45 protein-coding genes (1 of these 45 running past the window's edge) are annotated in these 48,162 nt (G+C 63.7%); 31 read left to right on the top strand and 14 right to left on the bottom strand.

Going from position 1 to position 48,162, the window contains the following annotated elements; translation table 11 throughout:
* Positions 1-291 precede the first annotated feature (291 nt).
* Complete coding sequence (gene rbsK / locus J6497_RS23380; RefSeq protein ID WP_225706632.1) at positions 292-1,203, bottom strand: ribokinase; 912 nt, start codon at positions 1,201-1,203, stop codon at positions 292-294.
* 27 nt (positions 1,204-1,230) lie between these two features.
* A complete protein-coding gene (locus tag J6497_RS23375; protein WP_225706631.1) occupies positions 1,231-2,124 on the bottom strand; it encodes a sugar kinase in 894 nt (297 codons plus the stop codon).
* Positions 2,125-2,344: 220 nt separating this feature from the next.
* Between J6497_RS23375 and J6497_RS23370 the strand changes: the two genes are divergently transcribed.
* The 10 genes from J6497_RS23370 to J6497_RS23325 all read left to right on the top strand — a co-directional run bounded on the left by J6497_RS23370 (position 2,345) and on the right by J6497_RS23325 (position 12,929).
* Positions 2,345-3,604: a Glu/Leu/Phe/Val family dehydrogenase gene (locus J6497_RS23370; protein WP_225706630.1), complete on the top strand. Its 1,260-nt coding sequence runs from the start codon at positions 2,345-2,347 to the stop codon at positions 3,602-3,604.
* Positions 3,601-4,452, top strand: coding sequence for a VOC family protein (locus tag J6497_RS23365; RefSeq protein WP_225706629.1), 852 nt, complete (start codon positions 3,601-3,603; stop codon positions 4,450-4,452). The genes J6497_RS23370 and J6497_RS23365 overlap by 4 nt, the downstream gene beginning before the upstream one ends.
* Positions 4,453-4,641: 189 nt before the next feature.
* Positions 4,642-5,349, top strand: a complete 708-nt coding sequence (locus J6497_RS23360) for a TetR/AcrR family transcriptional regulator (protein ID WP_225706628.1) — start codon at positions 4,642-4,644, stop codon at positions 5,347-5,349.
* Between the two features lie 158 nt (positions 5,350-5,507).
* Positions 5,508-6,317 (top strand): ABC transporter permease, encoded by an 810-nt coding sequence (locus tag J6497_RS23355; protein WP_225706627.1) that lies wholly within the window; start codon positions 5,508-5,510, stop codon positions 6,315-6,317.
* Positions 6,318-6,448: 131 nt separating this feature from the next.
* The gene (locus J6497_RS23350) at positions 6,449-7,444 is read left to right on the top strand and encodes an ABC transporter substrate-binding protein (RefSeq protein ID WP_225706626.1); all 996 of its coding nucleotides are present in this window, start codon (positions 6,449-6,451) and stop codon (positions 7,442-7,444) included.
* Positions 7,445-7,455: 11 nt separating this feature from the next.
* Positions 7,456-8,307, top strand: a complete 852-nt coding sequence (locus tag J6497_RS23345) for an ABC transporter ATP-binding protein (RefSeq protein WP_225706634.1) — start codon at positions 7,456-7,458, stop codon at positions 8,305-8,307.
* Positions 8,308-8,313: 6 nt separating this feature from the next.
* Positions 8,314-9,714: an enolase-like domain-containing protein gene (locus J6497_RS23340; RefSeq protein ID WP_225706625.1), complete on the top strand. Its 1,401-nt coding sequence runs from the start codon at positions 8,314-8,316 to the stop codon at positions 9,712-9,714.
* Entirely contained in the window at positions 9,711-10,862 is a 1,152-nt protein-coding gene (locus J6497_RS23335; RefSeq protein WP_225706624.1) for a Gfo/Idh/MocA family protein, read from the top strand. The genes J6497_RS23340 and J6497_RS23335 overlap by 4 nt, the downstream gene beginning before the upstream one ends.
* Before the next feature lie 10 nt (positions 10,863-10,872).
* Positions 10,873-12,066: a dihydrodipicolinate synthase family protein gene (locus tag J6497_RS23330; protein WP_225706623.1), complete on the top strand. Its 1,194-nt coding sequence runs from the start codon at positions 10,873-10,875 to the stop codon at positions 12,064-12,066.
* Complete coding sequence (locus tag J6497_RS23325; RefSeq protein ID WP_225706622.1) at positions 12,066-12,929, top strand: sugar phosphate isomerase/epimerase family protein; 864 nt, start codon at positions 12,066-12,068, stop codon at positions 12,927-12,929. The genes J6497_RS23330 and J6497_RS23325 overlap by 1 nt, the downstream gene beginning before the upstream one ends.
* 31 nt (positions 12,930-12,960) lie before the next feature.
* Here J6497_RS23325 and J6497_RS23320 read toward each other — a convergent pair whose 3' ends face one another.
* A complete protein-coding gene (locus tag J6497_RS23320) occupies positions 12,961-14,280 on the bottom strand; it encodes a Spy/CpxP family protein refolding chaperone (protein WP_225706621.1) in 1,320 nt (439 codons plus the stop codon).
* 759 nt (positions 14,281-15,039) lie between these two features.
* The gene (locus J6497_RS23315) at positions 15,040-16,263 is read right to left on the bottom strand and encodes a cytochrome P450 (protein ID WP_225706620.1); all 1,224 of its coding nucleotides are present in this window, start codon (positions 16,261-16,263) and stop codon (positions 15,040-15,042) included.
* A 103-nt stretch (positions 16,264-16,366) separates the two neighbouring features.
* Between J6497_RS23315 and J6497_RS23310 the strand changes: the two genes are divergently transcribed.
* The 6 genes from J6497_RS23310 (at position 16,367) to cnbZ (ending at position 23,592) form a co-directional block, all read left to right on the top strand.
* Entirely contained in the window at positions 16,367-16,912 is a 546-nt protein-coding gene (locus J6497_RS23310; protein ID WP_225706619.1) for a phosphonopyruvate decarboxylase, read from the top strand.
* The gene (locus J6497_RS23305; RefSeq protein ID WP_225706618.1) at positions 16,909-17,499 is read left to right on the top strand and encodes a thiamine pyrophosphate-dependent enzyme; all 591 of its coding nucleotides are present in this window, start codon (positions 16,909-16,911) and stop codon (positions 17,497-17,499) included. Before J6497_RS23310 ends, J6497_RS23305 begins: the two co-directional genes overlap by 4 nt.
* A gap of 204 nt (positions 17,500-17,703) precedes the next feature.
* The gene (locus J6497_RS23300; protein ID WP_225706617.1) at positions 17,704-18,405 is read left to right on the top strand and encodes a TetR/AcrR family transcriptional regulator; all 702 of its coding nucleotides are present in this window, start codon (positions 17,704-17,706) and stop codon (positions 18,403-18,405) included.
* A gap of 1 nt (position 18,406) precedes the next feature.
* On the top strand, positions 18,407-19,600 hold the full coding sequence (locus J6497_RS23295) for an efflux RND transporter periplasmic adaptor subunit (RefSeq protein ID WP_225706616.1): 1,194 nt from the start codon (positions 18,407-18,409) through the stop codon (positions 19,598-19,600).
* An 18-nt stretch (positions 19,601-19,618) separates the two neighbouring features.
* Positions 19,619-22,717, top strand: a complete 3,099-nt coding sequence (locus J6497_RS23290) for a MexW/MexI family multidrug efflux RND transporter permease subunit (protein ID WP_225706615.1) — start codon at positions 19,619-19,621, stop codon at positions 22,715-22,717.
* Positions 22,718-22,848: 131 nt separating this feature from the next.
* A complete protein-coding gene (gene cnbZ / locus J6497_RS23285) occupies positions 22,849-23,592 on the top strand; it encodes a 2-amino-5-chloromuconate deaminase CnbZ (protein WP_225706614.1) in 744 nt (247 codons plus the stop codon).
* A gap of 163 nt (positions 23,593-23,755) precedes the next feature.
* Here cnbZ and J6497_RS23280 read toward each other — a convergent pair whose 3' ends face one another.
* The 6 genes from J6497_RS23280 to J6497_RS23255 form a co-directional block, all read right to left on the bottom strand.
* Positions 23,756-25,561, bottom strand: coding sequence for a gamma-glutamyltransferase family protein (locus tag J6497_RS23280; protein ID WP_225706613.1), 1,806 nt, complete (start codon positions 25,559-25,561; stop codon positions 23,756-23,758).
* 98 nt (positions 25,562-25,659) lie between these two features.
* Entirely contained in the window at positions 25,660-26,655 is a 996-nt protein-coding gene (locus tag J6497_RS23275; protein ID WP_225706612.1) for an ABC transporter ATP-binding protein, read from the bottom strand.
* A complete protein-coding gene (locus J6497_RS23270) occupies positions 26,652-27,638 on the bottom strand; it encodes an ABC transporter ATP-binding protein (RefSeq protein ID WP_225706611.1) in 987 nt (328 codons plus the stop codon). The genes J6497_RS23275 and J6497_RS23270 overlap by 4 nt, the downstream gene beginning before the upstream one ends.
* The gene (locus J6497_RS23265; protein ID WP_225706610.1) at positions 27,635-28,606 is read right to left on the bottom strand and encodes an ABC transporter permease; all 972 of its coding nucleotides are present in this window, start codon (positions 28,604-28,606) and stop codon (positions 27,635-27,637) included. The genes J6497_RS23270 and J6497_RS23265 overlap by 4 nt, the downstream gene beginning before the upstream one ends.
* A gap of 15 nt (positions 28,607-28,621) precedes the next feature.
* Entirely contained in the window at positions 28,622-29,602 is a 981-nt protein-coding gene (locus tag J6497_RS23260; protein ID WP_225706609.1) for an ABC transporter permease, read from the bottom strand.
* Between the two features lie 105 nt (positions 29,603-29,707).
* Positions 29,708-31,303, bottom strand: a complete 1,596-nt coding sequence (locus tag J6497_RS23255) for an ABC transporter substrate-binding protein (RefSeq protein WP_225706608.1) — start codon at positions 31,301-31,303, stop codon at positions 29,708-29,710.
* A gap of 199 nt (positions 31,304-31,502) precedes the next feature.
* On the opposite strand from J6497_RS23255, the gene J6497_RS23250 reads away from it, so the two are divergent.
* From J6497_RS23250 to J6497_RS23235, 4 genes are all read left to right on the top strand, one after another.
* Positions 31,503-32,756, top strand: a complete 1,254-nt coding sequence (locus J6497_RS23250; protein WP_225706607.1) for an NAD(P)/FAD-dependent oxidoreductase — start codon at positions 31,503-31,505, stop codon at positions 32,754-32,756.
* A gap of 142 nt (positions 32,757-32,898) precedes the next feature.
* Complete coding sequence (locus J6497_RS23245) at positions 32,899-33,147, top strand: DUF6489 family protein (RefSeq protein WP_225706606.1); 249 nt, start codon at positions 32,899-32,901, stop codon at positions 33,145-33,147.
* A complete protein-coding gene (locus J6497_RS23240; RefSeq protein ID WP_225706605.1) occupies positions 33,148-33,936 on the top strand; it encodes a lipase family alpha/beta hydrolase in 789 nt (262 codons plus the stop codon).
* Between the two features lie 11 nt (positions 33,937-33,947).
* Positions 33,948-34,940 carry an alpha/beta fold hydrolase gene (locus J6497_RS23235; RefSeq protein WP_225706604.1) on the top strand — a complete coding sequence of 331 codons (993 nt, stop codon included), beginning with the start codon at positions 33,948-33,950 and terminating at the stop codon, positions 34,938-34,940.
* A 13-nt stretch (positions 34,941-34,953) separates the two neighbouring features.
* Here J6497_RS23235 and J6497_RS23230 read toward each other — a convergent pair whose 3' ends face one another.
* A complete protein-coding gene (locus J6497_RS23230; RefSeq protein WP_225706603.1) occupies positions 34,954-35,874 on the bottom strand; it encodes an alpha/beta fold hydrolase in 921 nt (306 codons plus the stop codon).
* Positions 35,875-36,142: 268 nt separating this feature from the next.
* Here J6497_RS23230 and J6497_RS23225 point away from each other — a divergent pair, with 268 nt between their 5' ends.
* The 11 genes from J6497_RS23225 to J6497_RS23175 all read left to right on the top strand — a co-directional run bounded on the left by J6497_RS23225 (position 36,143) and on the right by J6497_RS23175 (position 45,907).
* Positions 36,143-36,619, top strand: coding sequence for a phasin (locus J6497_RS23225; RefSeq protein WP_225706602.1), 477 nt, complete (start codon positions 36,143-36,145; stop codon positions 36,617-36,619).
* Between the two features lie 205 nt (positions 36,620-36,824).
* A complete protein-coding gene (locus tag J6497_RS23220) occupies positions 36,825-38,111 on the top strand; it encodes a DUF445 domain-containing protein (RefSeq protein WP_225706601.1) in 1,287 nt (428 codons plus the stop codon).
* A 72-nt stretch (positions 38,112-38,183) separates the two neighbouring features.
* A complete protein-coding gene (gene paaX, locus J6497_RS23215; protein ID WP_225706600.1) occupies positions 38,184-39,053 on the top strand; it encodes a phenylacetic acid degradation operon negative regulatory protein PaaX in 870 nt (289 codons plus the stop codon).
* A 74-nt stretch (positions 39,054-39,127) separates the two neighbouring features.
* Entirely contained in the window at positions 39,128-40,120 is a 993-nt protein-coding gene (paaA, locus tag J6497_RS23210) for a 1,2-phenylacetyl-CoA epoxidase subunit PaaA (protein ID WP_225706599.1), read from the top strand.
* 10 nt (positions 40,121-40,130) lie between these two features.
* A complete protein-coding gene (paaB, locus tag J6497_RS23205) occupies positions 40,131-40,418 on the top strand; it encodes a 1,2-phenylacetyl-CoA epoxidase subunit PaaB (RefSeq protein ID WP_225706598.1) in 288 nt (95 codons plus the stop codon).
* A 172-nt stretch (positions 40,419-40,590) separates the two neighbouring features.
* Entirely contained in the window at positions 40,591-41,367 is a 777-nt protein-coding gene (gene paaC / locus J6497_RS23200; RefSeq protein ID WP_225706597.1) for a 1,2-phenylacetyl-CoA epoxidase subunit PaaC, read from the top strand.
* A complete protein-coding gene (gene paaD / locus J6497_RS23195) occupies positions 41,361-41,864 on the top strand; it encodes a 1,2-phenylacetyl-CoA epoxidase subunit PaaD (RefSeq protein ID WP_225706596.1) in 504 nt (167 codons plus the stop codon). The genes paaC and paaD overlap by 7 nt, the downstream gene beginning before the upstream one ends.
* A gap of 2 nt (positions 41,865-41,866) precedes the next feature.
* Positions 41,867-42,946, top strand: a complete 1,080-nt coding sequence (gene paaE, locus J6497_RS23190) for a 1,2-phenylacetyl-CoA epoxidase subunit PaaE (RefSeq protein ID WP_225706595.1) — start codon at positions 41,867-41,869, stop codon at positions 42,944-42,946.
* A 90-nt stretch (positions 42,947-43,036) separates the two neighbouring features.
* Complete coding sequence (gene paaI, locus J6497_RS23185) at positions 43,037-43,501, top strand: hydroxyphenylacetyl-CoA thioesterase PaaI (protein ID WP_225706594.1); 465 nt, start codon at positions 43,037-43,039, stop codon at positions 43,499-43,501.
* Positions 43,502-43,520: 19 nt separating this feature from the next.
* Positions 43,521-44,852, top strand: coding sequence for a phenylacetate--CoA ligase PaaK (gene paaK / locus J6497_RS23180; RefSeq protein WP_225706593.1), 1,332 nt, complete (start codon positions 43,521-43,523; stop codon positions 44,850-44,852).
* A gap of 35 nt (positions 44,853-44,887) precedes the next feature.
* Complete coding sequence (locus tag J6497_RS23175; RefSeq protein WP_225706592.1) at positions 44,888-45,907, top strand: quinone oxidoreductase family protein; 1,020 nt, start codon at positions 44,888-44,890, stop codon at positions 45,905-45,907.
* Positions 45,908-45,917: 10 nt separating this feature from the next.
* On the opposite strand, the gene J6497_RS23170 is transcribed toward J6497_RS23175, so the two are convergent.
* The 3 genes from J6497_RS23170 to J6497_RS23160 all read right to left on the bottom strand — a co-directional run.
* Positions 45,918-47,144, bottom strand: coding sequence for a bifunctional alpha/beta hydrolase/OsmC family protein (locus J6497_RS23170; protein WP_225706591.1), 1,227 nt, complete (start codon positions 47,142-47,144; stop codon positions 45,918-45,920).
* 167 nt (positions 47,145-47,311) lie between these two features.
* Complete coding sequence (locus J6497_RS23165) at positions 47,312-47,977, bottom strand: sulfite oxidase-like oxidoreductase (RefSeq protein WP_225706590.1); 666 nt, start codon at positions 47,975-47,977, stop codon at positions 47,312-47,314.
* Between the two features lie 25 nt (positions 47,978-48,002).
* Positions 48,003-48,162, bottom strand: the end of a protein-coding gene (locus J6497_RS23160; RefSeq protein ID WP_225706589.1) for an MFS transporter. It continues 1,163 nt past the right edge of the window; only the last 160 of its 1,323 coding nucleotides appear in the window; the start codon falls outside the window, past its right edge; it ends in the stop codon at positions 48,003-48,005.

Genomic DNA, 48,162 nt, shown 5'->3' with positions numbered 1-48,162 from the left:
ACCGTCGTGGCGCGCGGCACGCCGTGGCACGACAAGCCCCCGGCGGCGGCCGCAGCCGCGATCCCATCTCTTGCCTGACCCAGTTTCTTTGTTCGACCGGAGCACCGTTTCTTCGTCCCGACCTGCCGTCTCCACGACGGCGCGCGCAGTGGCCGTCAAGGATGGCCGTTGCCTCAATCTCTCCCCTCGCCACGCTGCCGCCAGGCCACGCCTTGACGGCCGCGAGCACGGCGTCATGCTCAACGGCCGTCGGACAATCCAATTGCCCACAACCTATCGATCTAATGGTTGCTACGCACCGAGAAGGTGCGTCACTTCTGCCGCCGTCGGCATCGACGGCGCCGCTCCCATTCGTTGCACGCAGATAGATGCGGCGGCATTGGCATAACCCAGCGCATCGCGAAGATTGCTTCCAATAGCGAGCTGCGACGCCAGTGCGCCGACGAAGCAATCGCCGGCGCCGGTGGTGTCGATCGCCTTGACCTCGCGTCCGGCTACGACCAGCGGCTCACCTTTGACCAGCGCCAGCACGCCGCGCTTGCCGAGCGTGACGCAGACGATCCTGTCTTTTCCCGCCAATGAACGGGCTGCATCGAGAAAGCGAGCGCGTTCGTCGCTGTCGCGCAGCTCCCGTCCGGTGAGGAAGCCGAGCTCGGTCTCGTTGAGGACGAGGATATCGACGAGGTCGAGCAATTCGCGCTCGAATTTCCTTGCCGGTGCGGGATTGAGGATCGTGGTCGCGCCGGCGGCGCGAGCTTGCTTGAAGAAGACGGTGATCGCGGCGAGTGGGATTTCGAACTGGCTCACCGCTATGTCATCTCTCGCAAGCACCGGCGCCGCGAGATCCTCAGAGCGCACCATCGCATTGGCGCCGGGCACCACGACGATGGTGTTGTCCGCATCCGCAACCGTGATAATCGCCGTGCCAGTGTGCGCCTCGGCGGTGTCCTTGACAAAGCTGAGATCGACGCCCTGCGCCGCCAAGAATGTTCTCAGCTCCTGGCCGAAGGCGTCCTTGCCCAGCCGGCCGATCAGCGTGGTTGCCGCGCCGAGCTTGGCGGCGGCGACCGCCTGGTTGGCGCCTTTGCCGCCGGGGAAGTACAGCACGGCGCTGCCGGCGATGGTTTCGCCGACGCGCGGGTGACGCTCGGCCGTCGCGACCACATCCATGTTGATGCTGCCGGCGACGAAAATCCGCCCCATGCTGAAAAACGCTCCTTAGCGTTGACGTTATGCGTTGACTTGGAACTCCCGCTTCACAGCCTCGATGTCGGCAAGCGAGGGCAGTCCCGCCTCGTTGCCCAGCTTCTGGATCTTGTAGGTGGAGGCCGCGCGCGCGAACTCGAAATGATCCTTCCAGGCTGTGCCGGGATGCGCGAGATAGGAATAGATGTAGGCGCCGTGGAACACGTCGCCGGCGCCGTTGGTGTCGATGACGCGCTCGCGCGGGATCGGCAGCGCGGGCATGGTGCGGACCACGCCGGCTTCGTCGTACCAGAGCACACCTCTCTCACCCAGCGTAACGCCGCCAACCCGGCAGCCGCGCCCCTTGAGATAATCGAGCATCTTTTCCGGCGTCAGGTCCATCTGTTCGCAGAGACGCTCGGCGACGATTGCAACGTCGATATATTGCAACAGCTCATGGGTGTTGGTGCGCAGGCCGCCGCCGTCGAGCGAGGTCAGTATGCCATCCTCGCGGCAGAGTCTTGCATAATGGATGGCGGCATCCGGCTGGTGGCCATCGATGTGCAGCGCGCGGCAACCCTTCAGGTTCAAAAGCGGGAACGGATGGATATGCTCGTCGTCGCGGCAGCGGACGATGGCGCGCTTGCCGTCGTTCGGCATGATGAAGGACAGCGATGACGAGTTGACCTTGCGCGGATGGACGGAGATTCCGTACTTCGCGGCCATGTCCCAGAACATCCGCCCCAGCCAGTCATTGGCCATGGTGGCGATCAGATCCGGTACGATCCCGAGCTTGGCGCAGCAAAATGCCGCAGTGACCGCATTACCGCCGAAGGAGACCGCGTAGGCGTCGGCCACATGTTTCTCGTCGCCGGTCGGCAGATGATCGGTGATGAAGGTGACGTCGATATAGGTCTGTCCGATGAAGAGAGCCTGCATTCGTTTTCCGTCGTGGGGTGATGGATGATCCCGGCGGCAGCTTCAGCTTAGCACCGGATATTATGTGCGTTCGCTGAAATTATTCGCAACCATGCCCTGTTTGCGGCTTGAGATGGCCAGGTGAGAGGACTACCACCGTTCCCGGTTTTTGCCAGCATGCCATCCGGTAACGGACGGCGGCTGTCCTGAGTTCCTGGTTGAAAGACAAAGGGGTAGGACGATGACCGTATATTCCGGCCCGGTGTTCGAGATGGCCGTGAACCAGTTCAACGTGATCGCCAATCACCTCGAAATCCCGATGGACGAGCGCGAGCGGCTGCTGATGCCGAAGCGGTCCGTCACCGTCTCGTGCCCAATCCACCGCGATGACGGCACGGTGGCGGTGTTCGAGGGCTATCGTGTCCAGCACCACCTCACCATGGGCCCGACCAAAGGCGGCACCCGTTTTGCGCCCTCCGTCGATATCGGCGAGGTTGCCGCGCTCGCGATCTGGATGAGCTGGAAATGCGCCCTCGTCGGCCTGCCCTATGGCGGCGCCAAGGGCGGGGTCAATGTCGATGTGACCCAGATCTCCAAGCGCGAGCTGGAGTCGCTCTCGCGTCGCTACATGCAGGAGATGATTCCGTTCGTCGGCCCGCATACCGACGTGATGGCCCCGGACATGGGCACCAATGAGCAGGTGATGGCCTGGTTCATGGACACCTATTCAATGTACCAGGGCCAGACCGTGACCGAGATCGTCACGGGCAAGCCGGTCTCTTCCGGCGGCACGCTCGGCCGGCGCGAGGCGACCGGGCGCGGCGTCGCCTATCTTGCGAGACGGGTGCTGAACGAGCTTGCGATCAATCCCTCCGGCGCCACCGCCGTGATCCAGGGCTTCGGCAATGTCGGCTCCTATGCGGCGCTGGAACTGCATCACTACGGCCTCAAGATAACGGCGATCTCAGACCACACCGGCGCGCTCTATGACGAGAAGGGTCTCGATATCCCGGCGTTGATACACCATGCGCAGTTGCATGGCAGCATCGCCGGTTTCTCCAACGAACTGCATTTCGATCCCGCCGAAGTGCTGACGCTGCCCTGTGACGTGCTGGTGCCGGCAGCGATGGAGCGCGTGATCGACGCCGAGATCGCCGGCAAGCTCCGGTGCCGCGTGCTGGCGGAAGGCGCCAATGGCCCGACCACGCCGGAGGCAGATCTTGTCCTGGACAAGCGCCGCAATGAGATCTTCCTCATTCCCGACATTCTCTGCAATTCCGGCGGCGTGGTGGTCAGCTACTTCGAATGGGTGCAGGATCTGCAGCAACTGTTTTGGGAAGAGGAGGAGGTGATGCGGCGCGAATACCAGATCCTCGATCGCGCATTCGAGACGATGCTGAAGCGCGCGAAGACCGACAACATCCCGCATCGCACCGCGGCGATGGCCACCGGCGTGGAGAAGGTCCGCGCCGCCAAGAACACCCGGGGATTGTTCCCATGATCACCGCGCTGGACCATGCCGTTGTCCTCACCGGCGATATCGAAGCGGCGACGGCCGCCTACGAGACGCTGTTCGCGCGCTCGCCAGCATGGAAGAATGTCAGCGATGGCGCCGCGCGGGTACTGTTCACGCTCGACAACACGTCGCTGGAATTGATGGCGCCGAGCGGCGAAGGCGAAAACGCCGGCCGCATCCGCGCGGTGCTGGCATCGCAGGGCGAGGGGCTCGCGAGCCTGTGCTTCCGGACCAACGACATCGAAAGGATGCGCCGCCGGCTGGAACGGCTAACGCTGCGGCCCGAGCCGGTCTCGGAGGTGGAGAGCCAGGACGAGATTTCTGGGGCGACACTGTCGTGGAAGCGCACCCGCGCCGCCACCGACGCGACGCGCGGCGTGCGACTGTTTTTCCTCGAGCGGGAGAAGGAGCGTCCGCTCTCGGTCCGCAGCCAGCCCGCAGGCATCACTGCGATGGATCATGTGGTCGTCGCGACCGCCGATCCCGAACGGACCGCCGCGCTCTATGGCGCCCGCCTCGGCCTCAACATGGCGCTGGACCGGGCGCATCCCGATTGGGGCCGGCTGATGTTCTTCCGCTGCGGCGATTTGGTTGTCGAGGTCGCGCACAAGCCCGGCAAGCTGGAAGCCGACGCACCGGACCGCTTGCGTGGCATCTGCTGGCGTGTCACCGACATCGACGCCACGCATGCACGGCTTGTTGCCGCCGGCGTCGACATCTCGGAGATCCGCACCGGCCGCAAGCGGGGCACGCGCGTGATGACCGTGCGCAATAGCACCTGCAGCGTGCCGACGTTGCTGGTGCAGCCATCCGCTCCGCCAGTGGCGGCGTAACGATTCTCTCACGTCTGCTCCAGTCCGTAGGGTGGGCAAAGGCGCACTTGCGCCGTGCCCACCATCCAGCACCGCGCTCGCGATGGTGGCACGCTTCGCTGCGCTCGCAATGACGGAGGTGCGGAGATTCATTCTCAAACGCTGCGCGCCGTGCTACATCCAGCGTTCCGACTGAATTGAGCGATCCGATTGGCCAAGACAAAGCGAATTCTGAAGTGGCAGCGTGACCCCGAAGGGATGCGGCTGCGCATCCTGGAGGCCGCGAAGGCGGAGTTTGCTGCCCATGGGCTCGCCGGCGCGCGCGTCGACAGCATCGCCAAGAACGCCGGCGCCAACAAGCGCATGCTCTACTACCACGTCGGCAACAAGGAGGACCTCTATCTCGAGGTGCTCGAAGGCGCCTATGAGAAGATCCGCGCCGAGGAACGTGGGCTCGATCTCGAACACCTCGAGCCGCCCGAGGCGATCGCGCGCCTGATCGATTTCACCTGGAACTATTTCATCCGCAACCCGGAATTCCTGGCGCTGCTGAATACCGAGAATCTTGCAAAAGCGCGGCATTTGAAGCGTTCGACCAAGGTCAAATCGATGCATTCGCCGTTCGTCGAGATGATCCGCACCGTCGTGACACGCGGCGTGGAGAGCGGCGATTTCCGCGTCGCAGTCGATCCCGTGCAGCTCTACATCTCGATCGCCGCGCTCGCCTTCTTCTATCTCTCCAACAGCGCGACGCTGAGCGTGATCTTCGGCCGCGATCTCTTGTCGAAGGACGCCCGCGATGAACGACTGGAGCACATGATTGCGCTGGTATTGGCAGCGCTCACCGGAAAGTCGATCGCAGCGTTCGGCAAGAGCAAGGCGCCGAAGCTCCAGGTGACGGCGCAGCAGGCAGTTTAACCCTTAGCGCGCAATTGTTGCATTGCGTCGTCATGCCCGGGTCAAGGCCCGGGCATGACGACGGAGTGCGCCCAAAAGCTTGATGGAATCGGGCTGGACAGTATTTATCCAACGGGTTAATTTCCCCTCCGATAACAATCCAAGCAGGGAAACGGAACGTGGCGGAGAGCAAGGACGCGGGCGGCCTGTCGAGGCTGCTGAATGCGGCGTGGGTGCGCCCATTTTTGTTCCTGGTGTTCATCGTAGTGGCCTGGGACCTCGCCATCCGCCTGTTCCAGATTCCCGCCTACCAGATCCCGGCGCCGGGAGACGTCGTCGCCGTGCTGCGGACGGACTGGCCGGAACTCTTGCGGCAGTCCTGGCCGACGACGTATGCGACGATCTGCGGTTTCCTGTTGTCGGCCGTGTTCGGCATTCCCGTTGCGATGCTGATCGCGGGATCGAAGACGGTGGAAAGCTATGTATATCCGCTCTTGGTGTTCTCGCAGTCGGTGCCGAAGATCGCGATCGCGCCGCTGTTCGTGGTGTGGTTCGGGTTCGGCATCATCCCGAAGGTGATCTCGGCGTTCCTGCTCGGCTTCTTCCCGGTGGTGGTCTCGGCGGTGCAGGGATTCAAATCGGTTGATCCTGATATGGTCGATCTCGCGCGCGCGATGCAGGGCAGCCGCTTCCAGGTGTTCCGCGCCGTCAACCTGCCGCATGCAATGCCGGCGATCTTTTCCGGACTGAAAGTATCGGTGACGCTGGCGGTGGTCGGTGCCGTTGTCGGCGAGTTCGTCGGCTCCAATTCCGGCATTGGCTATGTGATGCAGCGCTCGATTGGAACCTTTGACCTGCCGACGATGTTCGCAGCGCTGGTGATCCTGGCGCTGCTGGGCGTCGTCCTGTTCTGGGTCGTCGACCGTATCGAACGCCTGGTTATTCCCTGGCACGTCAGCCAGCGCGAGGACATTATTTTCGCTTCGTGAGTTATCGAGAAAGACAACAACATAAAGGTTTGTCGTCATTGCGAGCGAAGCGAAGCAATCCATGGCGCCGCAGGTGGAAGGATGGATTGCTTCGCTTCGCTCGCAATGACGGGGAGAGGGAGGAGAACAAGATGCGATTGATAGCTGTAGTCTTGGCGACGCTAACCTTGACGGCGATTTCGGTGCTTCCGGCATCGGCCGCCGACAAGGTGGTGCTGATGCTGAACTGGTACGTTTATGGCGAGCACGCGCCGTTCTATTACGGCAAGGCCAAGGGCATCTATGCCGCCGAGGGCATCGACCTCGAAATCCAGGAGGGCCGCGGCTCAGCTGCGACCACGCAGGCGGTGGCCGCCAAGACCGCCAATTTCGGCTATGTCGACATCCCCACCATGATGCGCGCGGCGGTGAAGGGTGCGCCCGTCATCGCAACTGGCGTGCTGCTGCAGACCAGCCCGATGTCGGCGATGGGCTTCGTCGACAAGAACATCCGGAAGCCCGAGGACATCAAGGGCAAGACGGTTGCGATCACGCCGGCAGATTCCATGACGCAGATCTGGCCGCTGTTCCTGAAGAAGACCGGCCTGAAGGAGAGCGATTTCCAGACGGTCGCCGGCGACGGCCAGACCAAGCTGAACGCGGTCATCAACGGTCAGGCTGATCTGTTGCTCGGCTACGTCATGGACCAGTCAATGAAGATCAAGGACGCCACCGGCAAGGATGTCTATCCGATCAAGTTCGCCGACTACGGCATCCAGCTGGTCTCCTCGGGCATCATCGCCAACAGCGATTATGTGAAAGCCAACGCCGATCTCGTCCGCCGCTTCATGTCGGTGACGACCAAGGCGGTGGAAGCCGCCGAGAAGGAGCCGAAGGCGGCGGCGCAGTCGATCCTCGATGCCAACCCCAAGGGCGGCAAGATCGAGACCCTGACGCAAGGCTTTGAATTGACGATCCCGCTCTATCGCACCAGTGAGACCAAGACCAAGCGACCATTCCAGGTCACCGATCAGAACATGACGGACTCCGTCAATCTGATGGTCGAATATGGCGGGCTCGATCCCAAGGCCAAGGACAATCCGAAGGCCTTCTACACCAACGACTATCTGCCGAAGGGCGACTCGTGAAAGCGCTGCCGATGAAGCCGGCGACACAAAGCCAAAGCCATGTGGACCAACCAGCCGCGCATCTGCGCCTGGTTTCCGACCGTGCCGCCGGCGAGACGTCCGGCATCAAGCTGTCCGGAGTCTCCAAGACTTATCGCTCGCGCGATGGAGACGTGCCGTCGCTGCGGCCGCTCGACTTCCACATCAATCAGGGCGAGTTCTTCGTCGTGGTCGGCCCATCCGGCTGCGGCAAGTCGACTCTGCTCAAGATGATCTCCGGCCTGTTGCCGCCCACGACCGGCGATATCCTGGTCGAGGGCGAACAGGTGACGAAGCCGCACGGCAATGTCGGCATCGTCTTCCAGAACGCGCTGCTGCTACCGTGGAGGAACATCCTCTCCAACGTGATGCTGCCGATCGACATGAAGAAGCTGTCGCGGGAGAAGTACCTGCCGCGCGCGAAAGAGCTTCTGAAGCTGGTCGGCCTCGAAGGCTTCGAGAAGAAGCTGCCGTGGCAGCTCTCCGGCGGCATGCAGCAGCGCGCCTCGATCTGCCGCGCGCTGGTGCATGATCCCAAGATCATGCTGATGGACGAGCCGTTCGGCGCGCTGGACGCCATGACGCGCGAGCGCATGAATGTCGAGCTGATGCGGATCCAGCGCGAGACCGGCAAGACGGTGCTGCTGATCACGCACTCGATTCCCGAGGCCGTGTTTCTCGCCGACCGCGTGCTTGTGATGACCGAGCGGCCCGGCGCGATCGCCGCGATCTACGACGTGCCGCTGCCGCGGCCGCGCTCGCTGGATGCGATGTCAGATCCCGTCTTCACCGAACTGGTGCAGCGCATTCGCAAGCATTTCTTCACGCAAGGGTCGCTGGACTGAGCTTCGATGCCGCCCCTCATTGTCCGAGATATCGCCCTGTTCGAACGTCCGGTCAGCTTTGCTCGGCCGTTCCGCTTTGGCGCGGTCGTGGTCAATGCGACCCCCCAAGCCTTCGTGAGGGTTGAGATCGAGGTCGAGGGGAAGGGGCGGGCGGTGGGTGCGAGCGCCGAGTTCCTAGTGCCGAAATGGTTCGACAAGCGACCGCAGCTGGCGCCGGAAGAGACCGTGGACGAACTTCGGCGGTCGCTATTGATCGCGCGCGAGCTTTATCTGGCGCATTCGACTTTTGAGACGGCGTTCGGCCTGCATGCAGCCTGCATTGGCGCGCAGGTCGAGGCCTGCGCAAGAGAGGATATCCCGCCATTGGCGGCAGCCTATGGGCCGGCGGAAATCGACAAGGCGATCCTGGATGCGCTGTTGCGCGCGGTCGGCGTCAACTTCTTCGACGGCATGGCGCAGAACATTGCCGGTATCGATGCGCGGCTGTCGCCCGACTTGAGCGATGAAGAGATTTCCGGCTTTCTTGCAGGGCGCAAGCGGCTCGATCGCGTCGCGATCCGGCACACCGTTGGCCTCGACGACAAGGTCGAAGGCGAGGGCGGCGTTGCCGATCCAAAAGAGAGCGTCGGCGCGCGCTACTTCAAGCTCAAGCTCAACGGCGATCCCGAACATGACGCGGCGCGGCTGATCCGGATCGGCAACGAACTGGCAACGCTGCCGCACGACTACAAGGTGACGCTCGACGCCAACGAGCAATATGCCGACCTTGCGGCGCTCGGCGCGCTGGGCGATCGCCTGGACCATGATAGCGCATTGCAGCCGATCGCCTCAAAGCTGCTCTATATCGAGCAGCCGATGCCGCGCGACATCACCAAGGCCTCGGCGCTGGGCGCGCTGGCGACACGCGGCTTCATTATCGACGAGGCCGATGATTCCTACGATGCGTTCCCGGCGGTGCGGGCGCTTGGCTATCGCGGCATCTCCTCGAAATCCTGCAAGGGCCTCTACAAGTCGATCGTCAACGCGACGCGCGCAGCGAAATGGAGCGCGGATGGCAAAGCATATTTCGTCAGTGGCGAGGATCTGACCTGCCAGGCGGGGCTTGCCGTGCAGCAGGATCTGGCGCTCGGCGCGCTGATCGGTGTCACCCACGCTGAACGCAACGGGCACCACTATGTCGATGGCTTTGCCGAAACGCCCGCGGCGGAAGCCGAGGCATTCCTCTCAGCGCATCCCGATCTCTATGTCCGCGTCGGCGGCAAGGTGCGCCTCGCGATCCATGACGGCGATCTGTTGACGGGGTCGCTGACGACGCCGGGCTTTGCCACTTCCGTGCATCCGGACTGGTCCACCCTGTCGCCGCTCGCGCGGCCAACGACAAGAATTCTGCAGGAGCAAGCACTATGACCACCAAACGTCTCGGCCTGATCATGAACGGCGTCACAGGCCGGATGGGGCTCAACCAGCATCTGATCCGCTCGATCGTCGCGATCCGCAATCAGGGCGGCGTGCTGTTGTCGAATGGCGACCGCATCATGCCGGACCCGATCCTGGTCGGTCGCGACGCCGAGAAGGTCGGCGGACTGGCAAAACGCTTCGAGATCGCGCGCGTCACGACCGACCTCGACAAGGCGCTGGCCAATCCTGATGACGCCGTGTTCTTCGACGCCGCAACCACCCAGGCACGGCCCTCGCTGCTGACCAAGGCGATCAACGCCGGCAAGCATGTCTATTGCGAGAAGCCGATCGCGACCAATCTGGAGGAGGCGATCGCGGTGGTGAAGCTCGCCAACGCCAAGGGCCTCAAGCACGGCACGGTGCAGGACAAGCTGTTCCTGCCGGGCCTGAAGAAGCTCGCCTTCCTGCGCGACTCGGGCTTCTTCGGCCGCATGCTCTCGGTGCGCGGCGAGTTCGGCTACTGGGTGTTCGAGGGCGGCTGGCAGGAGGCGCAGCGGCCGTCCTGGAACTATCGCAGCGAGGACGGCGGCGGCATCATCCTCGACATGGTCTGCCACTGGCGCTACGTCCTCGATAATCTCTTCGGCGAGGTGCAGAGCATCTCCTGCCTTGGCACGACCGACATCCCCGAGCGCTATGACGAAAAGGGCAAGGCTTACAAGGCCACCGCTGACGATTCCGCCTATGCCACGTTCCAGCTTAAGGGTGGCGTGATCGCGCATATCAACATGAGCTGGGTGACGCGGGTCTATCGCGACGATCTCGTCACCTTCCAGGTCGACGGCACCCATGGCTCGGCGGTCGCAGGCCTGGCCGACTGCATGATCCAGGCGCGGCAGGCGACTCCGCGCCCCGTGTGGAATCCGGACGAGAAGCGACTGCACGATTTCTATGCCGACTGGCAGAAGCTGCCAGACAATGTCTCTTACGACAACGGTTTCAAGGAGCAGTGGGAGATGTTCATCCGCCACGTCTGCGAGGACGCACCCTACAAGTATACGCTGCTCGAAGGCGCCAAGGGCGTGCAGCTCGCCGAATGCGCGCTTAAGAGCTGGAAGGAGCGGCGCTGGATCGATGTCGAACCGATCAGGCTGTGAGGACAAGATTATGAACAGGCCAGTCCCATCGATGTCTTCGCTCTCCCTGAAGCTGCCAACCGCAGGTGGCGGCCTCGAGACCTATCGTCTTGCAGCGTCGCGGACCTTTCCCGCCAAGCTCGAGGGCACACTGAATCGCGTCGCGTTCTCGGCGGCGCATGTCGTCGCTGACTCGCGTGCCGATGTTGATCCGTGGCTCACGGCGGCGGTCGACTGGGACAGGACGATCGCGTTCCGCGAACATGTCTGGGATCTCGGGCTCGGCGTTGCCGAGGCGATGGACACCGCGCAGCGCGGCATGGGGCTCGACTGGAGCACCTCGCTGGAATTGATCCGGCGCTCGGTGAACGCAGCGAAGGCCAGGGGCAATGCGCTGGTGTTCTCCGGCGCCGGCACCGATCACCTCGCGGTGGAGGACGCCAGGACATTGGACGATGTGATTCGCGCCTATGAGGAGCAGATCGCGGCGATTGAGAAGGCAGGCGGGCGCATCATCCTGATGGCGTCGCGCGCGCTGGCAAAGCTCGGACGCAGCGCGGAGGATTATGCAAAAGTCTATGACCGCGTGCTGTCGCAGGTCCGCGAGCCCATGATCATCCACTGGCTGGGCGACATGTTCGATCCGGCGCTGACGGGATATTGGGGCACCACTGAGCTCGACAAGGCGATGGACACGGCCGTTGCCATCATCAATCACCACGCTGCGAAGGTCGACGGCGTCAAGGTATCGCTGCTCGACAAGCAGCGCGAGATCGACATGCGCCGGCGGCTTGATCCGCGGGTCAAGATGTATACCGGCGACGACTTCAACTATGCCGAACTGATCGCGGGCGACGAGCAGGGTTTCTCGCACGCGCTGCTCGGCATCTTCGATGCGATCGCGCCGGCCGCATCCTACGCGCTCTCGCGGCTCGCCGCGGGCGACGAGGCCGGCTTCCATGACGTGCTGGGGCCGACGGTGCCGCTGTCGCGCCACATCTTCAAGGCGCCGACGCGCTTCTACAAGACCGGCATCGTGTTCATGGCCTATCTCAACGGCCACCAGGATCACTTCACCATGGTGGGCGGACAGGAGAGCGCGCGCTCGACGCTGCATCTCGCCGAACTGTTCCGGCTGGCCGACGCAGCCGGCCTGCTCGCCAATCCGGAATTGGCGACGCGGCGGATGAAGACGGTGCTGGCAACGCGCGGCATCGACGCCTGATGAGAGATTTTTCTTCCGATCATCGCTGGCTGTCGCTGAACACCGCGACAGTCCGCAAGCAGGGCAATCTGGTCGAGATCATCGAAGCCTGCGCGCGCCACGGTATCCGCGCCATCGACCCCTGGCGCGATCAGGTTGCGTTGATCGGCCTCGATCGCGCCGTGCGCGCGGTGCGCGATGCGGGCCTCGACCTGTCAGGCTATTGCCGCGGCGGCATGTTCGTCGCGGACGCTGCCCATCGCGGTGAAGCGCGTGATGACAACCGTCGCGCGGTCGACGAAGCCGCGGCACTCGGCGCCTCCTGCATCGTGCTTGTTGTCGGCGGCCTGCCGCAATATTCGCGGCCGGGCAGCGCGGCCTCGAAGGACATCGCGGCTGCGCGCAACCAGGTGCATGATGGCATCGCCGAGATGCTGGAATATGCAAGAGGAGCGAAGTTGCCGCTCGCGATCGAGCCATTGCATCCGGCCTATGCCGGCGACCGTGCCTGCGTGAACACGACAAAGCAGGCGCTTGACATCTGCGATGCGCTGGATCCTCAGCGCAGCGGCATGCTCGGCGTCGCGCTCGACGTCTATCACATCTGGTGGGATCCGGAGTTGATGGGCCAGATCGCGCGCGCGGGCAACGACCGGTTACTTGCTTTCCATGTCTGCGACTGGCTGGTGCCGACCAAGGACATCCTCAACGACCGCGGCATGATGGGCGACGGCGTGATCGACATCAAATCCGTACGCGCAGCAGTGGAAGCGCAAGGCTTTGCCGGCTATTCGGAGATCGAAATCTTCTCCAACGACTGGTGGAGCCGCCCGATGGATGAAGCATTGCGGATCTGCATCGAGCGGCACCGGACCGCGGTTTAGGGTCGGTACTCAAGGCTCCCTAAAAGCGTGATCACTGGCCTGCAGTCTGTGGCAGCGTATTGAAGCGCGCCTTCTGCTCGCTGCTCAGCGTGGCATAGAACTCGTCCAATGCGGCTTGCACCCAATCGGCTGCCTCCAGCATGGCCTCGAGCCGCTTCTCCATCGCCTCGAGCCGTCCGACCGGCGTCAGTGGCACGTCGTCCGGGCAGGCAGCTTGCAGCCCTGCAACCGCCTTCTTGGTCGCGTTGCTCAGGCGATCGAGCGCTTCCTTTTGCTTGCCCGCAGGATGTATCACCTCTTCGATCCGTTCGATCGGCAGCTGCGTCAGGCTGGATTTCGGATCGCCGCAGGCCTCGGACGCAGCACTCGCTTGCTGCTGCTGTTGCGAACGTTCGCCGACATTGGGACCGAGCGCATTGAAGCGCGCCTTTTGCTCGTCGCTCAGCGACTCATAGAACCGCTCCAGCGCCGGCCGCACGATCTTCACCGCCTCGAGCATGGCGCGGACGCGGTTCGTCATCGCCCGCAAGCGGCCGGGCGGCGTCAGTGCGTAGGAATCGGCGCAGGATTGCTTGAACACGTCGGCAGCCTTTGCCGACGCGGCCTTCAATTCGTCGAGCAGAGCGCGCTGCGCGGATGTCGGCTGTACGGCCCGCGTGATCTCGGCGATCGGCCAAGCGGTTACGCCCTTGTCCGGAGCTTCGCACACTTGCCGCAAAGCCTGCAGGTTCGCGCTTGGGCGTTGGCGGCCTCGGTAAGCGGTGATCGCCTCGCCGGGGTCCGGGTATCTGGCGTAGGCGGAATACGGACTGTCCGCACCCCAGAACACGGTGTCGACGAAGTCGTCGTAAGCGTAAGCCCAATAGCCGGGCTCGTAGGCATAGGGCCAGAAAGTGTAGTTGAAGATGTCGGAATAGGCATAGGGCCAGAACACCGGGCCGAGCCAGGCAACAAACGCCGCGTGCTTGCCGCGCCGCCAGGCATGGCGGGGCGCCCAGGCCTGCTCGCGGGGCGCGAGCGCCGCTTGGGCTTGCAGAGCATCACTACTGCGGAAGTGCGCGGCAAATCGTCCGCGTGCTGCAGCCTCAAGGGCCGCAGCAGCGGCGGGTCGCTCGGCGGAAGGCGGCGGTGTCAGCCGCTGCAGCCGCGCCTGATCACGTTGCTGCATAAGCTGCTCGCGCTGGATCTGGCGGTTCCGCGTCTGGAGCAACCGCTCTTGCGCGCGTTGCGCCCGCACGCCTTCCGGCTTTTGCGACTGCAGTTGCTGCACGCGCTGCTGCAGGCGATCGATGCGGGTCTGGCGCTCGGCGCTCTGGCGCGAAAGCATCTCACGCCGCCGTTCCTGCACCATCTGCTGCTGCTTTTGGATTCGCTGCTCACGCTGCTGCGCACGGGTTTCGATCAGTTCCTGTCGCGAGGGCCGCGCGCCCACAGCGGGCGATGGGGTCGGGCGCGACGGTGCGGCGATGTCGGGCCTTTGACGTCCTGCCGTGGCGGGACGCTGCGGTGGCGCAGCCGGGCCACGATGGATGTCGGGTCGGCGGATCTCAGGTCGTGGCCCGGCTACTCGTGGTGCGGCCGCGCGCGGAGGTGCGGCAATATGCGGCGCCGGACGCGGTGCCATGGCCGGCCGCTGTGGCGGGGGAGCGGCACGGATCGCCGGTGCGGCCGGTCGCGCCATTGCCGGAGGTCGCGCCATTGTCGGAGGTGGTGCGGGGCGGGCCATGGCGGGTGGCGCAGGGCGCGCCATGGCGGGGGGTGGTCCAGCCCCGCCACCCCGAAAAGCCTTGGTCCCCTGGGCGAACGAACCGCCGCTCCAAGCGATTGCGGAGATACCAAGTAGGAACGCTGTAACGCGAACGCTGAGCGGAAGCATGATGGCAGCTCCCTCCCACTGGCTCTGGTCGCCCGCAAACATTCAACGCGCAAGCGCAGAAATCGTTCGTTTCTTGCTTGTATGGCCCGCATCGATTTTGCGATGCAGGGTGACGGGCGAGCACAAGTCGCGCACGCGGCACTGCGCGAGGAGGGCTGGCGAGGCCACGGTGCGCCGGTGGGACAGCGTTGAAGAATGGGTCGCAGAAGAGCTGCAGACCCAGCCGATCAGCCGCTAGGCATTGACCGTACACGGCACGCTCAGAAATCCGCGGAAGCGGACGCGGCCGCCGCGGATCGGCTCGCTGGCCGGCGCATAGTTCGGAAAGCGGGCGAGGAAGCGCGAGATTGCGATCGCGCCTTCGAGCCGCGCCAGCGCCATTCCGGCGCATTGATGGGCGCCGGTGGCGAAGGCGAGGTGGCGGTTCGGCGTGCGCGCGATGTCGAAGCGCTCGGGGTCGGGGAATTGCGCGGGATCGCGGTTGGCGGCGCCGATGCAGAGCGTCACCGGCGTGCCCGCGGGCATCTTGATGCCGCCGAGTTCGACCTCTTCCACGATCATGCGGTTGCCGAGTTGGTTCGAGCTTTCGTAGCGCAGCATCTCCTCGACCGCGGTCTTGATCAGGTCCGGCTGCGCGATGAGTCGTTGCTTCTCCTCGGGATAATGCAGCAGCGTCACCAGGCCGTTGCCGATCAGATTGGTCGTGGTCTCGTGGCCGGCGTTGAGCAGGAAGATGCAATTGTGCAGCAGTTCCTTCGTGGTTAGCCGCTCGCCATTGTCTTCGCCCTGGATCAGCCGCGTCAGCACGTCGCGCTCGGGATTGCCCGGCTTCGCGCGCCGCCGCTCGACCAACGTCTCGAGATAGGCGAGGAAGTCCTTCACCGCCTTGTTGCCCCGCGCAAATTGTTCCGATGAGATCACCGGCTCGAGTGCGCCGAGGATCGCCAGCGACCAGTCGCGCAACGGGCCCCGCTCGTCATGGGGCACATCGAGCAGATTGCCGATCACCTCGACCGGGATCGGGGAGGCAAAGTCCTCGATCAGGTCAAACCTTCCTTTCGTGGCGATCGCATCGAGCAGGCCGTCAACGAGGCGGATCAGATCGGGCTCCATCGCCGCGATCGCGCGCGGTGACAGCGCGCCCATGATCAGGCGCCGCACGCGGGTATGCGCCGGCGGGTCGTTGAAGACGAGGCTCGTGGTGTGATGCTCGTAGAGCAGGCTGTCGCCGTATTTCGGCGAAAACTCCTTATGCTTGTCGGAGGAGAAGGCTTTCGTGTTTTTGTACGCGGTGACGAGGTCGTCATAGCGGGTCAGGAAATAGGAGCCGTTTGGCAGGCGCTTGACCGGCGCATTCTCCCGCAGTGCAAGATAAGTCGGATAGGGATTGGCATAGAATTCCGGCGTCAGCCGTTCCAGGTCGAAACTTTCAGCCAGCTCTCGTGCGTTTCCGGTCATGCTGCCATACTCTTTTTGAGAACTGATATGCCGTTTTTGTTCTTCCGGAAAGTGCCGGCCGCTTTACAGTTCGCCTGCCTCGCATCTTCCTTCGGAAACGCCCATGCACGCCCGCACTGAAACTGCCTCCGACAGCCAGCCCGCCTGGCCGGAAGAGATTTTCTCGACATTGCAGCGCTTCGATGTCCGCCAGGTGCCTTACGTGCCCGACGCCGGGCATTCGCAACTGATCGAGCGCGTGCTCGGCTCCTCCACCATGCGCGGCATTCCGCTGACGACGGAGGAGGAGGGCGTGGCGCTGTTGCTCGGCGCCTGGGCCGGCGGCCAGCGCGGCGTGCTGCTGATGCAGTCGAGCGGCGTCGGCAACTGCATCAACATGCTGTCGCTGACGCAGATCTTCCGCTTCCCGTTCCTGACGCTGGTGACGATGCGCGGCGAATGGGGCGAGTTCAATCCGTGGCAGGTGCCGATGGGATCGAACACGCAAGCCGCCTTTGAGCTTTGCGGCGTTAAGGTGCTGCGTGCGACGCATCCTGAGGAGGTGCGCGAGGTCGTCGAGGCCGGCGCGGCGCAGGCCTATAATGCTGCTACGCCGACCGCCGTGCTGCTGTCGCAGCGGCTGATCGGAGCAAAGGTGTTCGTGAAATGAGCAAGGCAAATCTTCTGGATCGCCGCTCGGTCGTCTCTGAGTTGCTGAAGGATCGTAACGGCACGATCGCGGTCGGCGGCCTCGGTGCCTCCACCTATGACATTGCCGCTGCCGGCGATGATGATCGCAATTTCTATCTCTGGGGCGGCATGGGCGGCGCGGTCATGATCGGGCTCGGGCTCGCGCTGGCTCAGCCCGAGCTGCCGGTGATCGTCATCACCGGCGACGGCGAGATGCTGATGGGGCTCGGAAGCCTCGCCACCGTCGGCGTGCAGAAACCCGCCAATCTCTCGATCGTCGTGCTCGACAATGAGGCCTATGGCGAGACCGGCGGACAGGTCAGCCATACTGCCGCTTCAGTTGACCTGGTCGGTGTCGCCAAGGCCTGCGGCATCGCCGACAGCCGTGCCATTACCACCATGGCCGAGGTCGAAGCTTTCGCGGTGTCTTTGAAGGAAGCGAGCCGCGGTCCGCGCTTCGCCAATGTCAAGATCGACGGCGCCAATCTGGAGCGGGTGCTGTCGAGCCGCGACGGCACCTTCATCGTCAACCGGCTGCGCGGCTCGCTCGGCCACCAGCCAATTTAGCGATCCTTACCTCTCCCTGCGAGGTGAAGGATGCCGGCACTCAGCGATGGACATCTTGCCGATTTTTGTCAGGTGTGACATCTCGATATCCCCCTGACCGTACAAGACCTTATCGGGAGGTTCGGGTTCGACCCAACCTTAAGTTCTGTTTTTGCACCGCCCTAAATTCTTGACATTCCTTAAGGTGAGTGATTACTCACGCGCATGTCTACCCTGCGCATGACCAGTGACTTGCGGCGGCAGTTGATTCTGAGCGCCGCCAAGCGATGCTTCGCCCGCCATGGCTTTGCCGGCACCACGACCAAGAGCGTGGCGGCCGCTGCCTCTATTTCGGAGGGGCTGTTGTTCAAGCACTTCCCCTCCAAGGCGGCACTTTACGCCGAAATCCTCGCCGAAGAGTGCGAAGCCGATTCTGATCTGGCGCACCTGCTCGGGCAGGAGCCGTCGACCGCAACCCTGGTCGAACTCGTGAAAGGCATGGTCCGTCACTTCCTGGAGGTATCGCAGGGACCGGACGAGGAGGATGCGCAGCGGATGCGGCTGATGACCTCCAGCCATCTCGACGACGGCGAGTTCGCGCGGCTTCTCTACGACAAGATCGGCAGTCTGATCGAACCGATCTTCGTCGCATCGATTGAACGCGCCGTTGCTGCCGGCGACGCCACCCGTATCGGCAGCGTGCCGCTCAACCTGTTCTGGTTTGCGCATCATGTCGTGCTGATGTCGGCGCTGACGCGGCTGCCGACGACGCCGTGCCTGACCTACGGCGACGCGCCTGACCTCGAGCGTCAGCTATGCGAATTCATCCTGCGCGGCATCGGGCTCACCGAAGCCGCAATCTCCTTTCATTTGAACCGTCAGCCGTCACCGAGCCAGGGACAATCGGTAACAGCAGAAAGTGCATGACATGAACATCGTGACCGAAACGAATATCAAGGGCGAACCGATCGATAAAAAGCCGCACAAGCGGCCGGTCAGGATGGGGCGCTGGTTCATCATCATTGGATTGCTGCTGGCGGTCGTCGTCGGCGGGCTGGTCTGGTTCAACTATTTCCGCGCCAAGATGATCGGCGAGTTCTTCGCCAATATGAAGCCGCCGCCGGTGACCGTGAATGCGGCCGAGGCGAAGTCGGAAGTGGTGCCCAACCTGTTGACTGCGGTCGGCGAGCTCGCCGCCGTGCACCAGGTCAACGTCACCTCCGACGTCTCGGGGCGCATCACCGAGATCCTGTTCGCTCCGGGCGCCGCGGTGAAAGCGGGAGCGCCGCTGGTGCAACTGTTCGATGGGCCGGAGCAGGGCGATCTCGCCAACTTCAAGGCGCAGGCGACGGTGGCGCAGCTCTCGCTCGAACGCGCCAAGCAGCTTGCGGCGCGCAATTTCGGGCCGCAGGCCACGGTCGACCAGACGCAAGCTGCGTATGACCAGGCCTTGGCCGGCATTGCCAAGACTGAGGCGCTGATCTCCCAGAAGCTGGTCCGCGCGCCCTTCGATGGCGAGCTTGGCGTGCGCCGGGTTGAGGTCGGTCAATATCTGACCGCGGGCAACCAGATCGTCTCGCTGACCGATCTGTCCATGCTCTACGACAACTTCACTGTGACGGAAAAGGATAGCGGCCAGCTCAAGGTCGGCCAGACCGTCCGCATCAAGGTGGACGCCTATCCGGATCGCGTCTTTGAGGGCAAGCTGACCACGATCGAGCCGCAGGTCGCGACCGACACCCGCAATATCCGCGTGCAGGCCACGGTCGCCAATCCGGAGAAGATCCTCAAGCCCGGCATGTTCGCGACCACCACGGTGGTGCTGCCCGACAAGCCGCCGGTGATCACGGTCCCGGAGACCGCGGTCGACTACTCGCTCTATGGCGACTCGGTCTACCTGATCACTGAGAAGAAGGAGAACGACGGCAAGACCAGCCTGACGGCCGTGCGTACCTTCGTCGTGGTCGGCAAGCGATTCGGCGGCCGCGCCGAAATCATTCGTGGAGCGAAGGCCGGCGACCGCGTCGTGGCGCTCGGTCAGATCAAGCTGCAGTCGGGCGCTGCGGTTGCGATTTCCACCGAGCCGACGCCGCCGATCCCGGCCGAACCGCCGCGCTATTGAGAAGCAGGACCCCCGTAAATGTCCTTCACCGACATCTTCATCAAGCGGCCGGTCCTGTCGGTCGTCGTCAGCCTGCTGATCCTCCTGATCGGCTTGCGCGCGGCGACCGTGCTGCCGATCCGCCAATATCCGAAACTGTCGAACACGGTGGTCAACGTCACCACCAGCTATCCCGGCGCGTCGGCCAACCTGATCCAGGGCTTCATTACGACGCCGATCGAGCAGGCGGTCGCCTCCGCCGAGGGCGTCGACTACATCACCTCCTCCTCGGTGCTCGGCACCTCCACGATCCAGGTCTACATCAAGCTGAACTTCGACCCGAACCAGGCGCTCACCGAGGTGCTGGCCAAGGTCAACTCGGTCAAATACCTGATCCCGAAGGAATCGAACGACCCGGTCGTTACGAAGACAACGGGCCAGACCACGGCCGTGATGTATCTCGGCTTTTCCAGTGAGGAGCTGTCGGGATCGGCGATCTCGGATTACCTCACGCGCGTGGTTCAGCCGCTACTGTCGACGGTTGACGGCGTGGCTTCCGCCGACATCCTCGGCGGCCAGACCTTCGCGATGCGATTGTGGCTCGACCCGGTCAAGATGGCGGGCCGCGGCGTATCGCCGACAGACGTTGCGCAGGCGATTGCGGCCAACAACTTCCAGGCCGCCGCCGGCCAATCCAAGGGCTACTACGTCGTCTCCAACGTCTCGACCAACACTGACCTGCGCAATATCGATGAATTCAAGCGCATGATCGTGAAGTCGAAGGAGGGCGGCTTCGTCCGCATGGAGGATATCGCGCAAGTCGAACTTGCCGCGCAGAGCACGGACGCGAGCGTCGCCTTCAATGGCGAGCATGCGATCTTCATCGGTATCAACGCGACTCCGCAAGGCAACCCGCTGACGCTGGTGAAGGGCGTCCGCGCCCTGTTCCCGGAGCTCGAGCGCAACCTGCCGCCGTCGCTGAAGATGAAGGTGGCCTACGATTCCACCAAGTTCATTCAGTCGTCGATCGACGAGGTGGAGAAGACGCTCGGCGAAGCCGTCGTCATCGTCATCGTGGTGATCTTCCTGTTCCTGGCCTCGATCCGGTCGGTCATCATCCCCGTGGTGACGATCCCGCTGTCGCTGGTCGGTGTCTGCAGCCTGATGCTGATCATGGGCTTCAGTATCAATCTCCTTACACTGCTGGCGATGGTGCTCGCGATCGGTCTCGTGGTCGATGATGCCATCGTGGTGGTGGAGAACATCCATCGCCACCTCGAGGAGGGCAAGACGCCGGTCCAGGCCTCACTGATCGGTGCGCGTGAGATCGTGGGCCCGGTCATCTCGATGACCATCACGCTCGCCGCGGTGTACGCACCGATCGGCTTCCTTGGCGGCCTTACCGGTGCACTGTTCCGCGAATTCGCCTTTACGCTGGCGGGCTCGGTGATCGTGTCGGGCGTGATCGCGCTGACGCTGTCGCCGATGATGTGCTCGGTGCTCCTGAAGAATACCGAGGAAGGACGTTTCGCGCGAGTGGTCAACCGGGTGTTCGGTGCGGTGACGCGCTGGTACGGTCGCAAACTTGACCGCTCGCTCGACTACCGTCCGATCACCGGCCTGTTCGCGCTGACGATTCTGGGCCTTGTCGGCTTCCTCTACATGCACACCATGAAGGAGCTCGCGCCGGAAGAGGATCAGGGCATCGTGTTCGCGCTGACCAAGGCGCCGAAATACGCGAACATCGACTACATCGACTTCTACGGCGAGAAGATGGACAAGGCGTTCCAGAAGTTTCCGGAGACGGATCTGCGCTTTGTGCTGAACGGCACGCCGAGCGCGCAAAGCGGCATCGCCGGCATGTTGCTCACCCCGTGGGATGAGCGCAAACGTTCGTCGATCGCATTGAAGCCGCTGGTGCAGGCGGAGCTGTCCAAGATCGAAGGCGTCAATGCCTTCGCCTTCAACCTGCCGCCGCTGCCGGGAGGTCCGGGCGGCCTGCCGGTGCAGATGGTGATCAATTCGACCGCGAGCTTCCAGGCCATCTATGAGCAGATGGAGAAATTGAAGGCCGCCGCGCGCAAGAGCGGCATGTTCATCGTCTCGGACAGCGACCTTAACTTCAACCAGCCGGTGGTGCGGATCCGCGTCGACCGTTCCAAGGCAAGCGACCTCGGCATCAACATGCAGCAGGTCGGCGCCACGCTGGCTACGCTATTGGGCGGCAATTACGTCAACCGCTTCAACCTGGAGGGACGTTCGTACCAGGTAATCCCGCAGGTGCCGCGCGCGGTTCGCCTGTCGCCAGAGGCGCTTGGCGGCTATTACGTGCCGACGAACACCGGGCAGTTGGTGCCGATTTCGACCGTCGTCTCGATCGAGACGGGCACCGATCCGAACGCGCTGACGCACTACAACCAGCTCAACTCGGCGACCTTCTCGGCGGTGCCGATGCCGGGCGTGACGGTCGGCCAGGCGGTCGATTTCCTCGAGAAGGAGGCGAAGAACTTGCCTGCCGGCTTCAGCCACGACTATCTGGCGGACTCGCGGCAATATGTGCAGGAGGGCAACCAGCTCGTCATCACCTTTGCGTTCGCCGTGATCATCATCTTCCTGGTGCTGGCGGCGCAATTCGAGAGCTTGCGTGACCCGCTGGTCATCATGGTCTCCGTGCCCATGGCGATCGTCGGCGCGTTGATCCCGCTGTTTTTCGGCGTCGCGACCATGAACATCTATACGCAGGTCGGGTTGCTGACGCTGGTCGGCCTAATCACCAAGCACGGCATCCTGATGGTGGAATTCGCCAACGAGCTGCAGCTCAACGAGGGGCTCGACCGCCGTTCGGCCATCGAGATGGCCGCCCGCATCCGGTTGCGTCCGATCCTGATGACCACGGCGGCCATGGTCACCGGCCTGATCCCGCTATTGACCGCCTCGGGTGCCGGCGCGGCCAGCCGCTTCTCGATCGGCCTCGTCGTGGTCGCGGGCATGCTGATCGGCACACTGTTCACGCTGTTCGTGCTGCCCGCGGTTTACGTGACGATCGCCACCGACCACCGGGCGAGGGCGACGTCGGAGCGCAACAAGCAGATCGCCGACTACGAGGTCGGCGGTGACGGGGCGCTCAAGCCTACCTGAGACTTCTTGGCCCCAAAGTCTCAGCGAAAGGGCGGCGACGGTTCTACCGTTGCTGCCCTTTTGGTTTCTTGCGAAACATGCGTAGAAGTGGCAAGCGCGCATGCGACTAATAAGATTTGGGGAGAACGGACATGGTGAGTGATTTCGCACCCGGCAACTATCGTTTCATTCCGGCCGTGTTCCAGTATTCGAGCGGCGCGGCCGCCAATCCCGGCTTCGAGGTTGAGCGCGTGCGCTTCGACAGGTTGGTGCCGCTTGCCGAAGGCTTTGCGCGGATCGCAAGCCATATCCAGGCGGCGGGACGACCTCTCACCTCGTTCTGTGCCTGCGAGCTGCGTTCGCCGGCGGCGGTCTCGGAGACGGGCTTTCGCGCCTTCAACGAGCACTATGTGAAGACACTCGCGGAGTGGGGATTGTTCGATGGCACCACCAATCCGGTGGCGCGCAGCAATGTCTGTCCCGAGATCGATCCGCCTGCCGAGCCGTCATTCTACGCATTCTCGTTCACGCGCCGGAGCACGGGGACCTCGCCGTCTTTCGTGATCGCCGGCGGAGCCGAGGCACGCGGCGGTAGCGGCAGCTATCCCGAACGCATCGTGCGCTATCGCGACATGAGCGCGGAAGCGTGGAAGGAGAAGGTGCGCTTCACCGTCGGTGAGATGGAGCGGCAGCTCGCCGAATTCGGCTTCACCTGGCAGGACACCACCGGCGTGCATGCCTATACCATACATGATTTCCATCCGCACATTGCCGACGAACTGGTGCGCCGCGGCGCCACCCGCTCCGGTCTGACCTGGCATTTCGCCCGGCCGCCGGTGGTCGATCTCGAATACGAGATGGATTGCCGCCGCGTGCTGCGGGAGCTGGTGATTTAAGGCGCGATGTATCTCCTCATCCTGAGGAGCGCGGCACGCGCGTCTCGAAGGATTGAGGCCACTGGCCGGGCCTCATGGTTCTCCCGGCGATGCGAAGCATCGTCCGGAGACGGCGCTAACGCGCCTCCTCACCATGAGGGATATGGAGCGCGACTTGGGTCAGCTACCTTCCAGCGGCGTAACCTTGCATGCCCCGCGGATTGGCGGCGGCGCGGCGCCTGCGCCCCAACCGCGAGGCGGCAGTCAGGCGGCCCTCCGACCAGTCCGGGCCGACCTCGATGATGTGGCCGCGACGCTGCAATTCGTCGATGCTCGCCTTGGGCACGCGGCCTTCGACCACGAGCACGCCCGGACGCGCGGTGCGGGGCCAGAACGAAATCGGGAAATGCTCGGAATGCCAGGCCGGCGCGTCGATCGCCTCCTGCAGGTTCAGATTGGCATGGACGTGGCGGAGGAAGAACTGCGTGATCCATTGGTCCTGTTGGTCGCCGCCCGGCGAGCCCCAAGCCAGATACGGCTCGCCATCGCGCAGCGCCATGGTGGGCGAGAGCGTCGTGCGCGGGCGCTTGCCCGGCGCGAGCGAGGCGGGATGGTTCTCCTCCAGCCAGAACATCTGCGCACGGCTGCCGAGGCAGAACCCGAGCTCGGGGATGACGGGTGAGGATTGCAGCCAGCCGCCTGAGGGCGTTGCCGAGATTATGTTGCCGGCCTTGTCGATGATGTCGAAATGCACGGTGTCGCCGCGCACCTCGCCGAAGCGGCCGACAGTAGGCTCGCCCGCGCCCATCGCGCCGACCGCCTCGCGATGCCCCTCGGCACGCCGCAGCTTCACCACTGCGCCAAAGCCTTCGACCGAGCCGGGAATAAAGTCGAGCGAGGCCCTGTCCTTCGAGATCAGCTTGCGGCGCTCGTCGTTGTAGGCGTCCGACAGCAGCGTCTCGATCGGGATCTCCGTGAAATTGGGATCGCCGTAGAACGTCTCGCGATCGGCATAAGCAAGCTTGGCGCATTCGATCTGCAGATGGATGAAATCGGCGCTGGTGGGATCGAGGCCGTCGAGGTCAAAACCCTTCAGCAGTGCGAGCTGCTGCAGCATCACCGGGCCCTGGCTCCAGACGCCGGCCTTGCAGACGGTGTAGCGGCCGTAATCGTAGGTCAGCGGCGCTTCGACGGTCGGCTGCCAGCGCGCCATGTCGTTAGCCGAGAGCACGCCGCGGTGCGGCGAGCCGGAGACATCCATCACATCGCGGGTGCGGCAGAAGTTGTCGATCGCTTCGGCGACAAAACCCTTCGACCACGCCTGGCGCGCGCGCTCGATCTGCGCGACGCGGTCGCCGCCTACGCTTTCCGCCTCCTGCAGGATGCGGGCGTAGGTTTCCGAAAGGCGCTTGTTGGTGAAGATCGTACCGGGCTTTGGCACCTCGTTGTTGGGCAGGTAGACCTCCGCCGAGGTCGGCCAGTGTGTCCGGAATAATTGCTCGACCGTTTTGATGGTGGCGCAAGCGCGCTCGACCAGCGGAAAACCGTCGCGAGCATACGCGATCGCGGGCTCCAGCACGTCGCGCAGCTTTAGCGTGCCATAGTCGCGGAGCAGCAGCATCCACGATTCGAACGTCCCGGGCACGCAGGCGGCGAGCAGCCCCGTGCCGGGGACCATCTCCAGTCCTTCGCTGCGGTAATGCGCGATCGTCGCCTTTGCCGGCGCGGGGCCCTGGCCGCAGATCACCTCGGTTCTGCCACGCTTCACGTCATGCACGATGATGGGCACGTCGCCGCCGGGGCCGTTGAGATGCGGCTCGACCACCTGTAGTGTAAAGGCGGCGGCGACACCGGCATCGAAGGCGTTACCGCCTTTCTCCAGCGTGGCCATGCCGACCGCGGTCGCGATCCAGTGCGTCGAGGTGATGACGCCGAACGTGCCTTCGATCTCGGGACGCGTCGTGAACGGATCGGGATTGATATTGCTCATGGCTGGGCCACCAGTTGTTTTTTTGGCGGGCGCACTTGATCACAGGCACGAGGCGCTGCCAACGGCGCAGCCGGCATGGCTATGTCGCATCCACGTGATCACGCCGGCGCGGCAGCCTCGGCGGGGGCATTCACGGCATGGCAAGCGACGCCGTCAATCAATTCCGGCAGCTGCTTGCGGCACAGGTCAAACGCCAGCGGGCAGCGCGGGTTGAAGGCGCATCCCGGCGGCGGATCGATCGGGTTCGGGATTTCGCCCTTCACGGGAATGCGCTGGCGGCCACTCATGGCGAGATCGGGAACCGCGCCGAGCAGCATCTTGGTGTAGGGCATGCGCGGATTGTTGAACAGCGCGCAGCCCTCCGCGACCTCGACGATGCGGCCGAGATACATCACGCCGATCCGGCTCGCCATGTGGCGGACGACGGCAAGATTGTGGCTGATGAAGAGATAGGTGAGGCCGAACTTGTCCTGCAGGTCGCGCATCAAATTGAGGATCTGCGCCTGCACGGAAACATCCAGCGCCGAGGTCGGCTCGTCGCAGACGATGAACTCGGCCTCCGAGGCGAGCGCGCGGGCGATCGCGACGCGCTGGCGCTGGCCGCCAGAGAATTCGTGCGGATATTTCAACCCGTCATCGGCATGCAGCCCGACGAGGGAGAGCAATTCGCCGACGCGCGCGCGAATGTCGCGCTCGCCCTGGATCAGGTCGAAGGCGCGGATCGGCTCGGAGACAATGGCATCAACCCGGAAACGCGGATTGAGACTTGCATACGGATCCTGGAAGATCATCTGGATGCGCCGGCGCAAGCGCTGGCGCGCCTGCGCCTGCCTGGGATCGGTCATCGAGACGCCGTCGATCACGACCTCGCCCGAGCTCGGCGGCAACAGCCCGACCACCATGCGCGCGACCGTGGTCTTGCCCGAGCCTGACTCGCCGACAAGCGCGAAGGTCTCGCCCTTGCGGATATCGAAGGTGACGCCGTCGACCGCCCGGAGGAATTCGAGATGGCCGCCTTCGAGCACGCGGTTGAGCCACGGCTTCGACACGTCGAACACGCGGCGGAGATTCTTGATCTCAACGAGCGCCGTCATGCTGCGCTCTCCTCGGCGGCGCGATCGTAGAGATGGCAGGCGACGGCCTGCGCGCCGTTCGGAAGCGGTTCGGGACGCTCGACCCGGCAGCGGTCGAAGGCAAAGGCACAGCGCGGGTTGAACGGGCAGCCGGGCGGAATCGCCGACAGCCGCGGCATCGAGCCGGGGATCTGCACCAGCCGCTTGTCCTCGCCCGCAAGCGTCGGGATCGCGCCCATCAGGCCCTTGGCGTAGGGATGCAGCGGATTGCGGACGACGTCCTGCACCGGGCCGATCTCGGCGATGCGGCCGGAATACATCACCGCGACGCGGTCGCAGGTCTCGGCGATCACGCCCATGTCGTGCGTCACCAGCATCACGGCGGTGCCGTGGTCGCGACCGAGCCGCTTGATCAATGCGATGATCTGCGCCTGCACGGAAACGTCGAGCGCGGTGGTCGGCTCGTCGGCGATGATCAGCTCCGGCTCGGCGCAGATCGCGAGCGCAATCACGACGCGCTGGCGCATCCCGCCGGAGAATTCGTGCGGATAGCCGTCGACGCGCTTTTCCGGCGCGGGAATGCCGACCTCGGCAAGCAGGTCGATGGCGCGTTTGCGCGCGGCGCTTTCGGAGAGATTGGTGTGGGTGCGGATGGTCTCGACGATCTGGTCGCCGATCCGGTAGAGCGGATTGAGGCTCGTCAGCGGATCCTGGAAGATCATGCCGATCCGCTTTCCCCGCACGCGCCGGATCTCCTCGGCCGGCAAGTGATCGATGCGCATGCCCGAGAGCAGGATCTCGCCGCCGGAGATGCGGCCAGGCGGATCGATCAGGCCAATCACAGCAAGGCCGGTGACCGACTTGCCGGCGCCGGATTCGCCGACCACGCCCAGCACCTCGCCTTTGGCGATGTCGAAGGAGACGCCGTCGATCGCGCGCAACGTGGCGCGGCGGGTGACGAACTCCACCTTAAGGTCACGCACGGAGAGGACGGGCACAGTCATCGGAGCTTCGGATTGAGCGCGTCGCGCAGCCAGTCGCCGAGCAGGTTGATCGAGAGTATCAGGCCGGCCAGCGCAAGGCCCGGGAAGGCGACAATCCACCATTCGCCGGCGAACAGATAATTGTTGCCGATCCGGATCAGCGTGCCGAGCGAGGGCATGGTGTCGGGCATGCCAGACCCCAGGAACGACAACGTCGCCTCGGTGATGATGGCCAATGCCAAATTGATGGTGGCGATGACGAGGATCGGGCCCATCGTGTTGGGCAGCACATGACGTAGCATGATCTTCTGCGCGGGCAGGCCGATCAGTTGCGCGGCGGCGACATAGTCCTTGTTCTTCTCCACCATGACCGAGCCGCGCACGGTGCGGGCATATTGCACCCAAAAGCTCAGCCCGATCGCAATCACCAGCACCACCAGCGTGCTCATGGCGTCGAGCCGATTGCCCAGGATCGATTTGGCGACGCCGTTGACGAGCAGCGCGATCAGGATGGCGGGGAAAGTGAGCTGCACGTCGGCGATCCGCATGATGACGCTGTCGACGGCGCCGCCGACATAGCCCGCGATCAATCCGAGCGTGATGCCGAGCACGCCGGCAAGAACCACGCCGAGCACGCCGACCGTGAGCGAAATCCGCAAGCCGTAGAGGATCGCGGAGAAGACGTCGCGGCCCTGCTCGTCGGTGCCGAGCAGGAACGGGCTCTGGCCGTCGGCGGTCCACAGTGGTGAGATGCGCGAATTCATCAATTGTAGCTGCGCTGGATCGAACGGGTTCTGTACCGCCAGAACTGACGCAAAGATTGCGAGCAGGAAGAACAGCACGGTGACGGCGGCCGCCAGCATCGTCAGCCTGGAGCGGCGGAACGAATAGAACAGGTCGCTTTCGAACGCGCGCCTGAACCAGCCGCCGTCAGGACGCACGGATGGCGCGTTGGAATCGGTTCGGTCTGGAACGACGGCGTCGGACATCTCAAGAATCTCGTCTTAAGCCGGGCGGCTGATGGTCGCGCGCAGGCGCGGGTCGACGATGGTGTAGAGGATATCGACCACCAGGTTGATGGTGACGAAGATCAGCGAAACCATCAGCAGGTAAGCCGCCATGATCGGGATATCGACGTTTTGCACCGCTTGCACGAACATCAGGCCCATGCCGGGCCACTGGAACACGGTTTCCGTGATGATCGCAAATGCAATAACCGAGCCAAACTGCAAACCGGCCACGGTGATCACGGGAACCAGCGTGTTCTTCAGCGCATGGCCGAAGTGGATCGCCCGCGTGGTGAGCCCGCGGGCGCGGGCAAAGCGGATATAGTCGGTGCGCAGCACTTCCAGCATTTCCGCGCGCACCAATCGCATGATCAAGGTCATCTGGAACAGGCCGAGCGTGATCGAGGGCATGATCAGCGCCTTCAAGCCAGACACGGTGAGCAGCCCGGTCGTCCACCAGCCGAGCCGCACCACCTCGCCGCGGCCGAACGAGGGCAACCAGCCGAGTGTTACCGCGAACAGATAGATCAGCAAGATGCCGATCAGGAAGGTCGGCAGCGAGATGCCGATCAGCGACACCGCCTGGAATAGTTTGGCGAGCAGGGTGTCGCGCCTGAGCGCCGAATAGACGCCCATCAAAATGCCGAACACCATCGCGAGCACCGTGGCGCAGATCGCAAGCTCCAGCGTCGCCGGCATCCGCTCCATCAACAACGTCGAGACCGGCTGGCGGAACTGATAGGAAACGCCGAACTTGAACTGCGCGGCGTTGACCAGGTAGCGGCCGAACTGCACCAGCACGGGATCGTCGAGGCCGAGCGACTGGCGGATCGACGCCCGTTCCGCGGCCGAGGTGTCGATCGAAACGATCTGGTTTACGGGATCTCCGGCGAAGCGGAACATCGAGAACGAGATGATCCCCACAGCGATCATGACGCCGATGGCCTGAAGCGCGCGACGAAGAGTGAAAGCGAGCATCTCTACCTTTCACTTCTTTTCAGACACGGCGCGCAGCGTTGCGCGAGCCGGAAACGAGAGGTCCCGGAGACGACCGCTTCCGGGACGCCAAATCGGCGAAGACACTCAGTCTTCCTGCTTGGTCGCCCAGTACAGCAGGACCTGGTTGTCCGCGCGCTGGGTCAATTTCACTTTTTTCGACACGCCCCATGCCAACCCCTGCTGGTGCAGCGGGATGTAGCCGTAATCCTTGATGACGATTTCGTAGGCCTGCTTGATCAGCTGGTCGCGCTTGGCCGTGTCGGTTTCGACCAGCACCTTGTCGGTAAGCGCATCAACTTCCTTGTTGCAGTAGCCGCCGAGACTGGCTTCGCCGCGGGTTGAATCCTTGGGATCGTCGCGGCAGCCCAGGATATCGTGCAGCACGTTGTGGGAATCGGAGGAAGCGGGTGTCCAGCCGAGCAGGAAGAACGAGGTCTGGTAGCCGCCGGGCTTCAAGACCTTGGCGAAGTACTGCGCTTTCGGCTGCGCAAGGAGATTCACCTTGACGCCGATGCGGGCGAGCATGCCGACCACCGCCTGGCAGATCGCGGCGTCGTTGACGTAGCGATCATTGGGGCAGTCCATGGTCAGTTCGAAGCCGTCGGGATAGCCGGCGTCTGCGAGGAGCTTCTTGGCGCCGTCGGGGTCGAGCTTCGGCCGCCTGAAGTCCTTGAACAGCGGGTAGAGCTGGGGCGCGATCATAAGCGCCGAGGGGGTCGACAGCCCGCGCATCACGCGGTTCTTGATCAGCTCGACGTCGATCGTCTTGTAGAAGGCTTCGCGGACGCGGATGTCCTTGAACGGATTCTTGCCCTTGATGTTCGAATACAGGAGCTCGTCGCGCGCCATATCCATACCGAGGAAGATGGTGCGGATTTCCGGCCCGGTCATGACGGAGGCGTTGCCGCTCGAATTGACGCGCTGGATGTCCTGAATCGGAACCGGTTCGATCACGTCGACCTCGCCTGAGAGCAGCGCGGCGACGCGCGTTGCGTCGGAGCCGATCGGTGTGAAGATGATCTCCTTGAGATTATGCTCGGGCTTGCGCCACCAGTTCGGGTTCGCTTTGAACACCGTCTTCACGCCGGGCTGATGGCTCTCGATCATGAAGGGCCCGGTGCCGTTCTCGTGCAACGAGGCAAAGCTCGGCGTCGTCGCGGCCGCCGGCGTGGGAGCGATCGAGTTGTTCTCCTCGCACCACTTCTTGTCCATGATGTACCAGCCGTCCCACTGCGAGGTGAGGATGGGATTGGGCGAATCCAGCGTCACGTCTACGGTGTAGTCGTCGACCTTGGAAAACTTGGCGTCGGCCGGAACATTGCTGAGAAAGTTCGAGCCCTTGGCGCGGACGCGCTCGGCGGAGAACAGCACGTCGTCCGCGGTGAAGGGGTCGCCATTGTGGAATTTTACGCCCTTGCGTAGATGGAAACGCCACTTGGTCGGACTCAACGTCTCCCAGCTTTCCGCAAGCGCCGGGACGATCTTCAGTTCCTTGTCGCGCGCGACGAGGCCCTCATAGACATGGCCGTGATGGGCAATGGTCGTGGTTTCCTTCAGCGTATACGGATCCAGCGACTTGAGCTCGCCCTGATTGGCGTAGCGCAGCGTCTGGGCCGAAACGGGTGTCGTCGCGACGATGGCAAGACTTATTGCCGCAAGCAGATGGTGACGTACCGACATTTGAACCTGTTCCCCGTCTTGGTCCCGCGATGCGCGCTGTTGGTAGGATATTGCATGCCAATGTTGCCAAAGTTTACCGGGTGCGCAAGCGCGATTTCCCGTAGAAGGTGAGATCAGTTTACGCAGCCGTGCCGCAATGATTAGCTTGACCCCCGCTGGCGGTTGGCCGTGCGCGTGACATTGAACTTTCGGAGTGAGGATGGCGGAACTGAGGGCCGACGTCGTTGTCCTGGGGGCGGGCATGGTCGGTGTCGGTGCCGCCCTGCATCTACAAAAACGAGGCCGCGACGTCGTCCTCATCGACCGGCACGATGCCGCCGGCGAGGAAACGAGCTACGGCAATGCCGGCATCATCGAATGCGCCTCGGTTTTTCCTTACATGTTCCCGCGGGACTTCGGCGAGCTCCTCCGCTATGCGCTGAACCGCGCGCCGCAGGTGCGCTACCGTCTCGCCGACCTGCCGATCTTCCTGCCCTGGCTCGCGCGCTATTATCTCGCCTCCTCGCCGGAGGGTGCATTGCGCAGCGCACTCGCGGAGATGCCGCTGATCCGCCAGAGCCTGATTGAGCATGAGGCGCTGATTGCGGAAGCCGGCGTTCCGGAATTGCTGCGCAAGACCGGCTGGATCAAGCTCTATCGTGGCAAAGCGAGCTTCGCCAAGGCCGTACGCGATACCGAGCGTGCGAAGCAATATGGCGTCACAAACCAGGTCCTCGATGCCCAGGGCATCGCCACGCGTGAGCCGAACCTGTCGGGCGACTTCGCTGGCGCGGTATATTCGCCGGCGCCGGGCTCGGTCGCCGATCCCGGCGGGCTGGCAAAGGCGTATGCCGCGCTGTTCGGCCGCAGGGGCGGCCGCTTCTTTGTTGGCGATGCCCGTACGCTCGAACAGTCCGGCGGACGATGGCGCGTGGCAATCGGCGAGGGCACCGTGACCGCCCGCGAGGTGGTGGTCGCGATGGGCCCGTGGTCCGACCAGGTGTTCGGCCCGCTCGGCTATTCGATCCCGCTTCAGGTCAAGCGCGGCTATCATTTGCACCTGAAGCCGGCCGGCAATGCCGTGCTCAACCATCCCGTGCTCGATTCCGATCTCGGTTATTGTCTCGCGCCGATGAACCGCGGCATCCGTCTGACCACCGGCGTCGAGTTCGCCCATCGCGATGCGCCGGCGTCCCCAGTCCAGGTCGAGCGGGCGGTGTCGCGGGCGCGCAACCTGTTTCCGCTCGGCGATCCGGTGGAAGCAAAGCCCTGGAAGGGCGCGCGGCCGTGCCTGCCCGACATGCTGCCGGTGATCGGGAGGGCGCCGCGCCACCCGGGACTCTGGTTCGATTTTGGCCATCAGCACCATGGGCTGACGCTCGGGCCCGTCAGCGGCCGGCTGCTTGCGGAGATGATGACCGGCGAGACGCCGTTTGCGGATGCGAAGCTGTTCGCGGTGGAGCGCTTTGGTTGACCCTGCCACGCGATGCGCCGTCAGCCGTCATCGTGCCGCTTGCCTTGCTTGCCCTCTGGCGGTGATACTGCTCCGCAGCACGATCCTCGAAGAATCGAATTTCCGGATTATGCTCTTACGTCAACTGCATTGAGGAGCGGTCATGAAGGTCAATATCGAAATAGATTGCACACCGCTCGAAGCCCGGCAGTTCTTTGGCCTGCCGGATGTTGCGCCGATGCAGACGGCGGTCATGGACAAGCTTCAGCAGCAGATGACACAGAACATCGAGAAGATCTCGCCGGAGGCGCTGATGCAGAACTGGCTCGATCCCAAACTGGCCGAGCGCTTCCAGGATATGTTCGTGGCGATGGCTGGCCTCGGCGGCTCCCAGAAGAGGGACAGGAAATAGATGGCGACGGTGGATGGCAGCCGTGAGGAGAGCGAACGCCGGCTGCGTCCACCGAACGTCTGTCTGATGCTGGCCGAGGGCAGGGGTCTGCTCGAGTTCAATTCGAGCCTCCTGCTGCTGCCGCTTTTGATGCGCGCACCGAAGGGGGACGGCCATCCGGTGCTGACGCTGCCGGGGTTCCTGGCGAGCGATTTGTCGATGGCGCCGATGCGGCGGTACCTGAAAGCGCTCGGCTATGACACTTATGCCTGGAGCCTGGGCCGCAATGTCGGCGGCCTCAGCCGGATGCGCGCGTCGTTGCGCGATCTGTTGCGGCGGATCAGCGACACTACCGGACGCAAGGTGAGCATCGTCGGATGGAGTCTCGGCGGCGTCTACGCACGCGATCTGGGGCTGCACGCGCCGGAGACGGTGCGCTCCGTCATCACGCTTGGCAGCCCGTTTGCGGGCGATATCCGCGCCACCAACGCGACGCGGCTGTACGAGGCGCTGACAGGCGAGGGTGTCGACGACATTCCCGAGCTCCGTCAGGCGATCGCAGGCGACATGCCGGTGCCGACCACCTCGATCTACTCGCGCGCCGACGGCATCGTGAACTGGCGCACCAGCGTGCTGCGCCCATCGGCGACGGCCGAAAATATCGAGGTGCTGCTCGCAAGCCATATCGGGCTCAGTGTCAATCCCGCGGCGCTCTGGGCGGTGGCCGACCGGCTGGCGCAGCGGGAGGGCGAGTTCAGTCATTTTGACCGGTCCGGCCCCTTTGCCATTGCTTATCCACGCACGGAATAAGGATCGTCGCAATGATGGAAATGCCTCCGCTGCAGTTCACCCAGACCAACGGCATCCGCATGGGCTTCTACGAAGCCGGACCCAAGACCGACAAGCCGCCGATGGTGCTGTGCCACGGCTGGCCGGAGCTCGCCTTCTCCTGGCGCCACCAGATCAGGGCGCTGAGCGAAGCCGGCATTCGCGTGATCGCGCCGGACCAGCGCGGCTATGGCGCGACCGACCGGCCGGAACCGGTGGACGCCTATGACATCGAGCATCTGACCGCCGATCTCGTCGGCCTGCTCGATCATCTCGGAATCGAGAAGGCCATTTTCGTCGGCCATGACTGGGGCGGCTTCGTCGTCTGGCAGATGCCGCTTCGGCATCCAGACCGTGTCGCCGGTGTGGTCGGCATCAATACTCCGCATACCAACCGCGCTTGGGCCGATCCGATCGAGCTTTTGCGCAAGCGGTTCGGCGAGCACATGTATATCGTCCAGTTCCAGGACCCCGCGCACGAGCCGGACAAGATCTTTGGCAGCCGGGTCGAGCAGACCTTTGATGCCTTCATGCGCAAGCCGGCGCGGCGGCCCGACGCTCCCGCGGAAGAGGTCGTGGCCGGCGTCGGCGCATCGCCGCGGCTCAACCTGGCTTTCCCGCAGATGATCGCCAACTACGACGCCAGGCACGATCCGCGCGCGCCGATCCTGTCGGCGGAAGAGAAGCAGGTGTTCGTCGATGCCTTCACCAGGACCGGCTTCACCGGCGGCATCAATTGGTACCGCAACATGTCGCGCAATTGGCAACGCTCCGAAGGGCTAGATCACACCGTGCGGGTGCCGTCGCTGATGATCATGGCCGAGAACGATGCAGTGCTGCCGCCGTCCTCGGCCGATGGCATGGACAAGCTCATTCCCGACCTCGAGAAATACCTGGTCAGGGACAGCGGCCATTGGACGCAGCAGGAAAAGCCGGAAGAAGTCAGCGCCAAGCTGATCGAATGGCGTAGAAGGCGGTTTGGCTGATGCGTGCGGCTTGTCACGCCACCTTTGCCGCTGCGCTACGCGCATGCTGGTCGATGGCGTCGATGATCTCGGGCCACATCGGGATCGGCAATGCATGGCCCATGCCCTCGATCATCAGGAGCTTGGCGCCCGGGATCGAGGCCGCGGTGTCCTTGCCGCCGGCCGGGTGCACCAGCGGATCGACGGTGCCATGGATCACGAGCGTCGGTGCCTGCACGGCGCTGAGGCGTTGCTTGCGGCTACCGGAGGCGAGGATGGCGCGGAGCTGACGGCCGACACCGGCGGGATTGAGGCCGCGCTCATAGGTGCGTATTGCGCGCGAGTAATCGAGCGCCTCGTCCTCCGGGAAGGAGCCGACGCGCAGGACCTTCCAGGTCTTGGCGAAGCGCTCGATGAATTCCTCCTTCGTCCCCGGCGGCGGCGCCATCAGCATCGCCCCTGCCTCGCGGCTCGGCGGCGGAATCTTCGGATTGCCGGTCGTCGACATGATCGAGGCGAGCGAGCGCACGACTTGCGGAAACGAGATCGCGACTTCCTGCGCGATCATGCCGCCCATGGAAGCGCCGACCAGGTGCGCCGACTTCAGCCCAAGCGCATCCATCAGGCCGACGGTGTCCTTGGCCATGTCGATCAGCTTGTAGGGCGCGGCGACGGGAATCCCGAACAGACGCAGCTTCAAGAGTTCAAACGGGGTCAGCCGCTTGCCGCCCGTGAGCTTGCCGGACTGGCCGATGTCGCGGTTGTCGAAGCGGATCACGCGAAAGCCGCGCGCGGCGAGCTGTTTGCAGAATTCGTCATCCCAATGGATCATCTGGGCGCCAAGCCCCATGATCAGCAGCATCGGTTCGGCGCTCTCGTCGCCAAAGATCTCGTGGCAGATGTCGATGCCATTGGCGCGGATGATCTGCGGCGGCCGGTGGGCGATGGTGATCACGGGCTTTCTCGGCGTATGTTCGGTCAAGCTCTCTATGCCATGCTTTGTCGCGGCGCTGAACGCCGCCTGCGCGGTCTGCCGCAAGCTTGACCAGCCTGCCGCCGGCCGGACGGGCAAATCGCCTAATCTGACGGTTGTTCACGGATTTGTGATATTGCATCGCAACACGAATGGTGCACTGCACCATTAACTATGGCATAAGGGTGGCGCCCTGGGCCAGATCTGGACGGGGTGAGCCCATAGCTCTAACCGAGGATGGAGAGACCCTATGACTACTGAGACCAATTCCGTGTTCGATAGCGTCAAGCAGGCCTTCGCGCCCGTCACGGAGGCTTTCACCAAATTCCAGAACCTGGAAGTACCGGAAGCCGCCCGTGAGTTCGTGAAGAAGCAGGCCGAGACCGCCAAGGTTCGTGCCGCCGACCTGCATGCCGGCTCGGAGAAGGTGACCGCCGTGATCGAATCCGCCGTTGCCGGTTCGGTTTCCGAGGCCGCCAAGATCAGCCGCAATATCCAGGAGGCGTTCTATCAGGACGCGGAAGCGTTCTTCAACGGGATCGACAAGCTGGCTTCCGCCAAGTCGCTGAACGAAGCAGTGCAGATCCAGTCGGATCTGGTTCGTGCGCGCGGCGAAGTGCTCGTTTCGCGGGCCAAGGCCACTTCCGAATATCTCGGACAGCTCGTCACCGAAGGTGCGAAGTCCACGCAGGACAATTTCGCCAAGGTCTACGGCAAGACCGCCTGATCGCGTCAGGCTGCCAAACCTGGTTTTCCGAGGCCCGCCGGTTGCGGGCCTTCTTTTTTGCTCCGTCATGCCCGGGCTTGTCCCGGGCATCCACGCGCTTTCTTGCCGCATGCACCAAGACGTGGATGGCCGGGACAAGCCCGGGCATGACGACAGTGGGTGTGGCGCGATATGATCGCAGCCAACCAACCGTTGCTGAACCACCATGACCCTTCCCGCCACCTTCACCCTCGTCACTCCCGCCGACGCGGTTCGCGCGGCGGAGTTGCGGCGCGTGAAGTGGCTGGCGACAGGCGTACTCGCTGCGACGTTCGTGCTGTTCCTTGCCGCGAAAGCGCTGTTGCCGGTGCATCCCGTCTTCGGCTTCATCGCGGCGTTTGCGGAAGCGGCGACGATCGGCGGGCTCGCCGACTGGTATGCGGTCGTCGCCTTGTTCAAGCGGCCGCTGGGATTGCCGATCCCGCACACCGCCATCATCCAGAGCAATCAGGGCCGCATTGCCGAGAAGCTTGGCGAATTCATCGAGAAGAACTTCCTCGAAGCGGGGCCGGTGGAGGCCAAGCTGCGCGAGATCGATTTCGGCGCCTTCATCGCCGACTGGCTGCGCGACCGCAAGCGCTCGACCGATCTTGCGCGCTTCGTGCTGGGTCTTTTGCCGGAGGCATTCTCGGCGACGGAGAATTCGGGGCTGATGAAGTTCGTCAGCCGCCGCGTCACCGCGCAACTGCTGGGGATCGATCTGGCGCCGCTTGCCGCCGGCGCGCTGCGCGGCTTTGTCCAGGAGGGCAAGCACGAGGGCCTGCTCGACGACATCCTGCGCGTCCTGCACCAGACGCTGACGACGAAGGAGACCATGGCGGTCATCCGCGACAAGGTCCGCGCCGAAATGCCGACGCTGCTGCGGCTCTATCGCGCCGACAAGTTCGTCGTGAACCGGATCATCGCTTCCGCGACCAAATTCTTCGAGGAAGTTCGTGACGATCCGAAGCATCCGTTCCGCGGCGAGTTCGACCGCATGCTGCTGTCGTTTGTCGAGCGGCTCGGCAGCGATCGTGCCTTTGCCGATCGCATCAACCGATTGAAGCGCGATCTGCTGGCACGGCCGGAAGTCGAAAGTCTCGCGCGCAATATCTGGGCGAACGTGAAGGATTTCATCGAGCGCAGCGCCTCGGGGGAGACGCAGGTGCTGCAGCAGTATCTGGCCAGGATGTTCGCCGAAGCGGGCGAGGCGCTGGCCGGCGACGCGGAGCTGCGCGCCGAGATCAACGAGGGGTTGGTCGCGATCCTTCGGACGGTGGTCGCCGAGCAGAAGAGCGGGGTTTCGACGTTCATCGCGGACCAGATGAAGGCCTGGGACATGCAGCAATTGATCTCGCTGCTTGAAATCAATGTCGGCAGGGACCTGCAATATATCCGTTTCAACGGCTCGCTGATCGGCGGCCTTGCCGGACTGATCCTGTACACGGTCGAATACCTGCTGCGGCTGGTGTGACTGATCGGGCATCCACACGCCCGCTACAACCAACATTGTCCCCCTCATGCGAAACGCGCTATGCGTGGACACATGCCGCAGCCGCTTGACCGCATCATCGACCAGCTGAAGCGCGAACCGTCGCGTACCGGCTCCATCGTCATCACCGTGTTCGGCGACTCCATCGTGCCGCGCGGCGGCTCGGTGTGGCTCGGCACGCTCCTGGATTTCTTTGCGTTCCTCGACATCGATGGCGGCGTGGTGCGAACCGCGATGTCGCGGCTCGCCGCCGACGGCTGGCTTGAGCGCAACAAGGTCGGCCGCAACAGCTTCTACCGACTGAATGAGAGGGGGCGGCAGACCTTCGACACCGCGACCAAGCACATCTACGATCCGCCGCCGTCAGACTGGACCGGTCGTTTCGAATTGCTGCTGATCGGCAATGGCGAGGATCGCGACGCCGCGCGCGAGGCGCTGAAGAACGCCGGCTTCGGCAGTCCGCTGCCGGGTGTGTGGGTCGCGCCGTCGGGCGCGCCGATCCCCGATGAGGCCTCGGGCGCTATCCGCCTGGAAGTTTCGGCCGAAGATGAAAACGGGCGGCGATTGCTCGGCGCAAGCTGGCCGCTCGATCGCACCGCGGACGCCTATCAGAAATTCATCAGGACGTTCCAGCCGTTGCGCGGCTGGCTCGCGCGCGGCGAGGAACTCACCGACGCCGACGCTTTCACCGCCCGCATCCTCCTGATCCACTACTACCGCCGCGTAGTGCTGCGCGACCCGCTGCTGCCGACGGCGTTATTGCCGAAGGACTGGCCGGGGAGTGCGGCGCGTAAGCTCTGCGGCGAAATCTATCGCGGCGTGCTTGCCTTGTCCGAACAATGGCTTGATCGGCACGCGACCAACGAGGACGGGCCGCTGCCGAAGCCCGGCGTGGAACTTTCCCGGCGATTTGAAGGTGCGTGAATATGTTACAAGAATACTTGCAAGAATAGGAATTTTGATATAGATCAAAGACAATAAAATTCGGGAGGTCGGCCATGTACACGCAGGCGCTGAACACGTCTGACGCAGATGACCGCAATGTCGAGGATGCCGCGCGCGCCGCCGCGTTCCAGGCACGCATTGGTGCCGACGAGCGCATCGAGCCGAACGACTGGATGCCTGCGGCCTATCGCAAGACGCTGACGCGGCAGATCTCCCAGCACGCCCATTCCGAAATCGTCGGCATGCTGCCCGAGGGCAACTGGATCACACGCGCGCCGACGCTGCGCCGCAAGGCCGCGCTGCTCGCCAAGGTACAGGACGAATGCGGCCACGGGCTCTATCTCTATGCCGCCGCCGAGACGCTCGGCTCATCGCGCGAAGAACTCGTCGACGCGATGCTGGCGGGCAAGGCAAAGTACTCCTCAATCTTCAACTATCCGACGCTGACATGGGCCGACATCGGCACCATCGGCTGGCTGGTCGATGGCGCCGCGATCATGAACCAGATCCCGCTGTGCCGCTGCTCCTACGGCCCTTATGCGCGCGCAATGATCCGTGTCTGCAAGGAAGAGTCGTTCCATCAGCGCCAAGGTTTCGAGATCATGCTGACGCTGTGTCGCGGCACCGACGAGCAGAAAGCGATGGCGCAGGATGCGCTGAACCGCTGGTGGTGGCCGGTGCTGATGATGTTCGGTCCTCCCGACAAGGCGAGCCAGCACAGCGACACCTCGACGAAATGGAAGATCAAGCGCTTCTCGAACGACGAGCTGCGCCAGAAATTTATCGATGCGACCGTGCCTCAGGCGCAATTCTTGGGCCTCACCATCCCTGACCCTGAGATGAAACAGGACGAAGCCGGCCATTGGGTGCCCGGCCCGATCGACTGGGAGGAATTCAAGCAGGTGCTTGCGGGCAACGGCCCCTGCAACCGCGATCGTCTCGCGGCGCGTCGCAAGGCGCATGACGAAGGCGCGTGGGTGCGCGAAGCGGCGGCTGCGTACGCGGAAAAGCGCAAGCGCCGGCAGTTCGCGCAGGCAGCCGAATAGGGAGGCCGAGATGGCCACGCCAAATAGTCCGCTCTGGGAAGTCTTCATCCGCAGCCGCAATGGCCTTTCGCACAAGCATGTCGGCTCGCTGCATGCCGCCGACGCAACGCTGGCGCTGCAGGCCGCGCGCGACATCTACACCCGCCGCGGCGAGGGTCTTTCGATCTGGGTCGTGCCGTCGAATGCGATCACAGCCTCCGACCCGTCCGAGAAGGGCATGATGTTCGAGCCGGCGGAATCGAAGATTTACAGGCATCCGACGTTTTACGACGTGCCCGAGGAAGTCGGGCATATGTGACTCTCTCCCCTCATGGTGAGGAGGCGCGTAGCGCCGTCTCCGGACGATGCTTCGCATCGCCGGGAGAACCATGAGGCCCCGATGGTGCCCGCGGCCCATCCTTCGAGACGCCTGCTACGCAGGCTCCTCAGGATGAGGTTTGAGCAAGTTGATGCAGGTGGATTGAAAACGGATGCCCATCGCCAACATCCAGGTCTCCGAAACCCCGCTCGTGCTCTTCACGCTGCGGCGCGCCGATGATGCGCTGATCCTCGGGCACCGGCTGTCGGAATGGTGCGGACACGCGCCGACGCTGGAAGAAGACATGGCGCTCGCCAATATGGGGCTCGATCTCCTCGGACAGGCGCGCGAGCTTTACAGCTACGCCGCCAAGGTCGAGGGCAAGGCCAACGACGAGGACAAGTTCGCCTATTTGCGCGACGTCAGGCAGTACCGCAATCTCCTCCTGGTCGAGCAGCCGAACGGCGATTTCGCGCGCACCATGGTGCGACAGTTCTTCTATGCTGCCTTCGCCGATCTCTACTGGCGCGCGATGATGCAGTCAAAGGATGCGACGCTCGCGGCGATCGCGGCGAAGTCGGAGAAGGAGAGTGCCTACCACCTCAGGCATGCCTCGGAGTGGGTTATTCGGCTCGGCGATGGCACCGAGGAAAGCCATCGCCGTGCGCAGACGGCGATCGATGATCTCTGGTCCTTCACCGGCGAGATGTTCGCCATCGACGACTCTGATCGTGGCCTGATCGATGCCGGCATCGCCGTCGATCCGGCGCCGCTGCAGCCGCAATGGCTGAAGACGATTACCGCCGTCGCGAACGAAGCGACGCTCGCCTTGCCCGCGAGCAACTGGATGCAGCAGGGCGGCCGTAGCGGCCGGCATAGCGAGCATCTTGGCCATCTCCTCAGCGAATTACAGTCGCTGCAGCGAACGTTTCCGGGGGCGACATGGTGACCGCTGTCATCAGCGACGCCGATCTACGCCGGCGCGCGTGGGATGCCGCCGCGCAGGTGGTCGACCCCGAAATTCCGGTCCTGACTATCGCCGATCTCGGCGTGCTGCGTGATGTCGTGGTTCAGGACGGGCGGGTCGAGGTCGCGATCACGCCGACCTATTCCGGCTGCCCCGCCATGAACATGATCGCGCTGGAGATCGAGCTGGCGCTGGAGCGCGAGGGCATTCGCGGCCCGAAAATCCGCACCCTGCTGGCGCCGGCCTGGACCACCGACTGGATGAGCGAGGACGGCCGTCGCAAGCTGAAAGAATATGGCATCGCGCCGCCGCTGCCCGGCAGCTCGCGCCGTGCGCTGTTCGGCCAGCAGCAGGTTGCGTGCCCGCGATGCGGGTCTGAAGACACCGAACTTCTGTCCGAATTTGGCTCGACCTCCTGCAAGGCGCTGTGGCGTTGCAGGAGCTGTCGCGAGCCGTTCGATTACTTCAAGTGTCATTGACCATGTCGCTCGCACCCCGTTTTCATCGCCTTGCCGTCCACGACCTGCGCCGTGAAACCGCGGATGCGGTATCGATGACCTTTGCGATCCCGAAGGAGCTCGCAAGCGATTATGGCTTTGTGCCAGGCCAATACCTGACCCTGCGCACTACGCTGGACGGCGAGGAAGTGCGCCGATCCTATTCGATCTGCTCGGGTCCCGACGACGGCGAGCTGCGCATTGTCGTGAAGAAGGTCGATGGCGGCGCGTTCTCGAACTGGGCCGCGGAAGACTTGAAAGCTGGCGACGAGCTCGACGTGATGACGCCCACCGGCCGCTTCGGCGTCGCGCCGGCGCCGGAGGAGGCGCGGACTTACGTCGGCTTTGCCGCGGGCAGTGGCATCACGCCGATCCTGTCGATCATCAAGGGCGTGCTGGCGCGCGAACCGCAGAGCCGCTTCTTCTTGTTCTACGGTAATCGCTCGACCTCAGGCATGCTGTTCCTCGAAGAGCTGGAGGAATTGAAGGACCGCTTCATGCAGCGGTTGTCGCTGTTCCACGTCATCTCGGGCGAGGAGCAGGACATTCCGATCCTGCATGGCCGGCTCGACGGCGAGAAGGTGAGGGTGCTGTTGCGCTCGCTGGTGCCGGCGGCAAGCGTCGATCACGTCTTCATCTGTGGCCCTATCGGGATGAGCGAGGACATCGAGGTGACCTGCCGTGAACTCGGCCTCGCCGAGGATAAAATCCACGTCGAACGCTTCGTCTCCGAGTTCGGCGGCAAGCCGCGGCCGAAGAAGATCGTGGAACCAGGCGCACCGCCGAAGGCGCTGGCCTCGCTGATCATCGACGGCAAGCGGCGCGAGGTGCCGGTTGCGGAGGGTGAAGCCATCCTCGACGCGGCGCTGCGCGCCGGTATCGACCTTCCCTTCGCCTGCAAGGGCGGCATGTGCTCGACCTGCCGTGCCAAGCTCGTCGAAGGCAGGGCCGAGATGGAGCTGAACTATTCGCTGGAGCCGTGGGAATTGCAGGCAGGCTTCATCCTGACCTGCCAGGCGCGGCCGTGCTCGGACAAGGTCGTGGTCGATTACGACCACGTATAGAGCTTTAAGTCGCGTTGACACGCAGGACAGCGCGTCTCACAAATAATGCCAAGAGGCCCATGCAACGGGCTCGGCGACAGGGAGTTGAACGTGAACGTCAAGGCTGCGCTTTCGCCTGAAGACCTCGCCCGCGCCTGCGCCGAGGCGATGTGGAAGGAGGACGACGCCAGCAAGGGCCTCGGCATGGAGATCGTCGAGATCAAGCCGGGGCAGGCGACGCTCGCGATGACGATTGCGCCGCACATGGTCAACGGCCAGCGCATCGCCCATGGCGGCTTCATCTTCACGCTGGCCGATTCCGCGTTCGCCTTTGCCTGCAACAGCCACAATGAACGTGTTGTCGCCGCGCAAGGCAGCATCACCTTCATCCGGCCGGGCAGGCTCGGCGACCGCCTGATCGCCACCGCGCGCGAGATCTCGCGCAGCGGGCGGTCCGGAATCTATGACGTCCGCGTCACCGCAGGAGATGAAGTGATCGCCGAGTTCCGCGGACATTCACGCGTGATCGGCGGCACCTGGCTGCCGACAGCGGATAACGAGACCAAACAAAAATAGACATCGAGGGAAACGCGCCATGGCCATGCCAAAGCTCAAGTCGACGGGAAGTGGTTACAGCGCTGAGATGGACGAGGTCGAAGGTGTCTCGCGCGACGCGATCATGACGCTGCAGGCCAAGCGGCTGGCCTGGTCGCTGAAGCACGCCTACGACAACATCGCGCACTATAAGCGCGCCTTCGATGAAGCCGGCGTGCATCCGTCCGACTTCAGGGAGCTTTCCGACCTCGCGAAATTTCCATTTACGGCTAAGACGGACCTGCGCGACAACTATCCCTTCAACATGTTCGCGGTGCCCCGTGAGAAGCTGGTACGCGTCCATGCTTCGTCTGGCACGACCGGCAAGCCGATCGTGGTCGGTTATACCCAGGCTGATATCGACCTCTGGTCGGAGGTGATGGCGCGGTCGATCCGCGCCGCCGGCGGCCGCCGCGGCATGATCATCCACAATGCCTACGGTTATGGCCTCTTCACCGGCGGACTCGGCGTGCACTACGGCGCCGAGCGGCTCGGCTGCACCGTGGTACCGGTCTCCGGCGGCATGACCGAGCGGCAGGTGCAACTCATCAACGACTTCAGGCCCGACATCATCACGGTGACGCCGAGCTATATGCTCGCGATCCTGGACGAGTTCAGGCGGCAGCGACTAGACCCGCGACAATCGTCGCTGAGATTCGGCATCTTCGGCGCCGAGCCCTGGACCAACGCGATGCGTGCCGAGATTGAGCATGCCTTCGACATGGACGCGACCGACATCTACGGTCTCTCCGAGGTGATCGGCCCCGGCGTCGCGCAGGAATGTGTGGAGAGCAAGGACGGGCTGCACATCTGGGAGGATCATTTCTATCCCGAAGTGATCGATCCCGAGACCGGGCAAGTGCTGCCCGACGGCAAGAAGGGCGAACTTGTCTTCACTTCGCTGACCAAGGAAGCCTTTCCCGTGATCCGCTATCGCACCCGCGACCTGACACGCTTGCTGCCAGGCACCGCGCGGCCGGGCATGCGGCGGATGGAGAAGGTCACCGGCCGCTCCGACGACATGATCATCCTGCGCGGCGTCAACGTGTTTCCCACCCAGATCGAGGAGGTGCTGCTCGCCACCAACTGGTGCGGCGGCCATTTCATCATCGAACTCTCGCGCGAAGGCCGCATGGACGAGATGACGGTGCTCGCCGAAGCCCGCCCCGAAAGCTGGGACGGCAGCGGGCTTGTCACGCATGCCGAGAAGGTCTCGATCTTCATCAAGAACACGATCGGCATCACCGCGCGCGTCCAAGCCGTAGCCCCCGAAACCCTCGAGCGCTCGCTCGGCAAAGCCAAACGGGTTTACGACAAGCGGCCGAGGGGGTAATTCCTGCGTCTCATCGAGAGAGCAGGACAATCCTGATGCCCGTCGCGCCTGAGTCAGATAGTCGATCGATTTCGATCGAGGCCCGCTGCGTTCGCCTGTTGGCCAAGGCTGACAATCCCGCTGCACTTGCGCCGACCGTGGAGATGCACGCGCTGTCGCGTGCGACGAACGAGGTGCTGATCGAGATCAAGGCTGCCGCGGTCAATCCCTCCGACGTGAAGGCCGCGACCGGGTTGATGCCTTACGCCGTGTTTCCACGGACGCCGGGCCGGGACTATGCTGGTGTCGTGGTTGACGGACCTGCGGGGTGGATCGGGCGCGAGGTGTTCGGCTCGTCCGGCGATCTCGGCATTCGCCGTGACGGCACGCATGCGACCCATCTCGCGGTCGAAGCCGAGGCGGTAGTGGAAAAACCTAAGGGGATTTCGTGGGAGGAAGCTGCCGGCATTGGCGTGCCCTTCGTCACTGCGATCGAGGGCTTTCGTCGCGCCGGCCTGCCAAAGCCAGGCGAGACTGTGCTGGTGATGGGCGTCAACGGCAAGGTCGGGCAGGCAGCGGCGCAGATCGCGACCTGGCAAGGCGCGCGTGTCATCGGCGCGGCGCGCAAGAGCGAGCCCTATGAAGGACACAGCAACGCGAAGGTTGAGATGATCGATGCGTCGGCCATCGATGTGGCGGCGCGCGTACGCGAGCTCACCGGCGGCAAGGGCGCCGACATCGTCTTCAACACGGTCGGTGATCCCTATTTCCAGGCCGCGCATAAATCGCTGGCGCTGGGTGGACGGCAGATCCTGATCGCAACGGTCGAGCGCATCGTGCAGTTCAACATCCTGGAATTCTATCGCGGCCAGCACACCTATGTCGGCATCGATACGCTGGGCCTGTCGTCGATCGCGACCGGCGCGGTGCTGCGGGAGCTCGGCCCCGGTTTCGCCAGCGGGCACCTGAAGCCCTTTCCGATCAAAGCAAGCGCGATCTATCCGCTGGAGCAGGCGAAATCAGCGTTGCTCGCCGTCGCGGGCTCGTCGCGCGACCGCGTGATCCTGCGCCCCTGAGTGCTGCCGGCTAATCCGCCGCCTTCGTCACGATGCGCACTTCCGATGTCAGCGTGCGGTGCACCGGACACTTGTCGGCGATCTCCATCAGCCGCTTGCGCTGATCGGCATCGAGCGAGGGGCCCTCGATCTTGATGACACGGTCGATCTGGTCGAGCATGCCTTCGCGCGTCTCGCATTCCGCGCAATCCTTGGCGTAGATCTTGCTGTGCGTCAGCGTCACCGTGACGCGGTCGAGCGGCAGCGCTTTGCGATCGGCATACATTCGCATCGTCATCGAGGTGCAGGCACCAAGTCCGGCGAGCACGAGATCGTAAGGGCCGGGTCCTGAGTCCTCCCCGCCGACCGCCACAGGTTCGTCCGCCAGCAATCGGTGCGGGCCGGTGGTGACGATCTGCTGGAACTTGCTGTCGCGCGTCTCGCGCACCACGGTGTGGCGCGGCACCTCGGTCAGATCTATGGCCGGCCCGAGCACGGCTTGCCCGATATAGCGCTCGGACCAGGCAGCGATGACATCGGCGGCATAAGTGGTGTCGCGCTTGTCGCTGAGGAGGTGATCGGCGTCGGCGAGCGAGACGAAGCTCTTGGGATGCTTTGCCGCGATGAACAGCTTGGTGGCGTTCTCGATGCCGACGGTGTCTTCGGTGGGCGCATGCATGATCAACAGCGCCTTGTGCAGCTTTGCGACCTGCGCCAGCAGGTTCTGCTCGGCGATATCATCGAGGAATTCGCGCTTGATGCGGAACGGCCGGCCAGCCAGCGAGACCTCGACTTCGCCTTGCTCGCGGATGTTCTCGACCTGGTCCTTGAGCAAATGGGTGACGTGGGCCGGATCGGACGGCGCGGCGATGGTGGCAATTGCCTTGGCTTCCGGGATCTGCGCGGCCGCGGCGAGCATTGCAGCGCCGCCGAGGCTGTGGCCGATCAGGAGATCGGGCGCTTTCCGGGTTTCGCGTAAGTGATTGGCGGCACCGACGAGATCGGCGACGTTGGAGGAGAATGTCGAATTGGCGAAATCGCCTTCGCTGGAGCCGAGCCCCGTAAAATCGAAGCGCAGCACCGCGATGCCTTTGGCGGCAAGCGCGACCGCAATGCGCTTCGCCGCCAGTACGTCCTTGCCGCATGTGAAGCAATGCGCAAACAGCGCATAGCTGCGAATCTCGCCGTCAGGCGTATCCAGCGCGGCGGCGAGCTTGTGTCCTTCCGAGCTTGGGAATTGGAAGCGTTCAGTCGGCACGGCTACCCTCCCTTTCTTCACCTCTCCCACGGGGAGAGGTCGGCGCGTAGCGCCGGGTGAGGGGCTCAGGTCCCTCGATAGGGCGTAACCCCTCACCCGAATTTCTCGCGCGCTCGAAATTCGACCTCTCCCTACGGGAGAGGTGAAGACCAGCGTCGCGCTCGCACTCAATCACCTGAGTAACGTTCTTCCTTCCAGGGATCGCCGCGGTTGTGATAGCCGCGGACTTCCCAATAGCCCGGCGCATCCTTGGTGAGAAATTCGATCCCCTGCAGCCATTTGGCGCTCTTCCAGAAATAGAGATGCGGCACCACGAGCCGCACCGGGCCGCCATGCTCCTCGGTCAGGGGTTTGCCTGACCAGCTATGGGCGAGCAGCGCGTCTTCAGTGGCAAAATCCTCCAGCGCCAGATTGGTGGTGTAGCCGTCATAGGAATGCAGCACGACGAAGCGCGCATCCTCAAGGGGCTGGCATGCGGCCAATAGATCGCGGGTGGCGAGACCTTCCCACTGATTGTCGTAGCGCGACCATGTGGTGACGCAATGGATGTCGGAGACGAATTGCGACTGCGGCTGCGCGGTGAACTGCGCCCAGTCCCAGAACACCGGATGCTCCACCGCGCCATAGACGTCGAGCCGCCAGCGCTCGCGGGAAATCTCCGGCGTCAATCCGAGATCGAGCGTCGGCCAGTCGCGGGTGAGATGCTGGCCCGGCGGCAGGCGCTGCTCCTCGGGACGCGAGATCCTGCCGGTGAGGAAGCGGCCCTCGCGTGCCCAGCGCTCCTTGCTGCGCGTCAGCTTGCTTTCCGGCGGCGGCTCCTGGTCGTCAGCCATTTGTCGTGCACCTTGGCGCCATCAATCACTCGTGGCGATGCATCGCCGATTCACGCTTGGTATCGCGCATGGTTGCATAGATCAGGAGCGAGAGGAAGATCATGCCGCTGAGGTAGTAGTAGAACCATTGTTCGTGCCCGAGGCTCTTGAAATAGAGCGCAATCGCCGGTGCCGTGCCGCCGAAC

Source organism: Bradyrhizobium cenepequi (assembly GCF_020329485.1).
Taxonomy (GTDB): Bacteria; Pseudomonadota; Alphaproteobacteria; order Rhizobiales; family Xanthobacteraceae; genus Bradyrhizobium; species Bradyrhizobium cenepequi.
Note: the sequence above shows the minus strand (reverse complement) of the source record. Positions and strands in the feature narration are given on the sequence as shown.

Excerpts from the sequence above, each read along its gene's own strand:
- rbsK (WP_225706632.1), bottom strand. The coding sequence starts at position 1,203 with ATGGGGCGGATTTTCGTCGCCGGCAGCATCAACATGGATGTGGTCGCG.
- J6497_RS23375 (WP_225706631.1), bottom strand. The coding sequence starts at position 2,124 with ATGCAGGCTCTCTTCATCGGACAGACCTATATCGACGTCACCTTCATC.
- J6497_RS23370 (WP_225706630.1), top strand. The coding sequence starts at position 2,345 with ATGACCGTATATTCCGGCCCGGTGTTCGAGATGGCCGTGAACCAGTTC.
- J6497_RS23365 (WP_225706629.1), top strand. The coding sequence starts at position 3,601 with ATGATCACCGCGCTGGACCATGCCGTTGTCCTCACCGGCGATATCGAA.
- J6497_RS23350 (WP_225706626.1), top strand. The coding sequence starts at position 6,449 with ATGCGATTGATAGCTGTAGTCTTGGCGACGCTAACCTTGACGGCGATT.
- J6497_RS23345 (WP_225706634.1), top strand. The coding sequence starts at position 7,456 with ATGAAGCCGGCGACACAAAGCCAAAGCCATGTGGACCAACCAGCCGCG.
- J6497_RS23340 (WP_225706625.1), top strand. The coding sequence starts at position 8,314 with ATGCCGCCCCTCATTGTCCGAGATATCGCCCTGTTCGAACGTCCGGTC.
- J6497_RS23335 (WP_225706624.1), top strand. The coding sequence starts at position 9,711 with ATGACCACCAAACGTCTCGGCCTGATCATGAACGGCGTCACAGGCCGG.
- J6497_RS23330 (WP_225706623.1), top strand. The coding sequence starts at position 10,873 with ATGAACAGGCCAGTCCCATCGATGTCTTCGCTCTCCCTGAAGCTGCCA.
- J6497_RS23325 (WP_225706622.1), top strand. The coding sequence starts at position 12,066 with ATGAGAGATTTTTCTTCCGATCATCGCTGGCTGTCGCTGAACACCGCG.
- J6497_RS23320 (WP_225706621.1), bottom strand. The coding sequence starts at position 14,280 with ATGGTGCAGGAACGGCGGCGTGAGATGCTTTCGCGCCAGAGCGCCGAG.
- J6497_RS23315 (WP_225706620.1), bottom strand. The coding sequence starts at position 16,263 with ATGACCGGAAACGCACGAGAGCTGGCTGAAAGTTTCGACCTGGAACGG.
- J6497_RS23310 (WP_225706619.1), top strand. The coding sequence starts at position 16,367 with ATGCACGCCCGCACTGAAACTGCCTCCGACAGCCAGCCCGCCTGGCCG.
- J6497_RS23305 (WP_225706618.1), top strand. The coding sequence starts at position 16,909 with ATGAGCAAGGCAAATCTTCTGGATCGCCGCTCGGTCGTCTCTGAGTTG.
- J6497_RS23300 (WP_225706617.1), top strand. The coding sequence starts at position 17,704 with ATGTCTACCCTGCGCATGACCAGTGACTTGCGGCGGCAGTTGATTCTG.
- J6497_RS23295 (WP_225706616.1), top strand. The coding sequence starts at position 18,407 with ATGAACATCGTGACCGAAACGAATATCAAGGGCGAACCGATCGATAAA.
- J6497_RS23290 (WP_225706615.1), top strand. The coding sequence starts at position 19,619 with ATGTCCTTCACCGACATCTTCATCAAGCGGCCGGTCCTGTCGGTCGTC.
- cnbZ (WP_225706614.1), top strand. The coding sequence starts at position 22,849 with ATGGTGAGTGATTTCGCACCCGGCAACTATCGTTTCATTCCGGCCGTG.
- J6497_RS23280 (WP_225706613.1), bottom strand. The coding sequence starts at position 25,561 with ATGAGCAATATCAATCCCGATCCGTTCACGACGCGTCCCGAGATCGAA.
- J6497_RS23275 (WP_225706612.1), bottom strand. The coding sequence starts at position 26,655 with ATGACGGCGCTCGTTGAGATCAAGAATCTCCGCCGCGTGTTCGACGTG.
- J6497_RS23270 (WP_225706611.1), bottom strand. The coding sequence starts at position 27,638 with ATGACTGTGCCCGTCCTCTCCGTGCGTGACCTTAAGGTGGAGTTCGTC.
- J6497_RS23265 (WP_225706610.1), bottom strand. The coding sequence starts at position 28,606 with ATGTCCGACGCCGTCGTTCCAGACCGAACCGATTCCAACGCGCCATCC.
- J6497_RS23260 (WP_225706609.1), bottom strand. The coding sequence starts at position 29,602 with ATGCTCGCTTTCACTCTTCGTCGCGCGCTTCAGGCCATCGGCGTCATG.
- J6497_RS23255 (WP_225706608.1), bottom strand. The coding sequence starts at position 31,303 with ATGTCGGTACGTCACCATCTGCTTGCGGCAATAAGTCTTGCCATCGTC.
- J6497_RS23250 (WP_225706607.1), top strand. The coding sequence starts at position 31,503 with ATGGCGGAACTGAGGGCCGACGTCGTTGTCCTGGGGGCGGGCATGGTC.
- J6497_RS23245 (WP_225706606.1), top strand. The coding sequence starts at position 32,899 with ATGAAGGTCAATATCGAAATAGATTGCACACCGCTCGAAGCCCGGCAG.
- J6497_RS23240 (WP_225706605.1), top strand. The coding sequence starts at position 33,148 with ATGGCGACGGTGGATGGCAGCCGTGAGGAGAGCGAACGCCGGCTGCGT.
- J6497_RS23235 (WP_225706604.1), top strand. The coding sequence starts at position 33,948 with ATGATGGAAATGCCTCCGCTGCAGTTCACCCAGACCAACGGCATCCGC.
- J6497_RS23225 (WP_225706602.1), top strand. The coding sequence starts at position 36,143 with ATGACTACTGAGACCAATTCCGTGTTCGATAGCGTCAAGCAGGCCTTC.
- J6497_RS23220 (WP_225706601.1), top strand. The coding sequence starts at position 36,825 with ATGACCCTTCCCGCCACCTTCACCCTCGTCACTCCCGCCGACGCGGTT.
- paaX (WP_225706600.1), top strand. The coding sequence starts at position 38,184 with ATGCCGCAGCCGCTTGACCGCATCATCGACCAGCTGAAGCGCGAACCG.
- paaA (WP_225706599.1), top strand. The coding sequence starts at position 39,128 with ATGTACACGCAGGCGCTGAACACGTCTGACGCAGATGACCGCAATGTC.
- paaB (WP_225706598.1), top strand. The coding sequence starts at position 40,131 with ATGGCCACGCCAAATAGTCCGCTCTGGGAAGTCTTCATCCGCAGCCGC.
- paaC (WP_225706597.1), top strand. The coding sequence starts at position 40,591 with ATGCCCATCGCCAACATCCAGGTCTCCGAAACCCCGCTCGTGCTCTTC.
- paaD (WP_225706596.1), top strand. The coding sequence starts at position 41,361 with ATGGTGACCGCTGTCATCAGCGACGCCGATCTACGCCGGCGCGCGTGG.
- paaE (WP_225706595.1), top strand. The coding sequence starts at position 41,867 with ATGTCGCTCGCACCCCGTTTTCATCGCCTTGCCGTCCACGACCTGCGC.
- paaK (WP_225706593.1), top strand. The coding sequence starts at position 43,521 with ATGGCCATGCCAAAGCTCAAGTCGACGGGAAGTGGTTACAGCGCTGAG.
- J6497_RS23175 (WP_225706592.1), top strand. The coding sequence starts at position 44,888 with ATGCCCGTCGCGCCTGAGTCAGATAGTCGATCGATTTCGATCGAGGCC.
- J6497_RS23165 (WP_225706590.1), bottom strand. The coding sequence starts at position 47,977 with ATGGCTGACGACCAGGAGCCGCCGCCGGAAAGCAAGCTGACGCGCAGC.